Source organism: Modestobacter sp. NPDC049651, from assembly GCF_040659695.1.
Taxonomy (GTDB): Bacteria; Actinomycetota; Actinomycetes; order Mycobacteriales; family Geodermatophilaceae; genus Modestobacter.
Map to the genome: position 1 here is coordinate 114,635 of NZ_JBFAOG010000009.1, position 56,446 is coordinate 171,080.

58 protein-coding genes (2 of these 58 cut by a window edge) are annotated in these 56,446 nt (G+C 75.6%); 37 read left to right on the forward strand and 21 right to left on the reverse strand.

The window, feature by feature from the left end:
• The 3 genes from AB0J00_RS14195 to AB0J00_RS14205 form a co-directional block, all read left to right on the forward strand.
• Positions 1-837, forward strand: the end of a protein-coding gene (locus tag AB0J00_RS14195; RefSeq protein ID WP_357745450.1) for an FAD-binding oxidoreductase. It extends 867 nt beyond the left edge of the window; the window shows 837 of its 1,704 coding nt (coding positions 868-1,704); the start codon falls outside the window, past its left edge; its stop codon occupies positions 835-837.
• 35 nt (positions 838-872) lie between these two features.
• On the forward strand, positions 873-1,199 hold the full coding sequence (locus AB0J00_RS14200) for an STAS domain-containing protein (RefSeq protein ID WP_357745452.1): 327 nt from the start codon (positions 873-875) through the stop codon (positions 1,197-1,199).
• A 69-nt stretch (positions 1,200-1,268) separates the two neighbouring features.
• Positions 1,269-1,451 carry a DUF1059 domain-containing protein gene (locus tag AB0J00_RS14205; RefSeq protein ID WP_357745453.1) on the forward strand — a complete coding sequence of 61 codons (183 nt, stop codon included), beginning with the start codon at positions 1,269-1,271 and terminating at the stop codon, positions 1,449-1,451.
• A gap of 23 nt (positions 1,452-1,474) precedes the next feature.
• On the opposite strand, the gene AB0J00_RS14210 is transcribed toward AB0J00_RS14205, so the two are convergent.
• Entirely contained in the window at positions 1,475-1,699 is a 225-nt protein-coding gene (locus AB0J00_RS14210; RefSeq protein WP_357745455.1) for a hypothetical protein, read from the reverse strand.
• A gap of 159 nt (positions 1,700-1,858) precedes the next feature.
• On the opposite strand from AB0J00_RS14210, the gene AB0J00_RS14215 reads away from it, so the two are divergent.
• The 3 genes from AB0J00_RS14215 to AB0J00_RS14225 are packed head-to-tail and all read left to right on the forward strand — an operon-like array spanning position 1,859 to position 4,372.
• Complete coding sequence (locus AB0J00_RS14215; RefSeq protein ID WP_357745458.1) at positions 1,859-3,082, forward strand: arginine deiminase; 1,224 nt, start codon at positions 1,859-1,861, stop codon at positions 3,080-3,082.
• A gap of 58 nt (positions 3,083-3,140) precedes the next feature.
• Positions 3,141-3,674, forward strand: coding sequence for a MarR family winged helix-turn-helix transcriptional regulator (locus tag AB0J00_RS14220; protein WP_357745461.1), 534 nt, complete (start codon positions 3,141-3,143; stop codon positions 3,672-3,674).
• The gene (locus tag AB0J00_RS14225) at positions 3,671-4,372 is read left to right on the forward strand and encodes a hypothetical protein (protein WP_357745464.1); all 702 of its coding nucleotides are present in this window, start codon (positions 3,671-3,673) and stop codon (positions 4,370-4,372) included. Before AB0J00_RS14220 ends, AB0J00_RS14225 begins: the two co-directional genes overlap by 4 nt.
• Before the next feature lie 118 nt (positions 4,373-4,490).
• Here AB0J00_RS14225 and AB0J00_RS14230 read toward each other — a convergent pair whose 3' ends face one another.
• The 3 genes from AB0J00_RS14230 to AB0J00_RS14240 form a co-directional block, all read right to left on the reverse strand.
• Positions 4,491-4,943, reverse strand: a complete 453-nt coding sequence (locus tag AB0J00_RS14230; RefSeq protein ID WP_357745466.1) for a VOC family protein — start codon at positions 4,941-4,943, stop codon at positions 4,491-4,493.
• 94 nt (positions 4,944-5,037) lie between these two features.
• A complete protein-coding gene (locus tag AB0J00_RS14235; RefSeq protein WP_357745469.1) occupies positions 5,038-5,793 on the reverse strand; it encodes a DUF4184 family protein in 756 nt (251 codons plus the stop codon).
• A gap of 34 nt (positions 5,794-5,827) precedes the next feature.
• Positions 5,828-6,574, reverse strand: coding sequence for a zf-HC2 domain-containing protein (locus tag AB0J00_RS14240; protein ID WP_357745472.1), 747 nt, complete (start codon positions 6,572-6,574; stop codon positions 5,828-5,830).
• 47 nt (positions 6,575-6,621) lie between these two features.
• On the opposite strand from AB0J00_RS14240, the gene AB0J00_RS14245 reads away from it, so the two are divergent.
• Positions 6,622-7,182 carry a sigma-70 family RNA polymerase sigma factor gene (locus AB0J00_RS14245; RefSeq protein ID WP_357745475.1) on the forward strand — a complete coding sequence of 187 codons (561 nt, stop codon included), beginning with the start codon at positions 6,622-6,624 and terminating at the stop codon, positions 7,180-7,182.
• 46 nt (positions 7,183-7,228) lie between these two features.
• On the opposite strand, the gene AB0J00_RS14250 is transcribed toward AB0J00_RS14245, so the two are convergent.
• Both AB0J00_RS14250 and AB0J00_RS14255 read right to left on the reverse strand, forming a co-directional pair.
• Positions 7,229-8,230 carry a cytochrome c oxidase assembly protein gene (locus AB0J00_RS14250; RefSeq protein ID WP_357745478.1) on the reverse strand — a complete coding sequence of 334 codons (1,002 nt, stop codon included), beginning with the start codon at positions 8,228-8,230 and terminating at the stop codon, positions 7,229-7,231.
• Positions 8,231-8,455: 225 nt separating this feature from the next.
• The gene (locus AB0J00_RS14255; protein WP_357745479.1) at positions 8,456-9,391 is read right to left on the reverse strand and encodes a DUF5926 family protein; all 936 of its coding nucleotides are present in this window, start codon (positions 9,389-9,391) and stop codon (positions 8,456-8,458) included.
• Positions 9,392-9,458: 67 nt separating this feature from the next.
• On the opposite strand from AB0J00_RS14255, the gene AB0J00_RS14260 reads away from it, so the two are divergent.
• Positions 9,459-10,667, forward strand: a complete 1,209-nt coding sequence (locus tag AB0J00_RS14260) for a cytochrome P450 (protein WP_357745481.1) — start codon at positions 9,459-9,461, stop codon at positions 10,665-10,667.
• Between the two features lie 90 nt (positions 10,668-10,757).
• On the opposite strand, the gene AB0J00_RS14265 is transcribed toward AB0J00_RS14260, so the two are convergent.
• Complete coding sequence (locus AB0J00_RS14265; protein ID WP_357745484.1) at positions 10,758-12,125, reverse strand: FAD-dependent oxidoreductase; 1,368 nt, start codon at positions 12,123-12,125, stop codon at positions 10,758-10,760.
• A complete protein-coding gene (locus AB0J00_RS14270) occupies positions 12,125-13,864 on the reverse strand; it encodes a dihydroxy-acid dehydratase (RefSeq protein ID WP_357745486.1) in 1,740 nt (579 codons plus the stop codon). The genes AB0J00_RS14265 and AB0J00_RS14270 overlap by 1 nt, the downstream gene beginning before the upstream one ends.
• 240 nt (positions 13,865-14,104) lie before the next feature.
• Here AB0J00_RS14270 and AB0J00_RS14275 point away from each other — a divergent pair, with 240 nt between their 5' ends.
• From AB0J00_RS14275 to AB0J00_RS14300, 6 genes are all read left to right on the forward strand, one after another.
• A complete protein-coding gene (locus tag AB0J00_RS14275; protein WP_357745488.1) occupies positions 14,105-15,103 on the forward strand; it encodes an ABC transporter substrate-binding protein in 999 nt (332 codons plus the stop codon).
• Positions 15,104-15,189: 86 nt separating this feature from the next.
• Positions 15,190-16,044 carry an ABC transporter permease gene (locus tag AB0J00_RS14280; protein ID WP_357745491.1) on the forward strand — a complete coding sequence of 285 codons (855 nt, stop codon included), beginning with the start codon at positions 15,190-15,192 and terminating at the stop codon, positions 16,042-16,044.
• A complete protein-coding gene (locus AB0J00_RS14285; protein WP_357745493.1) occupies positions 16,041-16,820 on the forward strand; it encodes an ABC transporter permease subunit in 780 nt (259 codons plus the stop codon). The genes AB0J00_RS14280 and AB0J00_RS14285 overlap by 4 nt, the downstream gene beginning before the upstream one ends.
• The gene (locus tag AB0J00_RS14290; protein WP_357745494.1) at positions 16,810-17,640 is read left to right on the forward strand and encodes an ABC transporter ATP-binding protein; all 831 of its coding nucleotides are present in this window, start codon (positions 16,810-16,812) and stop codon (positions 17,638-17,640) included. The genes AB0J00_RS14285 and AB0J00_RS14290 overlap by 11 nt, the downstream gene beginning before the upstream one ends.
• A 96-nt stretch (positions 17,641-17,736) precedes the next feature.
• Positions 17,737-18,555 (forward strand): IclR family transcriptional regulator C-terminal domain-containing protein, encoded by an 819-nt coding sequence (locus AB0J00_RS14295; protein ID WP_357745496.1) that lies wholly within the window; start codon positions 17,737-17,739, stop codon positions 18,553-18,555.
• A gap of 357 nt (positions 18,556-18,912) precedes the next feature.
• Positions 18,913-20,499 (forward strand): tannase/feruloyl esterase family alpha/beta hydrolase, encoded by a 1,587-nt coding sequence (locus tag AB0J00_RS14300; RefSeq protein ID WP_357745499.1) that lies wholly within the window; start codon positions 18,913-18,915, stop codon positions 20,497-20,499.
• Between the two features lie 46 nt (positions 20,500-20,545).
• On the opposite strand, the gene AB0J00_RS14305 is transcribed toward AB0J00_RS14300, so the two are convergent.
• Together AB0J00_RS14305 and AB0J00_RS14310 are read right to left on the reverse strand one after the other, a co-directional pair.
• Positions 20,546-21,931 carry a cellulase family glycosylhydrolase gene (locus AB0J00_RS14305; RefSeq protein ID WP_357745502.1) on the reverse strand — a complete coding sequence of 462 codons (1,386 nt, stop codon included), beginning with the start codon at positions 21,929-21,931 and terminating at the stop codon, positions 20,546-20,548.
• Positions 21,932-21,964: 33 nt separating this feature from the next.
• Entirely contained in the window at positions 21,965-24,631 is a 2,667-nt protein-coding gene (locus AB0J00_RS14310; protein WP_357745504.1) for a bifunctional diguanylate cyclase/phosphodiesterase, read from the reverse strand.
• 115 nt (positions 24,632-24,746) lie between these two features.
• Between AB0J00_RS14310 and AB0J00_RS14315 the strand changes: the two genes are divergently transcribed.
• Positions 24,747-26,363, forward strand: coding sequence for a long-chain fatty acid--CoA ligase (locus tag AB0J00_RS14315; protein WP_357745507.1), 1,617 nt, complete (start codon positions 24,747-24,749; stop codon positions 26,361-26,363).
• 105 nt (positions 26,364-26,468) lie between these two features.
• Positions 26,469-27,746: a hypothetical protein gene (locus AB0J00_RS14320; protein ID WP_357745510.1), complete on the forward strand. Its 1,278-nt coding sequence runs from the start codon at positions 26,469-26,471 to the stop codon at positions 27,744-27,746.
• A 53-nt stretch (positions 27,747-27,799) separates the two neighbouring features.
• Here the strand turns inward: AB0J00_RS14320 and AB0J00_RS14325 are convergent, their stop codons facing one another.
• Complete coding sequence (locus tag AB0J00_RS14325) at positions 27,800-28,129, reverse strand: rhodanese-like domain-containing protein (RefSeq protein ID WP_357745608.1); 330 nt, start codon at positions 28,127-28,129, stop codon at positions 27,800-27,802.
• A gap of 50 nt (positions 28,130-28,179) precedes the next feature.
• Here AB0J00_RS14325 and AB0J00_RS14330 point away from each other — a divergent pair, with 50 nt between their 5' ends.
• Positions 28,180-28,683, forward strand: a complete 504-nt coding sequence (locus AB0J00_RS14330) for a PH domain-containing protein (protein WP_357745513.1) — start codon at positions 28,180-28,182, stop codon at positions 28,681-28,683.
• Positions 28,680-30,140: a PH domain-containing protein gene (locus AB0J00_RS14335; protein WP_357745515.1), complete on the forward strand. Its 1,461-nt coding sequence runs from the start codon at positions 28,680-28,682 to the stop codon at positions 30,138-30,140. The genes AB0J00_RS14330 and AB0J00_RS14335 overlap by 4 nt, the downstream gene beginning before the upstream one ends.
• A gap of 4 nt (positions 30,141-30,144) precedes the next feature.
• On the opposite strand, the gene AB0J00_RS14340 is transcribed toward AB0J00_RS14335, so the two are convergent.
• A complete protein-coding gene (locus tag AB0J00_RS14340) occupies positions 30,145-30,381 on the reverse strand; it encodes a hypothetical protein (protein ID WP_357745518.1) in 237 nt (78 codons plus the stop codon).
• A gap of 124 nt (positions 30,382-30,505) precedes the next feature.
• Between AB0J00_RS14340 and AB0J00_RS14345 the strand changes: the two genes are divergently transcribed.
• A complete protein-coding gene (locus AB0J00_RS14345; RefSeq protein ID WP_357745519.1) occupies positions 30,506-31,147 on the forward strand; it encodes a hypothetical protein in 642 nt (213 codons plus the stop codon).
• Here the strand turns inward: AB0J00_RS14345 and AB0J00_RS14350 are convergent.
• Both AB0J00_RS14350 and AB0J00_RS14355 read right to left on the reverse strand, forming a co-directional pair.
• On the reverse strand, positions 31,134-32,396 hold the full coding sequence (locus AB0J00_RS14350) for a glutamate mutase L (RefSeq protein ID WP_357745521.1): 1,263 nt from the start codon (positions 32,394-32,396) through the stop codon (positions 31,134-31,136). The two genes, AB0J00_RS14345 and AB0J00_RS14350, sit on opposite strands and share 14 nt — an antisense overlap.
• 125 nt (positions 32,397-32,521) lie before the next feature.
• The gene (locus AB0J00_RS14355) at positions 32,522-33,160 is read right to left on the reverse strand and encodes a response regulator transcription factor (RefSeq protein ID WP_357745524.1); all 639 of its coding nucleotides are present in this window, start codon (positions 33,158-33,160) and stop codon (positions 32,522-32,524) included.
• Positions 33,161-33,280: 120 nt separating this feature from the next.
• Between AB0J00_RS14355 and AB0J00_RS14360 the strand changes: the two genes are divergently transcribed.
• Positions 33,281-34,000, forward strand: coding sequence for a HAMP domain-containing sensor histidine kinase (locus AB0J00_RS14360; RefSeq protein WP_357745526.1), 720 nt, complete (start codon positions 33,281-33,283; stop codon positions 33,998-34,000).
• Here AB0J00_RS14360 and AB0J00_RS14365 read toward each other — a convergent pair whose 3' ends face one another.
• Entirely contained in the window at positions 34,001-34,912 is a 912-nt protein-coding gene (locus AB0J00_RS14365; RefSeq protein WP_357745529.1) for an EamA family transporter, read from the reverse strand.
• Positions 34,913-35,001: 89 nt separating this feature from the next.
• Between AB0J00_RS14365 and AB0J00_RS14370 the strand changes: the two genes are divergently transcribed.
• The 3 genes from AB0J00_RS14370 to AB0J00_RS14380 all read left to right on the forward strand — a co-directional run bounded on the left by AB0J00_RS14370 (position 35,002) and on the right by AB0J00_RS14380 (position 37,287).
• A complete protein-coding gene (locus AB0J00_RS14370) occupies positions 35,002-35,895 on the forward strand; it encodes a LysR family transcriptional regulator (protein WP_357745532.1) in 894 nt (297 codons plus the stop codon).
• Positions 35,896-36,020: 125 nt separating this feature from the next.
• Positions 36,021-36,884, forward strand: coding sequence for a manganese catalase family protein (locus AB0J00_RS14375; RefSeq protein ID WP_357745534.1), 864 nt, complete (start codon positions 36,021-36,023; stop codon positions 36,882-36,884).
• A 118-nt stretch (positions 36,885-37,002) separates the two neighbouring features.
• On the forward strand, positions 37,003-37,287 hold the full coding sequence (locus tag AB0J00_RS14380) for a hypothetical protein (RefSeq protein ID WP_357745537.1): 285 nt from the start codon (positions 37,003-37,005) through the stop codon (positions 37,285-37,287).
• Between the two features lie 109 nt (positions 37,288-37,396).
• Here the strand turns inward: AB0J00_RS14380 and AB0J00_RS14385 are convergent, their stop codons facing one another.
• Positions 37,397-39,034, reverse strand: coding sequence for a cation acetate symporter (locus AB0J00_RS14385; RefSeq protein WP_357745540.1), 1,638 nt, complete (start codon positions 39,032-39,034; stop codon positions 37,397-37,399).
• Entirely contained in the window at positions 39,027-39,419 is a 393-nt protein-coding gene (locus AB0J00_RS14390; RefSeq protein ID WP_357745543.1) for a DUF485 domain-containing protein, read from the reverse strand. Before AB0J00_RS14390 ends, AB0J00_RS14385 begins: the two co-directional genes overlap by 8 nt.
• Before the next feature lie 164 nt (positions 39,420-39,583).
• Here AB0J00_RS14390 and AB0J00_RS14395 point away from each other — a divergent pair, with 164 nt between their 5' ends.
• On the forward strand, positions 39,584-40,225 hold the full coding sequence (locus tag AB0J00_RS14395) for a hypothetical protein (RefSeq protein ID WP_357745545.1): 642 nt from the start codon (positions 39,584-39,586) through the stop codon (positions 40,223-40,225).
• 45 nt (positions 40,226-40,270) lie between these two features.
• On the forward strand, positions 40,271-40,726 hold the full coding sequence (locus AB0J00_RS14400) for a universal stress protein (protein ID WP_357745548.1): 456 nt from the start codon (positions 40,271-40,273) through the stop codon (positions 40,724-40,726).
• On the opposite strand, the gene AB0J00_RS14405 is transcribed toward AB0J00_RS14400, so the two are convergent.
• Positions 40,710-41,957, reverse strand: coding sequence for an MFS transporter (locus AB0J00_RS14405; RefSeq protein ID WP_357745551.1), 1,248 nt, complete (start codon positions 41,955-41,957; stop codon positions 40,710-40,712). The two genes, AB0J00_RS14400 and AB0J00_RS14405, sit on opposite strands and share 17 nt — an antisense overlap.
• Before the next feature lie 88 nt (positions 41,958-42,045).
• On the opposite strand from AB0J00_RS14405, the gene AB0J00_RS14410 reads away from it, so the two are divergent.
• The 7 genes from AB0J00_RS14410 to AB0J00_RS14440 all read left to right on the forward strand — a co-directional run bounded on the left by AB0J00_RS14410 (position 42,046) and on the right by AB0J00_RS14440 (position 50,195).
• The gene (locus AB0J00_RS14410; RefSeq protein ID WP_357745553.1) at positions 42,046-42,726 is read left to right on the forward strand and encodes an HAD-IA family hydrolase; all 681 of its coding nucleotides are present in this window, start codon (positions 42,046-42,048) and stop codon (positions 42,724-42,726) included.
• 79 nt (positions 42,727-42,805) lie between these two features.
• Positions 42,806-43,990, forward strand: coding sequence for a sensor histidine kinase (locus AB0J00_RS14415; protein ID WP_357745556.1), 1,185 nt, complete (start codon positions 42,806-42,808; stop codon positions 43,988-43,990).
• Positions 43,987-44,685: a response regulator transcription factor gene (locus tag AB0J00_RS14420; RefSeq protein ID WP_357745559.1), complete on the forward strand. Its 699-nt coding sequence runs from the start codon at positions 43,987-43,989 to the stop codon at positions 44,683-44,685. The genes AB0J00_RS14415 and AB0J00_RS14420 overlap by 4 nt, the downstream gene beginning before the upstream one ends.
• Before the next feature lie 241 nt (positions 44,686-44,926).
• Positions 44,927-45,700, forward strand: coding sequence for an ABC transporter ATP-binding protein (locus AB0J00_RS14425; protein ID WP_357745562.1), 774 nt, complete (start codon positions 44,927-44,929; stop codon positions 45,698-45,700).
• A 3-nt stretch (positions 45,701-45,703) separates the two neighbouring features.
• The gene (locus AB0J00_RS14430; RefSeq protein WP_357745564.1) at positions 45,704-48,178 is read left to right on the forward strand and encodes an FtsX-like permease family protein; all 2,475 of its coding nucleotides are present in this window, start codon (positions 45,704-45,706) and stop codon (positions 48,176-48,178) included.
• 158 nt (positions 48,179-48,336) lie between these two features.
• Positions 48,337-48,873 carry a hypothetical protein gene (locus AB0J00_RS14435; protein ID WP_357745567.1) on the forward strand — a complete coding sequence of 179 codons (537 nt, stop codon included), beginning with the start codon at positions 48,337-48,339 and terminating at the stop codon, positions 48,871-48,873.
• A gap of 125 nt (positions 48,874-48,998) precedes the next feature.
• Positions 48,999-50,195: an MBL fold metallo-hydrolase gene (locus AB0J00_RS14440; RefSeq protein WP_357745569.1), complete on the forward strand. Its 1,197-nt coding sequence runs from the start codon at positions 48,999-49,001 to the stop codon at positions 50,193-50,195.
• A gap of 45 nt (positions 50,196-50,240) precedes the next feature.
• Here AB0J00_RS14440 and AB0J00_RS14445 read toward each other — a convergent pair whose 3' ends face one another.
• From AB0J00_RS14445 to AB0J00_RS14455, 3 genes are read right to left on the reverse strand one after another with little or no spacing between them, the layout of a single operon-like run.
• Complete coding sequence (locus tag AB0J00_RS14445) at positions 50,241-51,116, reverse strand: DNA-formamidopyrimidine glycosylase family protein (RefSeq protein WP_357745571.1); 876 nt, start codon at positions 51,114-51,116, stop codon at positions 50,241-50,243.
• A 40-nt stretch (positions 51,117-51,156) separates the two neighbouring features.
• Positions 51,157-51,627 (reverse strand): DUF309 domain-containing protein, encoded by a 471-nt coding sequence (locus AB0J00_RS14450; protein ID WP_357745574.1) that lies wholly within the window; start codon positions 51,625-51,627, stop codon positions 51,157-51,159.
• Complete coding sequence (locus AB0J00_RS14455) at positions 51,620-52,600, reverse strand: anti-sigma factor RsbA family regulatory protein (RefSeq protein ID WP_357745577.1); 981 nt, start codon at positions 52,598-52,600, stop codon at positions 51,620-51,622. The genes AB0J00_RS14450 and AB0J00_RS14455 overlap by 8 nt, the downstream gene beginning before the upstream one ends.
• Before the next feature lie 140 nt (positions 52,601-52,740).
• Between AB0J00_RS14455 and egtE the strand changes: the two genes are divergently transcribed.
• From egtE to AB0J00_RS14480, 5 genes are all read left to right on the forward strand, one after another.
• Entirely contained in the window at positions 52,741-53,883 is a 1,143-nt protein-coding gene (egtE, locus tag AB0J00_RS14460) for an ergothioneine biosynthesis PLP-dependent enzyme EgtE (protein WP_357745579.1), read from the forward strand.
• Between the two features lie 82 nt (positions 53,884-53,965).
• Positions 53,966-54,781 carry a DUF4397 domain-containing protein gene (locus AB0J00_RS14465; protein ID WP_357745581.1) on the forward strand — a complete coding sequence of 272 codons (816 nt, stop codon included), beginning with the start codon at positions 53,966-53,968 and terminating at the stop codon, positions 54,779-54,781.
• Between the two features lie 25 nt (positions 54,782-54,806).
• Complete coding sequence (locus AB0J00_RS14470) at positions 54,807-55,490, forward strand: class F sortase (RefSeq protein ID WP_357745583.1); 684 nt, start codon at positions 54,807-54,809, stop codon at positions 55,488-55,490.
• A 50-nt stretch (positions 55,491-55,540) separates the two neighbouring features.
• Positions 55,541-56,131, forward strand: a complete 591-nt coding sequence (locus AB0J00_RS14475; RefSeq protein ID WP_357745586.1) for a sigma-70 family RNA polymerase sigma factor — start codon at positions 55,541-55,543, stop codon at positions 56,129-56,131.
• Positions 56,112-56,446, forward strand: the start of a protein-coding gene (locus tag AB0J00_RS14480) for an anti-sigma factor (RefSeq protein ID WP_357745588.1). It continues 412 nt past the right edge of the window; 335 of the gene's 747 nt are visible here — the first part of the coding sequence; its start codon is at positions 56,112-56,114; its stop codon lies off the right edge, out of view. The genes AB0J00_RS14475 and AB0J00_RS14480 overlap by 20 nt, the downstream gene beginning before the upstream one ends.

Below are 56,446 nucleotides of genomic sequence, written 5' to 3' on the forward strand. Positions count from 1 at the left end.
ACGCTCGGGGTGATCACCGAGCTGCGGCTGCGGGTGCGCCCGGTACCGCGGGCCACCCGGTACGAGGGCTGGTCGTTCCGCAGCTGGGCCGCGGGGCTGGCCGGGCTGCAGCGGCTGGCCCGGCACGGCCTGCTGCCGGACGTCGTCCGGCTGTCCGACGAGCACGAGACGCGCACCACCCTGCTCCAGGCGACCGGCGCCGGCGCGCGGGCGCTGCGCGGCTCGCTGCGCGCCCGCCGGCACGGCGAGGGCTGCCTGCTGGTGGTCGGCTGGGAGGGCCTGCCGACCCTGGTGCGCGCCCGCCAGCGCGCCGCGGCCTCCGTCCTCGGCGAGGAGGGCGCCGCGCGGCTGGGCCGGCGGGTGGGCGAGCAGTGGCGGCGCGACCGGTTCACCGCGCCCTACCTGCGCGACCGGCTGCTGGACGGCGGGCTGCTGGTCGAGGTGCTGGAGACCGCGGCCACCTGGACGGCGCTGCCTGCGGTGTACGACGCCGTCCGGGGGGCGCTGCAGACGTCGCTGGCCGCGCCGGGGAAGCAGCCGCTGGTGCTCACCTCCGTGGCGCACGGCTACGCGACCGGCGCCTCGCTGACGTTCACCGTGCTGGCCGACCGGGACGACGACCTGCCGATCCAGCAGTGGCTGTCGGCGAAGCGCGCGGCCACCGACGCGCTGCTGGCCGCGGGCGGCACGCTCACCCACCACTCCGCCGTCGGCGTCGACCACCGGCCGTGGCTCGCCGAGGAGGTCGGCGGGCTGGGCGTCGACGTGCTGCGCGCGGTCAAGCGGCAGCTGGACCCGCACGGCATCTGCAACCCGGGGGTGCTGCTGCCCGACTGACGGTTCCGTGGTGGACGACCGGGTAGGGATCCTCCATGTCCGAGGTGGAGGTGGGTGCCGGCGCGGTGCCGGGCTCCATCGCCCTCACCGACGCGGACGGCGCGGTGCTGGTGTTCAGCGGGGTGGTCGGCAAGGACGTCGTCCGCGCGTTCCGGCTGCGGGTGCCGCCGGCGCTGTGGCCGGAGCGGGTCGACCTGTCGGCGGTGACGTCGCTGGACGCCGCGGCCGTGCAGCTGCTGGTGCACCTGGCCCGGCGGCCGCGGCGCGCCGGCCGGGAGCTGCAGGTCCACGGCGCACCCGCCCGGCTGCGCCCGCTGCTGGACCAGGCCGGGCTCACCCGGCCGGACGCCGCCGCCCGCTGACCTCCCCCGCCCGGGTGGACGGCGGCCGCCCGGCTGCAGCCGCGCCGGGCGGTCGCCGATGAGCAGGGCATGGAGGAGTTCCACTGCGGCGACCTGATCCCCGGCTGCGGCGCGGCGTTCCGCGCGGGCAGCGACGACGAGCTGCTCGCCCACGGCACCGTGCACGTGCAGTTCGCGCACGGGATGACCGAGGCCGACGTGACGCCGGAGCTGGCGGCCGCGGCCCGGGCGGCGATCCGCCCGGTCGCCTGAGCCCGGGCTGCTGACCGGCGAGGTCAGCCGCGCCGGCCGAGCGGGGGCAGCTTCGGGACGAGCACCCGGCTGATCGCACCGCCGGCCAGCGCGGCGAGCACGACCACCAGCACGAACACCGCCGAGGGCAGCCGGTCGACCCCGGTCGCGCTCAGCACGAGCAGCGCCAGCGCCGCGACGACCAGGGCGATGCCCGCCGCGACGAGGACGACGAACCAGCGGGGGTGGGTCGGGGTCGGCGCGCTCACCGCGCCAGTGCACCACGCCGGCCCGCCCGGCCGGGAGCACCCGTGGCCGGTGTCACCCCTGCTCCCCGCGCCGGAAGCGGTTCCACTTTCGGCGCCGAAAGCGGCACGGACGGCGTGCACCGGTGGCCGGTGCGACCAAGATCGGCGAGGCTTCGGGGCATGACGGCCGCCGCGCACCAGGTGACGAGCGAGGTCGGGCAGCTGCGCACCGTGCTGCTGCACCGCCCCGGCGACGAGCTGCGCCGGCTGACCCCGCGCAACAACGACGAGCTGCTGTTCGACGGCATCCCGTGGGTCGACCGGGCGCAGCACGAGCACGACGCGTTCGCCGCCACGCTCACCGACCGCGGCGTCGAGGTGCTGTACGTCGACCAGCTGCTGGCCGAGGCGCTCGAGGCGCCGGCCGCCCGCGACGCGGTGATCGGCACCGCCGTCGACGACCCGCGGCTGGGCGCCACGCTGCGCCGGGCCACCGCCGAGCACCTGGCCGGGCTGGCGTCCGAGGACCTGGCGCACGCGCTGATCGCCGGGCTGGCGCACGACGAGCTGCCCGGTGGGCGGGGGCTGGCCTACCAGCTGATGGGCCGCGGGGACTTCGTCGTCCCGCCGTCGCCGAACCTGCTGTTCACCCGGGACTCGTCGGTGTGGGTGGGCGACCAGGTCGCGGTCACCTCGCTGGCGATGCCGGCGCGGCGGCGGGAGAGCGCGCTGCTGGCGGCGGTCTACGCGCACCACCCGCGGTTCGCCGGCACCGGGCAGCTGTACGAGCCGGGGCTGGAGCACCTGGAGGGCGGGGACGTCCTGGTGCTGGCGCCCGGCGTGCTGGCGGTCGGGGTGGGCGAGCGGACGACGCCCGGCGGCGCGGAGCGGCTGGCCCGGCGGGTGTTCGCCCGGGGGCTGGCGCACACGGTGCTCGCCGTCCCGATCGCGCAGCAGCGGGCGACGATGCACCTGGACACCATCGCCACGATGGTCGACGCCGACGCGATGGTCATGTACCCACCGGTCGCGGACACGTTGCCGGCCTGGACGGTCACCGCCGGTCCCGAGCTGCCGGACGACGACGACGTGGTGGAGCTGTCCGTCACGGGACCGCAGCCGTTCCTGCTGGCCGCCGCGGCGGCGATGGGCATCGACCGGCTGCGGGTGATCGACACCGGGCTGGACCCGGTGACCGCCGAGCGCGAGCAGTGGGACGACGGCAACAACACCCTCGCGCTGGCGCCGCGGCTGGCGGTGGCCTACGAGCGGAACACCGTCACGAACGCGGCGCTGGAGGCCGCCGGCATCGAGGTGCTGCGGATCGCCGGGTCGGAGCTGGGCAGCGGCCGCGGCGGACCGCGCTGCATGTCCTGCCCGATCGACCGCGCGCCGCTGGGATAGCCGACGCTCTTTCCATTGCTCTTGACAGTCGACCTGTCTTTTCGACAGGCTACCTGTCATGCCGCGATCGACGCCCAGCCGCCCGGATGACACCCTGGCGGTGACCACCGGGGCAGGCGGCGATGCCGACCCGATCGGCGCGGGCGCTGCGGCATACCGGGTCCTGCAGCAGGTGCGCCCGCTCTACCAGGCCGCCGGCCGGGCCGTGGACGACGCGTTGGACGGCACCGAGCTGACGATGGCGTTGCGCGCCGTGCTGGAGCTCGTGCTCGAGCGGGGGCCCCTGACCGTCCCGCAGGTCGCCCGCGAGTTCGCCATCACCCGGCAGAGCGTCCAGGCGCTCGTCGACACGGGCGCGGACCGCGGGCTCGTCGAGCTCGCGGACAACCCGCAGCACCGGCGCTCCCGGCTCGTCACCGCGACCGGCCACGGCCGGCGGACCTTCGCCGAGGTGCACCGGCGCGAGCTCGCGAACCTCGACCGGGTCGCCGGCGACCTCGACAGCGCGGACCTCGTGCGGTGCGCTGCCGTGCTGGCCACCCTCACCGATCGCATCCGCCGGCTCTCCGACCAGGACCAGGAGCTCCCGTGAACCAGGCCCCCGACCTCGTCCTCCCCACCCGGCTCGTCGACCCCGTCGACCGCGGCGGCACCGACCTCTACCTGCCGGCGGACGGCGGACGGCCGCCCGTCGTCCTACTGGTGCACGGCCTGTTCGAGCAGCCCCCGCCGGTGAGCCCACGCCGCACGCCGTTCTTCCGTGCCTATGCCTCCCAGCTCGCGCACCGCGGGGTGGCCGCCGCGGTGTTCGACCACGAGCTGACCGGTGGCATGCGCTACCCGCAGGCCGCAGAGACGCTCGACCGGGTGCTGTCCGAGCTGCGCGGCGGTGGCGAGGTGGACGGCGACACGGTCGCCGTCTGGTTCTTCTCCGGCGGCGGTCCGCTCGCCTACCCGCTCCTGGCCGCCGGCCACGACTGGCTGCGCTGCGTGGCGCTGACCTATCCCCTGCTGCCCACCGAGGACATCCCCGGCTGGCCGTCCCTGTCCGACGCCGTGGACGGGCTGGGGAGCACCCCGGTGGTGCTCACGCTCGTGGAGCACGAGATCCCGGGATTCGTCGCCGGGCAGCAGGCGCTGCTCGACGCGCGCCCCGCCGGCCTGACGACCATCCGGGTACCGGCGGCGCAGCACGGCTTCGACACCGGCCCCGCGACCGAGCACGGCCGAGCCGCGGTCCGCGACGCGCTGGCAGCCGTCGCCGGCCACCTGGTCGGCCCTGGGGCATAGGCGCGGCGTGGACGAGGAGCTCGTCGCCGCCGTCTACGACCAGGTGCGCGAGGTGGCCCGTCTCGTCCGAGCTCCCGCCGCAGGGGAGCGGACCGACCCGGCGTGCCGGCGCGTCGGCCTACCGGGCCGCCGCTGCCTCCTCAGGCGCGCCCTGCTGGGCCGCGGCCGGGTCCATCCACATGACCTGCCAGCCGTGACCGTCGAGGTCGAAGAAGCTGCGCGAGTACATGAACCCGTGGTCCTCGGGGCCGTCCGCCTCCGCCCCACCCCCGGCCAGCGCGGCCGCAGCGACGTCGTCGACCTCCTCGCGGGTCCCCACGTTGAAGCTGAACAGCGCCAGCGCGTGCGTGGCGGGATCGGCCATCGGCCGGTGCGAGTACTGCGCGAAGGTCTCGTGGGTGCCGAGCATGACGCTGGCCTGCTCGCCCACCACCATGCAGGCGGCGGTCTCGCCGGAGAAGGCCGGGTCGAAGGTGAACCCGAGCGCGGCGAAGAACGCCTTGCTGCGCTCGAGGTCGGCGACGGGGATGGTGACGAACAGGTGGCGGCCGGGGTGGGCAGCTGCGGTCACGGAAGACCTCCAGGTCGGTGGTGCGATGGCGTCGAGGTCAGGACCGGCCGGCCCGGCGGAACTCATCGGTGCAGGCGGCAGGCCGTCGTCCGGCTCAGGCCGGGCGCGGCGCCCTGCCCAGCCGGCTGAGGTGCCAGGACAGGGCGTGGACGGCCATCACCACGGCCAGCGCGGTCGCGGCGTCGATCGCGAACGCGCGGGCCGCGTACTGCGCCAGGTCGGCGGCGCCGGTGATCCCGTCGTCCCGCACCTGCTGCCACTCCCCGACCGCGCCGACGGCCCCGGCCACCAGCGCCACGACCACCGCCACGGCGACCACCCCCGCCTGCACCCGGCGCCCGAGCAGCAGCCCGGCCGGCACCGGCTCGACGGCCGTCGTCCGCCACCACCGCACCGCCCAGACCAGCAGCACGACAGCGCCGACCACCCCGCTGAGCAAGTTGAGCCGAGACGACCAGCCGTACCCGGCGACGTCGTCCAGCGCGTCCCAGGCCAGGTGCGTCGCCGCCCCGGCGACCAGCGACAGCAGCAGCCAGCCGATCCGGTGCCACGTGAAACTCCTCGCCGCCCGTGCCGCCCGTCCTGCTGCGGCCGGCGGCAGCAGGGCCAGCAACGGCCGCTCGAGCAGCAGCTGGAACACCGCCAGCAGCACCAGCGCGATCAACGGGTCGAACCACAGCACCGCCGTCCAGCTGTGGGTGAGCGTCAGGTTGTAGTCGCCGCCCAGCCACCGCAGCGAGACGTAGTACGGCAGGTCCGGCGCCATCGCGCCGGCCGCCAGCGCCGAGGGCACCAGCGGCGTCCGCGCAAGCGGGAGCACCGCCGCGGGGTGGACCAGGGTGAACGGCACCCGGGCACCCTAGGGCGCCGCAGGTCGAGCCGGGCTACGCCGCGCGGCGGTCGGCGACGGCCGGCGCACCCGCCGGCGGACGGCGCAGCGGCTCGGCGTCCCGGGCCATCCGGCCGGCGTCCCGGCCCTCGCGCCACGACGTGAACCTGCCCAGCAGCTCCCCCACCGGCCCGCGGCCCGGCGTCCGGCCGCGCCAGGCCAGCACGCTCACCAGCACCGCCCCGGCGAACAGCAGCAGGTGCGCCACCGCGCGGTCGGCCGGCACGTGCCCGGCGCGCAGGTCGCCGAAGGTGACCCAGCCCAGCAGCGCGGCGAACGACAGCAGGAACGGCAGCGCCCCGGCCGCCAGCCGCGGCAGCGCCGCCACCCCGAGGAAGCAGGCGGCCAGCGCCAGGTTCCACGCGCCGGTCTCGTGCGAGAGGTGCACCGGCATCGCCATGTGCCCGGCGTGCGCGCCACCGCCGTCCAGCGCCGGCAGCCCGACCGCCAGCTGCCCGATGCCGGCGGCCAGCAGCGCCACCCGCAGCGCGATGTCCACCCAGCGGCGCGGGCCGTGCACCCGCGCCCCGGGCAACCGGGCCAGCACGGCGGCGGTCACGTCCGGGACGGCGACGTCGACCGGCGTCAGCCGCGCCCGGCGGGTGACCTCGGCGGCCGCCTCCGCCCAGCCACGGCAGGCCGCGCACCCGGCCAGGTGCTCGTCGACCCACTGCTGCGGGACCCCGGGCGACTCGCCGTCCAGACCCGCGGAGACGGCCTCACGACAAGCTGCACAGCGCACGGTGGGATAGTCGTCGGCGGCAATCGCTCAGTTCCCGGGGAGAAGACGTGGGTCAGCTGGAGCGCCTCGCGGCCCAGGCGGCCCGGGGCGACGTCGCGGCGCAGGCCGCGCTGATCCGCGAGACCCAGGCGGATGTGTGGCGGCTGTGCGCCCACCTCGCCGACCGGCAGGTGGCCGAGGACCTCACCCAGGAGACCTTCCTGCGCGCGCTGCCGGCGCTGGCCCGGTTCGAGGGCCGCTCGAGCCTGCGCACCTGGCTGCTGTCCATCGCCCGGCGGGTCTGCGCCGACCACCTGCGCGCCAAGAAGCGCCGCCGGCTGGTGCTCGTCGGCGAGGACACCGACCTCGGTGAGCTGGTCCGCGACCTCCCGGACGACGAGGTCGGCGGCACCGTCGCCGCGCAGGACGTGCTCGACCGGCTGGACCCCGAGCGGCGCGAGGCGTTCGTGCTCACCCAGCTGATGGGGCTGCCCTACGCCGAGGCCGCCGAGGTGGTGGGCTGCCCGGTGGGCACCATCCGCTCCCGGGTCGCCCGGGCCCGCGCCGACCTGGTCGCCGCGCTCGTCGCCGCCGACCACCCGCGCACCCGCGGCACGTCGTCGTCCTGAGTGGAGTGCAGGACGGCAGGAAACCTGCGGCCGCACACTCCGACACCTACGGGCGCTGGGCGGCGAGGCGGCGCAGGCGCTCGTTGTAGGCGAGCAGCTCCGGGTCGTCGCCGGACTCGCCGCGGGCGATCGCCCGGTCCCGCTCCCGCTCCGTCGACCGGTTGGCGCGCTCCTCCGAGCGGCTCCACTGGAAGAACACGACCGCCAGCACGATCACCGTCGGGAACTCGCCGAACGACCAGGCGATGCCGCCGGCCGCGCCCTGGTCCCACAGCGGGTCGACGTCCCAGGACGCCGGCGCGTGCTGGAACGACGTGACGACCAGGCTGCTGCTCATCATCACGATGACGCCGAAGAAGGCGTGGAACGGAGCGGGCAGCAGCAGTTCGAGCATCCGGGCGCCGTGGCCCGACCGGCGCGGCCACGGGTCGATCGCCAGGATCGGCCCGAAGAACAGCAGCCCGGTGACCAGGAAGTGCGTGAGCATGAACCAGTGGCCGAACGGGTTGGCCATCAGGTCGTCGAAGACCGGCGTGAAGTAGACGCCGTAGAGGCTCACGATGAACAGCGGGATCGTGAACAGCGGGTTCGACACGAACTGGGCCAGCCGGCTGTGCAGGCCCGCCAGCAGCAGCCGCCGCGGCGCCCCGGCGGTGCCCCGCGAGCTCGGCAGCACCCGCAGCGCCAGGGTGACCGGCGCGCCGAGCAGCATCAGCAGCGGCGAGACCATGGTCAGCGCCATGTGCTGGACCATGTGCAGGCTGAACAGCCCCATGCCGTAGGTCTGCAGGCCGCTGGCGGTCACGTAGAAGACGCTGCCGACGCCGGCCAGCCAGCTGGCGGTGCGCACCCACGGCCACTGGACGCCGCGGCGCCGCAGCACGAGGACGCCCACCAGGTAGACGACCCCGAGGGCCAGCGCCATCCAGGCCAGCGCGGAGGCGGCGCCGAGGTCCAGGCCCAGCACCCGGCCCACCGTGGGAGGTGCCTCGGGCAGGTGCATGTGGCTCATCCCGCCGCCCATGCCGCCCATGCCGCCGTGGTCCATTCGCTCGCACACTCCTCTGCCGCGCCGCTGGCGCCGTCCACGGTAGGCCGGTGACCCGGGCCGCGCCGCGCCACCTCCTCCGTCGTCCACGGCGGCCGTCCGGTTCCCGGAACCGCCCGTCGCGCCGCCGCACGGCCGCGTCCGCCCGCACCACAGGGCGTCCCCCTGCAGCAGCGTTGGTGCGGGGGGACGCCCTTCGATCAGGTCACCTGATCGAAGCCGGGGTCAGCGGAGGGTGATCTGGCGGGACAGCAGGCCCGCCCGGGCGCGCCGCTCGTCGGCGTCCAGCGGGGTGTCGACGGCGAGCGCCGCGGTCAGCCGCGCGTCCAGCTCCGCCGCCGGACCCTGCCACTCCTCGGCCGGGGTGTCAGCGGGCAGGTCCCACACCGGCACGACCAGCCCGTGGGCGCGGAACGCCCCGGCGTAGCGGGTGCCCTCCCCCAGCAGGACCTGCTCGGCGGCCGACAGCCGGGCCAGCGCGTCCAGCAGCCGCTCCTCCGGCTCGGGGCGCACCCAGCGCAGGTGCGCCCGCTCGTCGCTGGGCCGGCACCAGTAGGCGGCGCCCAGGTCGGTCAGCCGGGCGGTCGGCATCAGCATGTCGTTGGCCTGCTGCAGCCCGGCCAGCGCCTGCGGGCTGGGGTCGGTGCCCTCCAGCCAGAAGCCGAAGTCGTTGCGGACGTCGACCACCAGCGGGGCGGAGAGGTCGAGCAGCTCCTGCAGCCGCGGGCCCGCAGAGCCGGCCGCGCCGACCGGGCCCGGGTCGACCGGGGTGCCCTTCGGCGACTCCAGCGCGGCGGCCAGCGCCGTCCCGAGGTCGCGGCTGACGTCGTCGGACGCGGTCGGCAGCTGCGCGCCGAGCATGATCTCGCCGTTGGCGCGCACCAGCGCCGGCGCACCGCCGGGCAGCACGCTGGCCAGCGTCACGGCGCGGCCGTCGGCGGTGGTCAGCGGCGCGACCGCGGCCGGCACCAGCTCGCGTAGCGCGACCCAGTCGGCCTCACCGGGCAGGCCCTCGAAGGGCCGGCGGACGACGGGCGCGTACGACGAGCCGTGGCAGTGCTTGTACTTGCGGCCCGAGCCACAGGGGCAGGGGGCCTTCGGGTTGATCTCGCCGTCGGCGGCCGGGGCGGCGGCGGGACGGCGGGTCGCGGAGCGGGCCATGCGCCGAGGGTAGGTGGCACCCCACACCAGCGGCAGCAGCGGGCGGGGCGCGCCTTACCCTCGGTCCGTGACGCTGGCGCCCTCTCCGCTCGACCTCTCGAACCCGGCCGTGGTGGCCGACCCGTACCCGGCGTTCGCCGTGGCGCGGGCCCAGGCACCGGTGCAGTGGGACGAGCGGCTGGGCCTGTGGCTGGCGTTCACCCACACCGAGGCGAACGCGGTGCTCCGCGACCGCCGGCTGGGCCGCATCTGGCGGGACAAGGCCCCGGCGGAGCGGTTCGACCAGTTCAACCTCATCCACCGCAACGCCATCCTGGAGATGGAGCCGCCGACGCACACCCGGCTGCGCCGGCTGATCAGCGCGGCGTTCGCCCGCGGGCACGTCGAGCGGCTGCGGCCCTGGGTGCAGGAGCTGGCCGACTCCCTGGTCGACCAGCTGGTCGAGCGGTCGGCCGGCCGGACGCCGGTCGACGTGCTGTCCGGGATGAGCGAGGAGCTGCCGGTCGCGGTCATCGCCGAGCTGCTCGGCGTGCCGGCCGCCGACCGGCCGCTGCTGCGGCCCTGGTCGAACGCGATCGTGAAGATGTACGAGTACGGCCGGACGACGGAGATCGAGGACGCCGCCGAGACCGCCGCCGCCGAGTTCGTCGAGTACCTGCGCGCGCTGGCCGCCGAGCGCCGGCGGTCCCCCGGCGAGGACCTGCTCACCCACCTGGTCACCGTGCGCGACTCCGAGGGCGACCGGCTGACCGAGGACGAGCTGGTCACCACCTGCGTCCTGCTGCTCAACGCCGGGCACGAGGCGACGGTCAACGTGTCGGGCAACGGGCTGCTCGCGCTGCTGGAGCACCCCGACCAGCTGCAGCGGCTGCGCGAGGACCCGTCGCTGCTGCCCACCGCGATCGAGGAGCTGATGCGCTTCGACTCGCCGCTGCAGCTGTTCGAACGCACCGCCACCGCCGACGTGGAGATCGGCGGGGTCACCGTCACCGAGGGGCAGAAGATCGCCGCCCTGCTGGGCAGCGCCAACCGCGACCCCGCGGTGTTCACCGACCCCGACACGCTGGACGTCGGCCGCACCGACAACCCGCACATCTCCTTCGGCGCCGGGGTGCACTTCTGCATCGGCGCCCCGCTGGCCCGGGTCGAGCTGCAGGCGTCGTTCGGCGCGCTGCTGTCCCGCACCTCGCGGCTGGAGCTCGGTGCCCCGGCGCAGCGCCGTCCGGAGTTCGTGATCCGCGGCCTGCGCGACCTGCCGGTGGTGCTCACCGCCTGACCCCAGGGCCTCAGGCAAAGGAAGCTCTGCACCCGGTTCCCGGCGGGAAAGTGGGTGCAGAGCTTCCGTTGCCTGTGACGGGCAGACGGGTCAGGCGGCGGGGACCGGAGCGTCCGCGGGCAGGTCGGTGCCCAGGTAGGCGCCGGCCGCGACCAGCCGCTGCTGCAGCTGGTCGACCGGGACGCCGGCCGCGGTGGTGCCGTGCTCCAGCGCGAGGTCCGCGGCGGTGCCGGCGGCCTGGCCCATCACGAAGCAGGGCCCGGTGACCCGGCCGGAGGACTGACCCAGCTGGGTCATCGACGCGCACCGGCCGGCGACCAGCAGGTTGCCGACACCCTGCGGCACGATCATCCGGTAGGGCAGCTGGTTGTAGCCGCGGGAGTCCTCGGCGCGAGGGAAGCGGAACTCGACGTCGCCCTGCACGTGCGCCTCGACCGGCCAGCCGTTGACGCCGATCGTGTCGTCGAAGTCGACGCACTCGAGCACGTCGTCCTCGGTGAGCTGGTACGGCCCCACGATCCGCCGGGTCTCCCGGATGCCGATCTGCGGCGCGATGTCGACGACGTAGGAGTTCTCGAAGCCCGGCGTCCGCTCGCGGATGAACGCGAACGTGTCGCGCACCTGACGGCGGCCCTGGATCTCGCCGTGGGTCAGCTGCCGGACGTCGGTGCCGTCGACCGCCGAGCCGTCGGGGTTGCTGAGCTGGGTGAGGTTGGACCGCCACTCCAGCGGGTTGCGCTGCGGCCGGACGATCGGCTTCTTGCGCGGGAACGAGTGGGTGCCCGCGGCCTCGGCGTCCTCCATCAGGACCTTGATCGTGCGCCAGGCGTCGCCGGCCTCGACCGGGTCGACCCCGTTGATCCGGAACATCAGCGACGGGTAGAGCAGGTGCTCGGAGCGCTCGACCGGCACCCCGGCGCCCACCGCGACGTCCGCGTCGCCCGAGCCGTCGATGAAGAACCGGCCCCGGACGACGCCCGGCCCGGACTTGGACTCCACGACGACCCCGGCGATGGTGTCCTCGCCGTCCATGACCACGCCGGTCACGGTGGTGTGGAACAGCAGCTCCGCGCCGCCGGCCAGCACGAGCTCGTCGGCGGCGATCTTGTAGGCGGAGATGTCGAAGGCCTGCGCCATGATCCGGTTCTCGACGGTCAGGTGCGGGGTGTTCAGCCCGTCGAGGGCGGTGAGCCGGTCCAGCAGCTCGTCGGTGTAGCCGTGCACGACCAGCTGGTCGACGCCGTGCACCCGGGCGTGCAGGCCGCAGAAGGTGCTCAGCCCGCCCATCGTGCCCGCACCCCCGAGGAACCCGTACCGCTCGATGAGCAGCGTCGAGCGGCCCGCGCGGGAGGCGGCGGTCGCGGCCATGATGCCGGCGGGGCCACCACCGATGACCACCACGTCGTACTCGCCCAGGACGGGCACGGTGCGGGCCGGCAGGGTCAGTGCATCGGACATCAGGACTCCTTGACGACGCGGGAGGGGGACGAGGACGACGCGACGCACGCGCTGGGGTCCCCGTTCTCGCGGGCGCACAGCACGGCGCCGCAGGCGAGCGGCTGGACGAGATCGCGGTACTGGTCGAGCATCCCGCCGCCGGTGTCGGCGTCGGCCGGGGGCTGGTAGGGCGGCCGGGCGGCGAGCTCGTCCTCGGGCACCAGCAGGTCGAGGCGGCCGGTGGCGAGGTCGATGTCGATCACGTCGTCGTCCTGCACCAGGCCCAGCGGCCCGCCGGCGGCGGCCTCGGGCGAGACCTCGCCGACCGTCACGCCCTGGTTGACCAGGCCGCTGAACTGGCCGTCGGTCACCAGCGCGACCGACTCGGCGAGCCCGCGCGCGTGCAGCGCGAAGATGAACGCCGAGGTCATCCCCATGCCCGGGCCACCGGCGACGCCGATGCCGCGGATCACCGCGACGTCGCCGGGCTTGATCCGGCCGCTGGCGATGCCTTCGATCGCCTCCTCGCGGTTGGCGAACACCCGGGCCGGTCCGGTGAACCGCGGCGGGTCCGGGTCCGGCACGGGGCGCTTGGCGACCGCGCCGTCGGCGGCGAGCGTGCCGCGCAGCACGGTGATCGCCGGGGTGTTGCCGAACGGGTCGGACAGCGGGCGGATCACCTCGCCGTCGGCGGGCCGGGCGGTCGCGAGGTCGTCGGCCAGCGTGCCGCCGCCGACCGTGCGCTGCGCGGTGTCCAGCAGCGGCGCCAGCTCCCGCAGCACGGTCGCGCCGCCACCGGCGTCCTCGAACTGCTCGATCAGGTAGGGCCCGTTGGGCCGCACCGAGCTCAGCAGCGGCGTCTCGCGCCCGAGCTCGCGGTAGGCCGACCAGACGTCGACCTCGACGCCGGCCTCGATGGCCACCGCCTGCAGGTGCTTGATCGTGTTCATCGACCCGCCGATGGCCAGCATCGTGCGGACGGCGTTGCGGACCGAGGCCGCGGTGATGACGTCGCGCGGGCGGACGTCGTGCTCGATCGCGTCGACCAGCGCCCGGGCGGACCGGCGGACGTTGTCCCACATCGGGGCGCTGTTGGCGCGCACCGGGGCGGAGCCGGGCACCGCCATGCCCAGCGCCAGCGCGGCGATGTGCATCGAGTTCGCCGTGGCCATGCCCGAGCAGACGCCGGGGCCGAGGATCGCGTCGTCGGCGAGGTCGGCCAGGTGGTCGGTCGGCTCCCCGGTCACCGCGGCCTGCGCGGCGAGGAGGAAGACCTCCTCGACGTCGGCCTCGCGCCCCTCGGCCAGCCCGCTGTGCTGGTAGCCGCACGGCACGATGACCGTCGGGATGTTCATCCGGCCGGCGGCCATCAGGTGCGCCGGGGTCGTCTTGTCGCACGAGCTGAGGCAGATCATCGCGTCGAGCTTGGCGCCCTCGACCACCGCCTCGATGTCGTTCACGATCAGGTCGCGGCTGGGCAGGATGTACCGCCCGGCGCGACCGGCGCTGGTGACGAAGTCCGACGGCGCGGTCGTGCGGATCTCGAACGGCAGCACGCCCAGCGCCCGCAGCTCGTCCTTGAGCACCGCGACGATCCCGTCGAGGTGCGCGTAGCAGGCGGCCAGGTCCGAGGACGTGTTGACGATGGCGACCTTGGGCTTGCTCAGCTCCTCCGGCGCGATGCCGAGCGACCGCCACTGCGCCCGTCGGGCCAGCCCGAGCGCGGAGGTCGCGGAGAAGTTGCTGCGCAGGTCGGGCATCTCGTCCTCGCTGTCGGTCGGCGGAGGGGCTCCCCCGCATCGTTGCGGGACCCCACGGATGTCGAATGTACGCATTGCGGACATCGTGTCGCAATGCGTTGCCAAGCGTGGGTTCGTCTGGCTAGCCTGCCGCCTGTGTCCCAGGCCACAGCCCCTCGCGGGGCCGGTGCCGACCGGGACGAGCACCAGCCCAGACAACGGCGTCACCGGGTCGGTACGCCCATCCCCAGGAGGAAGCCCATGGCTCGAGCACTGACCCGGACCGGGGTCGTCGCGCTGACCGCGTTCATGGCCACCGGCCTCGTCGCGTGCGGCGGCGGCGACGACGACCAGGCGGCCGCGCCGGCCGCCGCGTCGAGCGGCGGCACCCGCCCCGTCACCGCGGGCGTCATCCCGGTGACCGACGCCGGCCCCATCGTGATGGGCCAGAAGCAGGGCGTCTGGACCGACGACGGGCTCGACCTGACCGTCAAGACGGCGAACTCCTCGCCGAACATCATCTCCGCGGTGATGTCGGGCGACTACCAGATCGGCTACGGCGGCGTGACCGCCGTCTTCCAGGCCGTCGAGAACGGCATCGACCTGACGCTCATCGCGCCGGCCAGCGCCACCGCCGACGACCCGAACAACGGCATCAACGACATCCTCGTGCTGCCGAACAGCAAGCTGCAGTCGGCCAAGGACCTGGAGGGCAAGAAGGTCGCGGTCAACGCGCTCGGCGGCTACGTGCAGCTGCTCGCCGACATCGCCATCGACGCCCAGGGCGGTGACCCGAGCAAGGTGCAGTGGGTCGAGCTGCCCATCCCGGACCAGCCCGCGGCGCTCGAGAGCGGCGCCATCGACGCCTTCGTCGCCGGCGAGCCGTTCGGCACCCTCGGCCGCGAGAAGGGCTTCCGCACCCTCGCCAACCCGCACGCGCTGCTCAGCGACAAGGCCGTCGTCGCCGGTGTCTGGTACGCCAGCCGCAAGGCCGTCGAGAAGGACCCCGAGTACTACAAGCAGGTCGCCAAGGCCATCAACGACTCCAACGCCCTCGCCCTCAAGGACGACGCCGGGCTGCGGAACACGATCGCCGAGTTCACCAAGATCGACCCCTCGCTCGCCGCGAAGATCCGGCTCGGTTCCTACGGCAAGCTGCCGCTCACCGCGGAGAACATGCAGCCGCTCGCGGACGCCTCGCTGAAGTTCGGCCTGGTGAAGAAGAAGGTCGACCTCGACAAGCTCATCTGGAAGCCCTGACCGACCGGTGCGGGGCCCCGACCGGGGCCCCGCACCACCGGGCCCACCGTCGGGCCCACCGGATCCGGAGGAAGGAGCACTGCCGGATGACGCAGACCCACCCGACCGCCACGGAGCTGCCCGCCGAGCTCCCGTCGCTGGTCGCCCCGCCCGCACCGGTCCAGCGCGGCCGGCGCTCGAACCTGGTCCTCGGCGTCGTCGGCGTCGCGGGCTTCATCGCGCTGTGGGAGCTGGTCTCCCGGGCCGACCTCGTCAACAGCACCTACCTGCCGCCGTTCAGCACGGTCGCGCGCGAGGTGGTCGACCTGCTCGGCACCGGCGAGTTCTGGACGGCGCTGGGCGACACGATGCGCTCCTGGGCCATCGGCCTGGTGCTCTCCCTGGTCGGCGGCGTCGTCCTCGGGATCGCCATCGGGTCCAGCCGCTTCCTCCGGCGGTGGACCTCCTCGACCATCGAGTTCCTGCGCCCGATCCCCTCGGTCGCGCTCATCCCGATCGCGATCGTGGTCTTCAGCATCACCCCGTCGGCGACCGTGTTCATCGTCGTGTGGGCCTGCTTCTGGGTGATCCTCGTGCACGTCACCAGCGGCGTCGCCGACGTCGACCCGGTGGCCCGGGACACCGCCCGCAGCTACGGCCTCAACTGGTGGTGGCGCGCCCGCTACGTCACCTGGCCCACCGCGCTGCCCTACCTCATGACCGGGGTGCGCATGTCGGGGACCATCGCGCTGGTCGTGGCCATCACGATCGAGCTCGTCGTCGGCACCCCCGGCCTGGGCGACCTGCTGGCCCGCAACCAGAGCGCCGGCAACGTCGACACCGTCTACGCGCTCGCGCTGCTCGCCGGCTTCCTCGGGCTCGCGCTGAACGCGGTCATGCAGTCGGTCGAGCGCTCCGCGCTGCGCTGGCACCCCTCGGTCCGGGCGGAGGGCCGGTCGTGAGGGCCGTCCGCTCGGTCGCCGCGGGGATCACGCTGCCGATCGTCCTCATCGCGATCTGGTGGGCGACCACGATCGACAACACCGACCCGTTCATCCCCGAGCCGCGCCAGCTGGTCGACGACTTCGTCAACATCTGGCTCAAGTCGCTGCTGTGGGACCAGGTGCTGCCCTCGCTGACCCGGCTGGCGGTCGGCCTGCTGTCGGCCGTCGTCGGCGGCATCGTGCTCGGCGTCGTCATCGGCTCGAACCGGGTCGTGCGCAAGCTGCTCAGCCCGCTGCTGGAGTTCATCCGCGCGGTGCCCCCGCCGGTGCTGCTCCCGGTGCTGCTGCTGCTGATGGGCATCGACAGCAGCTCCAAGGTCTTCCTGATCGCGCTGGGCTGCCTGTGGCCGATCCTGCTCAACACCGTCGACGGGGTGCGCTCCGTGGACGAGGTGCTGTCGGACACGACCCGCACCTACGGCATCAGCGGGTGGAACCGGCTGCGGTTCTTCGTGCTCCCGGCGGCGCTGCCGCGGATCGCGACCGGCATCCGGCTGGCCCTGCCGATCGCCATCATCCTGATGGTCGTCTCGGAGATGTACGCCGTCACCGGGGGCGGGCTCGGCTCGCAGATCATCCTCTTCCAGCGCACCTTCCAGAACGGCCCGATGTGGGGCGGCATCCTGGTCCTCGGGCTCCTCGGGGTCGCGCTGGCACTGCTCTTCCGGGTCTTCGAACGATCGATGCTCGGCTGGTACCACGGCCAGCGGGAGGCTGAGTCCAATGACCGGTGACATCTCGGCGGTGCGCGGCGCGGGAGACCCGCTGCTGTCCGTCCAGCAGCTGCAGAAGGTCTACCCGACCTCGGCCGGGCCGGTCGAGGCGGTGCGCGACCTGACCTTCGACCTGCACCGGGGCGAGTTCGTCTGCCTCGTCGGGCCGTCCGGCTCGGGCAAGACCACGCTGCTCAAGTGCATCTCGGGCCTGATGGCGCCCACGTCGGGCCGGGTGACCGTCGACGGCAAGCTGGTCGACGGACCGCCGCGGAACATGGCGCTGGTCTTCCAGGAGTACGGCCGGTCGCTGTACCCGTGGATGAAGGTGCACGCCAACGTCGAACTGCCGCTGCGCGCGGCCGGCGTGCCCAAGGCCGAGCGGGCCGAGCGGGTGGCCGAGGCGCTGGAGGCGGTCGGGCTCGACCACGTGCCGCAGTCCTACCCGTGGCAGCTGTCCGGCGGCATGCAGCAGCGCGTGGCCATCGCGCGGGCGGTGGCCTACCGGCCCGAGGTGCTGCTGATGGACGAGCCGTTCGCCGCGGTCGACGCGCAGACCCGCGCCGACCTCGAGGACCTGGTGCGGTCGGTGTGGCGGCGGCTCGGCCTGACCGTGCTGTTCGTGACGCACGACATCGACGAGTCGGTGTACCTCGGCGAGCGGGTCGTCATCCTGTCGTCGTCGCCCACGATCGTGCAGGAGGACCTGCACATCGACCTGCCGCGGGACCGCGACCAGCTGGAGACCCGGTCGCTGCCCCGGTTCGTCGAGCTGCGGCACCACGTGTACGAGCAGATCCAGCGGGCCAAGCGCGGGTACAACGCGGACGCCGCCGCCTGACCGCACCGGGGCGGCGGGTCGGGGCGCCCGCCGTCCCGGCCCGCCGCCCCGGGCACGTCGTAGGGTTGTCCGACAGTCTGGACGTGGGGAGGACGGGTGACCGACACCCGGGACCGGGACCGGGTCCAGAGCATCGAGCGCGGGGTCGCGGTGCTGCGCGTGTTCGCCGGCCGCGAGGGCCAGCTGACGATGAGCGACGTGGCCGCCCGGGCGGACCTGCCGCGGCCCGTCGTCCGCCGCATCCTGCTGACCTTCGAGCACCTCGGCTACGCCCGGCTGCACAAGGGCCTGTGGAGCCTCACCCCGCGCATCCTCGAGCTGGGCTCCGGCTACTTCGCCGCGTCGTCGCTGCCCGAGGTGGCGTACCCGGTGCTCAACGACGTCGTCGAGCGGACCAACGAGACCTGCAGCCTCGGCGTCCTCGAGGGCACCGAGGTCATCCACGTGGCGCGGGTCGAGGACCAGCGGCCGATGCCCGGCGCCATCCGGATCGGCATGAAGCTGCCCGCGTACGCGACGGCACTGGGCAAGGCGCTGCTGGCGTACGCGACCGAGGAGGAGCTCGCGGAGTTCCTGGCGGCTGCGGACCTGGTCGCGATCACCCCGAACACCGTCACCGACCCGGCCGAGTTCCGGGAGCGGCTGGCGCTGGTGCGGGAGCAGGGCTACGACCTGTCGGTCGAGGAGTACACCCCCGGCCGGCTGTCGGCCGCCGCGCCCATCGTGCTGGACGGCGCCGCGGTCGGCGCGCTCGCGGTGTCGACGACGACCTCCCGGGAGACCGTGGAGAGCATGGTCGAGACGATCGTCCCGGTGCTGGTCGAGGCGGCGGACAGCATCGGCCGCACCTACCGCGCGGCGAACCCGCAGTTCTACCGGTCGAACGGCAACTGGGCCGACCACAGCGCCGTCTGAGGTCGCCCGTCCGCGCCGTGATCACCCCTGCTGCTCCCCGACGCCCGGGGTGCAGGGTTGTGGGAGCTGACCGCTCGCGCGCGCCCCAGCGCCGCCCACCCGCCGTCCGACGTGCTGCGGGCCCTGGTCTCGGCGGTCCGGGCGGCCTGCTGACGTCGTCCGCCAGCCGGAAGAACGTGCCCCACGTCACACGCGAGGTGCAACCATTCCCCAGCCGGCACCTGGTCCACGCACAGACGCCGGCCCGCTCAGCAACGGCGGGCCGCGCCGGACGGTGCCGCGCGACCCGACTCGACGACGAGCGAAGGGCGGACCCGCATGAGGTCCTGGGGGATGTTGCGCCGGCGGAGCAGGACGATGGCGGTGACGGCGGTGCTGGCCGCCGGGCTGGGGGCGGTGGTCGTGCCCGCGGCCCAGGCGGGGCCACCGCACGGGGCCCCACCGGCGGCACCACCACCCCCGGCACCCGTGGTGGCCTGCGCCGACCTGACCACCGGGGCGCTCGGCCTGCCCGGCACGACGGTCACCTCGGCCGTCGCCGACGCCGGTGACGCGACCACCCCGGCGTCCTGCCGGGTGACCCTGACCGTCACCCACCCGCCGGCCGGCGACGCGGTGACCGTCTGGGTGCACCTCCCCCAGTCGGGCTGGAACGGCCGGTTCCAGGCGATGGGCGGCGGCGGGTTCAGCGGCGGCTCGGTCGAGTCGCTGCTCACCCCGCTGCGCAACGGCTACGCCACCGCGGCCACCGACGCCGGCCACCCCGGCGCGACCGCCGACTTCGCGCTGACCGCCGAGGGCCGGCTGAACTGGCCCGCCATCCAGGACTTCGGCTACCGCGGCGTGCACGACATGACCGTCACCGCGAAGGCCGTCATCAAGGCGTTCTACGGCACCGACCCGCAGTACTCGTACTGGAACGGCTGCTCGACCGGCGGCCGGCAGGGGCTGATGGAGGCCCAGCGGTACCCCGAGGACTACGACGGCGTGCTGGCCGGCGCCCCGGTGGTCAACTTCTCCCGCATGCAGATCGGCCAGATGTGGGGCCAGGTCGTGATGCTGGCGGAGGACAACCCGGTCGCCCCGTGCAAGTTCGAGGCGGCGCTGGCCGCGACGATCAAGGCCTGCGACACCGTCGGGGACGGCGTCGTCGACGGCGTGATCGGTGACCCGCTGGGCTGCTCGTTCGACCTGGGCAGCCTGGTCGGCACGAAGACCCCGTGCGGCGACATCACCGCCGGCGACGTCGAGGTCATGCGGAAGATCGCCGAGGGGCCGCGCACCCAGGACGGGCAGTTCCTCTGGTACGGCCAGGCGCCGGGCACCCCGTACGCGGGGCTGAACGACGTGGTCGAGCAGGACGGTCGGCTGGTCGGCAAGCCCTTCCAGTACGACCTGTGGTGGATCGGGCTGTTCCTGGCGCAGGACCGCAACTGGGACTGGCGGACGCTCACCTACGCGGGCTTCGAGCAGTTCTTCTCGCAGTCGATCGAGATGTACACGTCCGTGCTGTCCGCCGACGACCCCGACCTGTCGGAGTTCGCCGGGCACGGCGGCAAGGCGCTGCTGTGGCACGGGGCCGCTGACTTCGGCGTCCCGTTCCAGGGCACGGTCGACTACTACGAGCGGGTGCAGCAGACGCTGGGCGAGGGCCAGACCGACCAGTTCATGCGGCTGTTCCTCGCCCCGGGCGTCGGCCACTGCGGTGGCGGCGCCGGCCCGCAGCCGACCGGCCAGTTCGACGCGCTGGTCGACTGGGTCGAGCACGGCAGGGCGCCCCAGACGCTGACCGCGGAGAAGAAGGACGCGCAGGGGCAGGTCGTGCAGACCCGGCCGCTGTGCGCCTACCCGCGGGTGGCCCAGCTGACCGGGCACCGCGACCCGGCGCAGGCGAGCAGCTACCGCTGCGCGCGGGCGACGGAGCTGGAACCGGCGCAGCGCTGACCGGGGACCGGGGTGCCGGCGGGGACCGTCCCGCCGGCACCCCGGCTCACGCGCCGCGCAGGATCTCGGCCAGCGGCTCCCGGACGGCGCAGCGGTCGAACGCGAACGACCCGGCGAGCTCCGCGGCCTCCTCCGGGGCGACGCCCTCGAACGCCCTGCCGAAGTCGCCGACCAGCGCCTCGGCGAACAGCACGTGCCGCACGATCCCGTGGACCCACCGGTGCTGGCCCCACGGGTAGGGCTGGAAGTCGGGGAACTCCTTCGCGAACAGCTCCTCGATCGGGCCCAGCACGTCACGCACCCCGGCGTCCGTCGAACCCCACGAGTCGACGCCCAGCCGCGCCTTCTTCTCCAGCACCGGCGCGATCCGCTGCAGGTAGGGCGAGGACGGCGGCACCGTGACCAGCCCCTGCAGGCCGATGTCCTTGTAGGTCCACAGCGCCCAGCTGGCGCCGTGCTCGCGGTAGACCGCCAGCTGGTCGCGCAGCAGCTGGAACCGCATCGCGTCCCGCTCCGGGTCGCCGGTGTAGACCGGCCCGAACTCGCCGACCCAGATCGGCGTGCCGGTCTCGCGCATGTACGCCGTCCGCTCGAGGAACGTCCGCTCCACCACGTCGCGGTCGACGAACGCCCCGCGGCTCACCCCCGGGTACGGGCCGCCGTCGACGAAGCCGGGCAGCGCGTAGTCGTGCGCGGTGTAGACGGTGTTCGGCAGCGGCTCGCCGAGCTGGTCGAACTGGGTGGAGTAGCGGTTGCCGTCGAGGAACAGCACGTGGTGCGGGTCGACGGCGCGGATCGCCTGCTCCAGCCGCCGGTAGTAGGGGCCGAGGGTCTCCCCGACCGCGTCCGCGGGTTCGTTGATCGGGTTGTAGCCGGCGACCCAGGGGTTGTCCCGGTAGTACTCGGCCAGCGCCTCCCACAGGTGGACGACGCGGTCCTGGAAGTCGCGGTGGGTCCAGAAGTGCGCCCAGTGCGTCGGGTTGTCGCTGTGCCAGTGCTGGTTCTGGTGCCCGGGCAGCGCGTGCAGGTCCAGGATCGACCAGATCCCGGCCCGGGCGCAGGCCTCGACCGCCTGGTCCAGCCGGCGGAACCCCTCGGCCTTGAGCTCCCCGGGCCGGGCGTCGTCCTCGAAGTGCCGGTAGCTGAACGGGATGCGCACGCAGTTGAGCCCGAGCGAGGCGAGGAACGCGGCGTCCGCGTCGGTGAAGAAGTCGTCGAGGAACCGGTCGAAGAAGGCGTCGTAGCCCTCCTGGCCGAGCGCGGCGCGCAGCACCCGGCGCTGCTGCGACTCCGTCCCCGGGTAGCCGGTGATGAAGTTCTCCATGTTCAGCCAGCCGCCGAGGCCCAGCCCGCGCAGCACCACGGTGCTGCCGTCGGGGGTCGTCAGCCGGTCGCCGTCGACCCGGAGGAACGCCTGCTGCGGAACCGTCACGCCCCGATCCTGCCCGGGGGCGCCCGGGCCCGCTCACCGCCCGGCAGGCACCGGCTCGGTCAGCAGGTCGCCGGCGGCCTCGGCGCTCAGCGGCCGGGCGAGCAGGAAGCCCTGCACCCGGTCGCACCGCTGGCCGCGCAGCTGCTCCAGGTGCCCGGTCGTCTCCACGCCCTCGGCGACGACGTCCAGCCCGAAGGTGTGCGCGGCCTCGATCATCAGCGTGACCAGCGAGTGGGACGCCGGGTCGTCCGCCGCGACGAAGCTGCGGTCGATCTTCACCGTGTCCACGGGGATCGACCGGAGCTGCCCGATCGAGGTGTAGCCGGTGCCGAAGTCGTCGATGGCGACGCCCACGCCCAGCCCCTTGAGCTGGTCGAGCTGACCCAGGGCGGTGGGGCTGCTCACCAGCACCGTCTCGGTCACCTCCAGCACCAGCGCGGACGGCGGCAGGGCCGCGGCGGTGAGCGCCTCGGTGACGTCGTCGGCCACCCGCGGGTCGGACAGGTGCCGCCCGGACAGGTTGACGGCGACCGTCAGCGCCTGCGCGCCGTCCGCGGTGCCCTGCCCGGCGCGCCACCGGGCGAGCTGGCGGGTGGCCTCGCCGAGCACCCAGCGGTCCAGGTCCCGGATCAGGGTCGACTGCTCCGCGACCCCGATGAACTCGTCCGGGGTGACCACCCCGTGCCCGGGCCGCTGCCAGCGGACCAGCGCCTCGAAGCCGGTGAGCCGGCCGGTGGGCAGGTCGACGACCGGTTGGTAGACCAGGAAGAACTCGCCGGCGACCAGCCCCGCGGAGACCGCCCGCTCCAGCTCGTCGCGGGCGGTCAGCCGGGCCTGCAGCTGCTGGTCGAAGAACTCGACCCGGCCGCGGCCGTGCGTCTTGGCCTGGTAGGCCGCGGCGTCGGCCTGGGCGAGCAGCGTCGCGCTGTCGACCTCCCCGTCGGCGCTGACCGCGGCTCCGATGCTCGCCCCCACGGTCACCTGGGTGCGGTCGCCGGTGGGGCCGGGCACGCTGATCGGCTCGGCGACGGCCGCCAGCAGCCGGTGCGCCAGGTGCAGCAGCTCCTCGTCGCCGTCCACCGGCTCGATGACCGCGACGAACTCGTCGCCGCCGAGGCGGGCGACGCTGTCGCCGGAGCGCAGCCCGGCCGACAGCCGGCCGGCCACCTCCTGCAGCACGGCGTCGCCGGCGGCGTGGCCGAGCCGGTCGTTGACGGCCTTGAAGCCGTCGAGGTCGATGAACAGCAGGCCGACCGCGCTGCCGGTGCGACGGCCGCGGTGCAGCGCGCCCGTGGCCAGCTGCAGCGCCTGCGCGCGGTTGGGCAGGCCGGTCAGCGCGTCGTGCGCCGCCTGGTGGGCGAGCTCGAACTGCAGCTGCTCGCTGCGCTGCACCGAGTGGACGATCTGCTCGACGGAGGCGTGCACGACGGCGCCCAGCGGCCCGGGCAGCGGCTCCTGCAGCGCTGCGTTGCCCAGGTCGCCCCGGGCGACGGCGCCGGCCTGGTCCTGGATGCGGCGGAGGCTGGCCACCGCCGCGCCCAGCGCGGCCGACACGGTGCGCACCTCGCGCGGGCCGGCCGCCGTGACGTCGACCAGCGTGCCCTCGCTGATCTGCGCCGCCGCCCGGGCCAGCCCGCGCAGCGAGCGTGACAACCGGTGCCCCAGCGCGACGCCTGCCGCGAGGCTGAGCGCGAGCACCGCGAACGCGCCGGCCAGGCTGCGGTCGCGGCTGCGCTCCGCGGCCACCCGGTCCGCGGTCGCGACCGCCCCGGCCCGGGTCACGGCCGCGTCGAGCAGCGCGGAGATGGCCTGGTTGCGCTGGTCACCGGCGGTGAGCAGGCCGAGCACCTGCGGCATGCCCGGGGTCGCGCCGGTCGCACCGGCCGCGCCGGCCAGGCCCTCGATGGTCTGGTTGGCCGCCCCGGCCCGGACGGCGGCGAGACCGCGGCTCAGCTCCGGGGACGTGACCCGGTCGGCGACCTCGTCCCCGGCCAGCTGGTAGGCGAGCCGGGCGGTCAGCGCCGCCTCCAGCCCCGCGGTGCCGGCACCGCCGGTGCCGGGCATGACGGTGCCGACGAACTGGGGGATCTCGTCGCCGGCGGTCTGCACCAGCCGGCCGAGCAGGGTCACGTCGGCGATCGCGGTGGTGGTCCGACCGCTGACGTCCGCACCGGTGGCGGCGGCGGTCTGCGCGTCGGCCGCGGCGTCGATGCGGCGGACGACGGCGGTGTAGTCGGCGTAGACGCCGGCCAGGTCGGTGACCCGCAGGGCGGCCCCGGCCGAGGTCCGGTTCAGCCGGGCGAGCTCGCCGTCCAGCTGCTCGGCCACCGCGCGGGTGGCCGGGTCGCGGCGCGCCGCCTCCAGCGCCCGGCTCGTGCCTGCCCGGTCGGCGTCCAGCAGCGGCATCAGCTGCGCCTGCGCCAGCTGCCCCTGGACGTCGGTGAGGCCGAACTGCACCGCGATGGCCGGCGTGCTGACCACCGCCAGGGCGAGGGTCGGCACGATCTGCTGCTGGACGGCGCTGCTGAGGGTCGTCAGCCGGCCGAACGCGGACACCGCGTCGGCCGCCGCCTCGGCGCTCGCCGCCTGGCGCACCTCGGAGAGCACCGTGGTCGCGGTCAGCGCGCCCACCCCGGTCAGCGGGAGGAGCACGAGGGCGGTCAGGTGGCACCACAGCGGGAGGGCCCGGACGGAGGTCACGCCCCCGCATCGGCGGGCGGGCGGCGCCGGAGCACCGGCGGTGACCGCGGCCACCCCCGATCGGGTGATCCCCGGGGCGGTGGAAGGTGAGCCCGGTCACTGGCACCATCGCGGCATGCGCGGGCTGATGCAGGACACCCCCCTCACGATCGACACGATCTTCCGGCACGCCGAGCAGCACCACGGCGACGTCCCGATCGTCACCGACGGGCCCACCGGCCGGACCCGGTCGACCTACGCGGAGTGGGCCGACCGCACCCGCCGGCTGGGCGGCGTGCTCGACACGCTCGGCGTCACCGCCGACGGCCGGGTGGGCACCTTCGGCTGGAACAGCCAGCGCCACCTGGAGCTGTACTTCGCCGCGCCGTGCACCGGCCGGGTGCTGCACACGCTCAACATCCGGCTGTTCCCCGAGCAGCTGACCTACATCGCCAACCACGCCGAGGACGAGGTCGTGTTCGTCGACCGCTCGGTGCTGCCCGTGCTCTGGCCGCTGCTGGAGTCGATGAAGACCGTCCACCACGTGGTGGTCATGGACGACGGCGGCACCGCCGAGGTGCCCGACGACCCGCGGGTGCTCGACTACGAGGCGCTGCTGGCCGACGCCTCGCCCGTGGAGTTCCGGGTCGACGACGAACGCCAGGCCGCGTCGATGTGCTACACGAGCGGCACCACCGGCAACCCGAAGGGCGTCGTCTACAGCCACCGCTCGACGGTGCTGCACACGATGGCGGTGATCAGCCCGAACGGCTTCGGCATCGGGGTGGAGGACGTCGCGATGCCCGTCGTCCCGATGTTCCACGCCAACGCCTGGGGCATCGCCCAGGCCGCGCCGGCCGCGGGGGCGGCGATGGTGTTCCCCGGCCCGATGATGCAGCCGCCGGCGCTCGCCGACCTGATCGTCGAGGAGGGCGTCACCTTCACCGCCGGGGTGCCCACCATCTGGCAGGGCGTGCTCCCCCACCTCGCGGGCCGCCCGCACCGGCTGCGCAAGATCGGCTGCGGCGGATCGGCGGTGCCCCGCGCGCTGAGCGAGGCCTACCGGGAGCAGGTCGGGCTGCCGATCTACCAGGCCTGGGGCATGACCGAGACCCACCCGGTCGCCTCCGGCGGCACGCTGGCCGCCCGGTACGCGGACGCCGACGAGGACACCAGGGCCGACCAGCGGGCCCGCGCCGGGCTGCCGCTGTTCGGCCTGGAGGCGCGCATCGTCGAGGCCGGCACCACCGACGAGCTGCCCTGGGACGACGTGGCCACCGGCGAGCTGCAGGTCCGCGGGCCGTGGTGCGCGTCGGAGTACTACAACCCGGACGCCGGCGCGGAGCTGACGACCTCCGACGGCTGGATGAAGACCGGCGACGTCGCCGCGCTCGACGAGTTCGGCAACATCCGGATCGCCGACCGCACCAAGGACCTCATCAAGTCCGGCGGCGAGTGGATCTCCTCGGTCGACCTGGAGAACGCGATCATGAGCCACCCGGCGGTCGCCGAGGCCGCGGTCGTCGCGGTGCCGCACCCGAAGTGGGACGAGCGGCCGCTGGCCTGCGTGGTGCTCAAGCCCGGCGCGACCGCCACCGAGGCGGAGATCCTCGACCACCTGCGGCCGCTGGTGGCCAAGTGGTGGGTGCCCGACGCGGTCGAGTTCATCGACGAGGTCCCCAAGACCAGCGTCGGCAAGTTCAGCAAGAAGGACCTGCGCAGCCGCTTCGCGGAGTACCCGGCGAGGGGCTGAGGCGGGGTGGACCCGTCGAGGTGACCTCGACGGGTCCACTCCACCTGGGCGACACGCCGGGCGCGGGACCCGGCGCGTCCCGATCGGGGTCCCTAGCCTCCCTGCATGTCCAGCAGAGGGCGGTGGGACCGGTCCGTCACCCGCCGGGCGTTCCTGGGGACGGCCGCGGCGGCCGGACTGGCCGGGTGCGCCTCGTTCGCCGCCCGGCCGACCGCGCGGGCGACGCCGCCGGCCGGCACCACGCCACCCAGCCCGGCTCCTCCTCCGGCGCCACCGGCACCGGCGACGCCCGCCGTCCGGCTGGTCGGCGACGGGTCGACCTCCGACACCGGGCCGCAGCCGCACCAGCCGGTGCCCGAGCGGCTGGTGCCCGGGCAGGCGCCGCCGCAGTTCGTCGTCCTCTCCTGGGACGGCGCGGCGAACCTCTCCACCGGGCTGTTCCCCCGGTTCCGCGCGCTGGCCGCCGAGACCGGTGCGGCGATGACCTTCTTCCTCAGCGGCATCTACGCGCTGCCCGCGGGGCAGCGGATGCAGTACGCCCCGCCGCAGCACCCGGTCGGCGCCTCGGACATCGGCTTCCTCTCCACCGACGAGGTGGTCGCCACGATGCGGGAGATCGGCGCCGCGTGGCTGGACGGGCACGAGATCGGCACCCACTTCAACGGCCACTTCTGCGGCGCGGACGGAGTCGGCCGCTGGTCACCCGCCGACTGGGCCAGCGAGATCGAGCAGGCCAAGCGGTTCGTGCAGACCTGGAAGACGAACACCGGCCTGGCGGGGCGCCCCGACGTCCCGGCGCTGCCGTTCGACTACGACGTCGAGCTGATCGGCGGCCGGACACCGTGCCTCGAGGGCCAGGAGGCGCTGCTGCCCACCGCCGCCGGGCTGGGGTGGAGGTACGACGCCAGCTCGCCGGGCGGCCAGCAGATCTGGCCCACCCAGCGCCAGGGCCTCTGGGACCTCCCGCTGCAGGCGCTGCCCTTCCCCGACGCCGTCGCGGGCAAGAGCCGGCACGTGCTGTCGATGGACTACAACCTGATGTACAAGCAGAGCAACGGGGACATGCACGGCGACCCGGCGATGTACCCGACCTGGCGCGCCCAGGCCCGGAACGCCTACCTGGCCGGGTTCGACCGCGCGTACGGCAGCAACCGGGCGCCGCTGTTCATCGGCAACCACTTCGAGCAGTGGAACGGCGGCATCTACATGGACGCCGTCGAGGACACCGTCCGCGCCATCGCCGGGCGGCCCGACGTCCGGCTGGTGTCCTTCCGCCAGCTCGTGGCGTGGCTGGACGCGCAGGACCCCGCCGTCCTGGCGAAGCTGCGCACCCTCACCCCCGGCACCGCCCCGCCCGGCGGCTGGAGCTCGTTCCTCGCGTGAGCGGAGTCCCAGCGCTCGCCTGTCGATGCGCTGGGACCCCACTCAGCCCCGCATCAGCGGACGAAGGGCTGCTGGCCGGTCTCGCTGACCATCGGGCGGCCGGCGGCGTCCCACTCGCCCATGCCGCCGCCGACGTTGACCGCGTCGTAGCCGTTGGCGTTCAGCCACGCGGCCACCCGCGCGGAGCGGCCGCCGCCGCGGCAGGTCACGTACAGCGGGTCGGCCTCGGGCAGCTCGTCGAGCCGGGCGGGCACGTCGCCCATCGGGATGTGGGTGGCGCCGTCGATGTGCCCGGCGACCCACTCGTCGTCCTCGCGGACGTCGAGCACGACGGCGTCCTCGGGCACCTCGGCGGCGGGAACGGTCGGGACCTGGTTCGGCATCGTCACGGCGTCCATTCTGCCTCCGACCCGCACTGCCAGGATGGCGGTCGATGAACACCGCCCCCGCGCGCGACCCTGCCTGGTCCCTCTCCCGCAGCGCGATCGGGTTGTGGGTGACCCAGGGGGCGCTCGGCACGCTGTTCTGGGCGGTCGTCCTGGTGGTGTGCTGGCTGGTGGTGCCCGGTGACGCGGCCGCCGTGCCGGTGCTGCGCTGGGTCGGGCTCGCCGCGGTCGTGCTCTACGGCGCGCTGGCGGTCGGGGTGCGGCCCCAGCTGCGCTACCGGGTGCACCGCTGGGAGGTCACCGGCGCCGCCGTCTACACGCTCACCGGCTGGTTGACCCGCGAGTGGACGCTGGTGCCGATCGCCCGCATCCAGACCGTCGACGTCACCCGCGGCGTGGTGCAGCAGGTGTTCGGGCTGGCCTCGGTGGCGGTGATGACGGCGTCCTCGCAGGGCACCGTGCGCATCCCGCACCTCGAGGTGGACGTCGCCCGCCGGGTGGCCGAGGACCTCACGCTGCGCGCCGAGCAGGTGCGGGACGAGGCCACGTGACCCCGCGGCGCACCTCCCCGCTCGTGCTGCTGGTGCACACGATCACCTTCAAGCAGGCCCGCAGCTGGGTGCCGCTGGCGCTGTTCGTGCTGGCCACCCGCGGGTTCGACGGCGGCCCGGGCACCATCGTCGCCCTGGTCGTGGCGGTCACCGCGCTGTCGCTGGCCACCGCGCTGGTGGGCTGGTGGCGGTTCAGCTACGCCGACGGGCCGACGTCCGTGGTCGTCACCCGCGGGCTGCTGTCCCGGTCGGTGCGCACCGTGCCCAACGACCGCATCCGCGGGGTCGAGGTGGAGGCGCCGCCGCTGCACCGGCTGTTCGGGCTGGTGCGGGTGCGCATCGACGCCGCGGCCGGCGGCGGGGGCCGGCCCGGGCAGGAGGAGGAGCTCGTCGTCGACGGCGTCCGGCCGGCCGAGGGCGACCGGCTGCGGGCGCACCTGCTCGGTGCCCGGCGGTCAGCGGCGCCGGACGGCAGCACGGCGGACGACGCCGTCCCCGCCCCGCCGCCGGAGGAGGTGGTCGCCCGGCTCGACCACCGCTGGCTGCTCTACGCACCGCTGGTCGGCAGCTACCTGGCCGTGCCGCTGGCCGCGGTCGGCGCGCTGTTCCGGGTGCTCGACGAGCTGCCGGAGGGCTGGCAGCCGCGCGTCGGCCGGCCCGGTGTGCCCGACGGCGCCCTCGTCGCGGGGCTGCTGGTCGCGGCGGTGGTCGTGCTGGCCGTCGGCGCGGTGGTGGGCAGCGCGCTGGTGAACTGGCGGTTCCGGGTGGTGCGCCGCGGCGGCTCGCTGATCGCCTCCCGCGGGCTGCTCACCCGCCGGCACACCGAGCTGGAGATCGACCGGATCCGCGGCTGCACGGTCACCGACGGCGTCGGCATGCGGCTGGTGCGCGCCGCCCGGACCACCGCGCTGGTCACCGGGCTCGGCGACGCGGCCCGCCGCGGGCAGGTGCTGCCGCTGGGCCCCCGGCCGGTGGCGTACGCGCTGGCCACCCGGCTGGTCGCCGACCCCGGCCCGCTGGCCGCGCACCCGCCGGCCGCCCGGCGGCGCCGGCTGGTGCGCGCGGTGGCCCCGGGCGCGGCGGTGCTGGTCGCCGGGGGAGTGCTCACCGCCGTGCTCGGCTGGTGGCCGGTGCTGGCGGCCGGCGCGGCGCTGACCGCGCTCGGCGTGCCGCTGGGGCTGGCCCGGTACGCCGCGCTCGGGCACGCGGCCGGCCCGCGGTCGTTCGCGGTGCGCGGCGGCTGGCTGGTGCGCACCCACGTGCTGCTCGAGCGCCGCGCCGTCGTGGGGTGGCGGGTGCGGCAGAGCGCCGTCCAGCGGTGGTCCGGGCTGGCCAGCGTCGAGGCGTGCGTGGGCGCGGGTACCGGCGGCTACACCGCCGTCGACATGGCGGCCGGCGAGGTGGCCGGGTTCGCCCGGGCGGCGTCGGGCAGCTGGGCGGACGCGCTGCAGCGCTGACCGGTCAGCCCGCGGCGACCGCCTCCGCGCACTCCGGGCAGGCGGGCCCGGCGGGGTCGGGGAAGCTCCCGGCGCGGACGGCGACGATCGCCCCGCACACCGCCAGCTCCGGCTCCCCGGCCGGCTCCTCCTCGCTGCGGTGCCACTCGACGGCGTGCACCTGCCCGACGGCGGGTTCGGGGCACAGCCGCCGCGGCCAGGCCGGGCGCGCCTGCCCGGGTCGGAAGTCGGTTCGTCCCACCAGCTCCATGGGAGCAGAGTGACGGGTGGGAGCCCGCCGCGGGAGCCCGACTTCCGCCCGGCCGACGAACCGGAACGAACTCTTGACGCCCCCGCAACACGGCGGGGTCGGCCAGGATGGCCCGGTGCCCCTCGACGCCGCCGCCCTCGAGGCGCTGCTGCCGGACCTGGACGACGCCCCGTCGGGGCACGTGGACGCCGCCCGCCCCGCCGACGGCCTGCGGTTCACCGACCTGGAGCTGACCGGCGACGGCACCGGTGCGCGCTTCCTGGAGTGCGAGCTCACCGGCTGCGACCTGGGCGCGGTGCCGTTCGACGGGGCGCGGCTGACCAGCTGCCTGCTCACCGACGTGCACGCCCCGGCGTGGTCGGTGACCGACGCGACGCTGCTGGACGTCGTCGTCACCGGCGGCCGGTTCGGCGCGCTGACCGCGCACGGCAGCGAGCTCACCCGGGTGCTGCTCGACGGGGTGAAGGTCGACCTGCTGGCCCTGGGCAGCGCCCGGCTGGTCGACGTCGAGCTGCGCGGCTGCACCGTCGGCGAGCTCGACCTCGCCGCGGCCGACCTGCGCGACGTGCGGCTGGTCGGCTGCAGCGTCGAGCGGCTCACCGTCGCCGGTGCCCGCTGCCGCGGGGTCGACCTGCGCGGCGCGGCCCTCGGCGGGCTGGACGACGTGGCGGCGCTGGCCGGGGCCACGATCAGCACCGCGCAGCTCACCGCGCTCGCCCCCGCGCTGGCCGCGCACGCCGGGCTCACCGTGCGCTGACCAGCTCCGCCAGCACCCCCGCCGCCGCGGCCGGGTCGTCGCCGGCCAGCAGGCCCGCCGCCGCGAGCACGTACCGGGTGTCGACGGTGACCTGCGCGCCGCTCAGCACGCCGCCGGCCCCGCCCCGGTCCGCGGCCACCCGCTCGACTGCCGCGGCGACCGCGGCCGGGTCGCCGTGCCGGAACACCCCGCCCGACAGCACGACCAGGCCGACCGCCCGGGCGCTGGCCCCGCCGGGCCCGTAGCCGGCCTCGGCCCGCAGGTGCCGGCGCAGCGCGACCACGGCGGCGGCCTCCCCCAGGGCCAGCGGGTCCTCGCCCGGCACGGCCAGCCCCTCGGCGGCCGCGGCGGCGCGCAGCGCGCCGGCGCTGGCCGCCACCCCCAGGTCGCCCTCGACGGTGCGCCGCCGGGCGGGCACCCCGACCGCGGCGCGGGCGAGCGTCGCCTGCTCGGCGTCGGCGGCCGGCACGCAGTGCACGTCGGTGGTGGCACCGCCCACGTCGAGCACCAGCACCCCGGGGACGTCGGCGTCCGCGCGCAGCCCGGCCAGCACCGCCACCCCCGCGAGCACCGCGTCGGGGGTCACCGCGCGCACCCACTGCCGCAACCGCGGGTCGGCCGACAGCCGGTCGCCGCCGATGACGTGGGCGAGGAAGACCTCCCGGATCGCGGCGCGGGCGGGCTCGGGGTCCAGCTCGCCGATGTCGGGCAGCACGTTCGCGGTGGCGGTCACCGGAAGCCCGGCGGCCCGCAGCACCGCCGCCACCTCGTCGCGCACCGCGGCGTTGCCGGCCAGCACCACCGGGACGGACCGCGCCGGGTCGGCCGGGGCGGCGGCGGCGAGGGCGGCGGCGTTGGCCCGCAGCACGGTCGCGTCGCCGCCGTCCGTGCCACCCACCAGCAGGACGACGTCCGGGGCCGCCGCGTGCAGCGCGGCCAGCGCGGCGGCGTCCAGCCGGCCGGCGGCCACGTGCACCACGCGGGCGCCGGCGGTCAGCGCGGCCCGGTGCCCGGCCTCGGCGCTGATCAGCTCCTCGTAGCCGACGACGGCCAGCCGCAGCCCGCCGCCGGCGCTGGAGCAGGCCCGCACCGGCGCCGCCCAGCCGTCGGTGGCGGCGAGCACGCCGGCCACCACGTCGTCCGGGGTGGTGGGCGCCTGCCGGGTGGCCAGCAGCCGCCCGGTGCCGTGCTCGACGAGCGCGGCCTTGGTCCAGGTCGAACCGATGTCGACGCAGGCGGTGGTCGGCACTGCCCCAACCTAATCGTCACGCAGAGCGACGCCGCCCCGACCGGACCTCCCGGCGGAACGGAACTGACCGGTCCGCGGGTGTGCCCCGGCACGCCGGGTAGGTCGTGCGCGATGCCCCCGCCTGCTCAGCGCACCGCCGCGTCGCCCTCGCCGAGGCCCACCCGCCCGGCCAGCGCGGCCGCCTCGACCCGCGTGGCCACCTTGAGCTGGCGCAGCAGGTTGGCCACCAGCCGCTTCACGGTCCGCTCCGAGACGTGCAGCGTCGTGGCGATGTCGACGGTGCTCGTGCCGGCCGCCACCAGCCGCCACAGCCGCCGCTCGTCGGCCGAGAGCCGGCCGACGACGCCCTGGTCCTCGCTGGGCGCGGCATCCGCCAGCAGCTGCCGCAGCAGCGACTCCGGCAGGACCGACCAGCCGTCGAGCACCGCCAGCAGCGGCCGCACCAGCGCCTCCGGCGACGTGGTCTTGGGCAGGAACGCGCTCGCCCCGGCGCGCAGCGCCTCCAGCGCGGCGTCGGCCTCGGCGAGCCCGGACAGCGCGACGACCCGCACCATCGGGTCGGCCCGGCGGATCGCCGCGATCGCCCTGGTGCCCCCGGGCGGCGGCATGTGCAGGTCGACCACCGCCACGTCCGCGTGGTTGCGCAGCACGAGCGCGGCGGCGGCGGACGCGTCCTCCGTCGTCGCGACCACCCGCACCCGGCCGCCGCTCTCCGGCGGGAGCAGCAACGACAGGCCCCGGCTGAACAGCGGGTGGTCGTCCACGACCACCACGTCGACCGGCGGACGGTGCCCAGCCCCGGCACCTGCGTCGGTTCCCTCCACATCACTCCCTCGGTCGGTTGCGCGCGGCGTGGCTGACCGGTCGCGCCCCCGGAGGTGCCCGTGACCCTCGCTGCCGACACCCGGACCACCGCGTTCCCGAACCGCCTCACCGGCCTGCTGCGCGCCGTCCGCAGCCGGCTGCCCCGCCCGGCCCCGGCCGAGGTCGAGACCGGCGACGCCCTCGTGCGGGCGCTCTGCCACGACATGCGCACGCCGCTGGCCTCGCTGGAGGCGGTCCTCGACCGGCTGGACAACGACGGCGGGCGGTCGGCGGACGAGCTGCTGGAGCTCGCCCGGGCGCAGGCGCAGCACCTGTCGTCGATGCTGCGCACCGCCGACGCCACCGGGGGCGCGGTCCCGCGCCGGAGCCTGCGCCGGCTGGTGGACGTCGTCCGCGCGTCGGCCGGCGCGTGCGGCCTGCCGGCCGCGCAGCTGACCGTCGAGCTGGACGGCGACGTCGGGGACGTCGAGGTCGCCGACGCCCGGGTGCAGCGGATCCTCACCAACCTGCTGGAGAACGCCCACCGGCACGGGGCGGGTGCGCCGGTGCGGCTCCGCGCGCAGCGGTCCGCCGGCTGGGTGCAGCTGGCGGTCACCCAGGCCGGCGTCCCGGCCGAGCGGGTGCTCGGGCACCTCAACCGGGCCACCCCGCCGCCGGACCTCACCGGCCTGGGGCTCTGGTCGGTGCAGCGGCAGACCGCGGAGCTGGGCGGGCGGCTGGCCTGGTCCGAGAGCGGCGACGGCGCCTTCACCCTGTACGTGCGGCTCCCCGACCGGTGATCAGGCGGGCAGCGGCTCGGGTTCCACCTGCCGGGCGGTGGGGGCGGGGCGGGCCGACAGCGTCGAGCCGACGCTCGCCAGCACGACCAGGCCGATCGCGACCAGCCCCACCGGGCCGATCCCCTGGCCGAGCATCAGCCAACCGGCGAGCGTGGCGACGGCGGGCTCCAGGCTGAGCAGCACGCCGAACACCCGGGTGGGCAGCCGGCGCAGCGCCGCGAGCTCCAGGGAGTAGGGCACCACCGAGGCCAGCACCGCCATCGTCACCGCGACCACCACCAGGTGCGGCGCCGCGCTCAGGTGGGCGGCACCGGTGGCGCCCAGCGGGACCAGCAGCAGGGCGGCGACGCCCATCGCCACGGCCAGCCCGCCCTGCCCGGGCACCGCGGCGCCGACCCGGGCGCTGGCCAGGATGTACAGCGCCCAGAAGACGCCGGCGACCAGGGCGAAGACGACGCCGACCGGGTCGAGCCCGCCGCCCGCACCGCCGTCGGTCAGCCCGAGCACCGCCACGCCGGCCGCGGCCAGCGCCACCCAGCTGAGGTCGCGCAGCCGCCGGGACTGGACGGCGGCGAGCACCAGCGGGCCGAGGAACTCCACGGTGACCGCGGTGCCGAGCGGGATGCGGTCGATCGCGGCGTAGAAGGCACCGTTCATGCCGACCAGCGAGCCGCCGAAGGCCAGCACGGCGGTCCACTGCCTGCGGGTCCAGCTGCCCAGCCGGGGGCGGGCCAGCGCGAGCAGCACCAGCGCGGCGAGGCCCAGCCGCAGCAGGCTGGCGCCGGCCGGCCCCACCCGCGGGAACAGCTGCGCGGCGAACGCGGCCCCGACCTGCAGGGACGTGCACGAGCCGAGCACCATCAGCACCGCCGGGCCGGTGCGGGGGCTGCTGACGGCGGGGGCTGCGTGCACCCGACGAGCGTCGTTGCGCGGCACACTGTCGTCCAGCGAATCATCCTGGGCCGCAATCGTCAGCTCAGCTGACGAATGGGGGTACCGCCGTGCTCGACGTCCACCGGTTGCGCCTACTGCGCGAGCTGCACCGCCGCGGGACCCTCGCCGAGGTCGCCCGCGCGCTCTCGTACAGCCCCTCGGCCATCTCCCAGCAGCTGTCCCAGCTGGAGGCCGAGACCGGCGTGCGGCTGCTCGAGCGGGTGGGCCGCGGGGTGCGGCTGACCGAGCAGGCCCGGATCCTGGTCGGCCACGCCGACGTGGTGCTCGAGCGGCTCGAGCTGGCCGAGGCCGAGCTCGCCGCCTCGCTCACCGAGGTCACCGGCCGGCTGCGGGTGGCGTCGTTCCAGACCGTGCTGCTCACGCTGGTGCCCGATGCGCTCAGCCGGCTGGCCGGGCAGCACCCCCGGCTCCGGGTGGAGATCACCCAGAGCGAGCCGGAGCCGGCCTTCGCCGGGCTGCTCGCGCACGACTTCGACGTGGTGCTCGGCGAGGAGTACCCCGGGCAGCCGGGCACCCCGCTGCCCGGGGTCGCGGAGGAGGACCTGGCCCACGACGAGATGCTGCTGGCCGTGCCGCCGACCGGCCGGTTCGGCGCGGGGCCGGTGGAGCTGGCCGACCTGGCCGCCGAGCCGTGGGCGTTCGACCCGGCCGGCACCGCCGCCGGCGCGTGGGCGCGCAGCCTGTGCCGGGCGGCGGGCTTCGACCCCGACGTCCGGTTCGAGAGCCCCGACTACCTGCTGAACATGCACCTGGTCGAGACCGGGCACGCGGTCACCCTGCTGCCCGACCTGCTGCTCACCGCGCGGCCGGCCGCGGTCCGGCTGGTCGAGCTGCCCGGCCGGCCCACCCGGCGGCTCTACACCGGCGTCCGGTCGGGCACCGCGGGCCACCCCGCCGTCCGGGCGTTCCGGGACGCGCTGCGGACCGCGCTGCCCGGCTGACGCGAGGTCGGCCCCTGCGGGCCACCGGACGGCACGGGGGTGACACCGCGGGTGGGGATCCCCCTGGTGTCACCGCACCGGCGGCGACGGCGACCGACGCAGACACCAGATCCCAGGGAGACCCCGTGTTCACGCACACCCACGCCCTGCAGTACGAGGCCAAGCCGGACGCTCCGGACCCCGACTTCGCCCGCAAGATGCAGGAGGTGCTCGGCGGCCAGTGGGGCGAGATGACCGTCGCCACCCAGTACCTGCTCCAGGGCTGGAACTGCCGCCTGCCCGGCAAGTACAAGGACCTGCTCCTGGCCATCGGCACCGAGGAGCTCGCGCACGTCGAGATGATCGTGACGATGATCGACCGGCTGCTGGACCACATGCCGCTCAAGCCGGACGCCGCCGACCGCACCAAGGAGGCCGCGGCGGGCTACGGGCAGCACAACCCGCAGCACCCGATCGCCAACGGCGGCGGCGCGTCCTACATGGACAGCATGGGCAACCCCTGGACCGGCGCCTACGTGACCGCCAGCGGCAACCTGATGGCCGACTTCTCCTACAACGCCACCGCCGAGATGCAGGGCCGGCTGCAGGTCGCCCGCCTGTGGAACATGACCGACGACCACGGCGTCAAGGACCTGCTCCGCTTCCTGCTCACCCGCGACCACTACCACCAGCAGCAGTGGCTGGCCGCGATGGAGCAGCTCAAGGAGGACGGCCTCGAGGGGCTGCCGGTGCCCGAGGCCTTCCCGCTGGAGGAGGAGCTGCCGGAGTTCGCCTACACCTTCATCGACGCCTCCGACGGCCCCGAGGCGGCCAACGGCCGCTGGGCCAGCGGCCCGGCCCTCGACGGCACGGACAACGTGTTCCGGGCCGCGCCGATCGCCGCCAACGCCGACGCGCCGATCCTGCCGCCGGGCGACCCGCGCCTGTACGGCACCCCGCAGACCGAGGTCACCGGCCTGCTGCAGAAGGCCAAGGACGCCATCAAGTAGCGCAGCCCGCTCCCTGCACCACCGAAGCGCCGTCGCCGTGCCGGCGCCCTGGTCCGCCGCACCCGGACCGGGACGCCGGCACAGCGGGCGCCCCTCCTCCCTGGGAAAGGACCTCGTCGTGCACCTGACGCCCTCCCCGGCGGTGCGGCACCTGCCCGCCGTCCACCGGGTCCCCGTCGCGGCCGCGCTGCTGGCCGCCGTCTACCTCGCCGCGCTCGCCGTCGCCGTGACCGCGCCCGGCGAGCGCGCCGTCGCCGGGCTGGTCGTGCTCGCCGGCCTGACCGCCCGCCTGCTGGTCCGGCGCCGCCGGTCCACCGCCGCCGCCGTCGCCGCGGCGAGCACCGCCGTCGACACCGTCGCCGTGCCCGAGGTCGCCGCCCCGGCCCCCGCCACCGCGGCCTGAACCGCACGCGAGGCGCGCCCCCAGCAGGGACGCGCCTCGCGCAGTGCTGTTCCGGCCCCGTCCAGAGGCTCGCCCCGAGCTCGCGAGGGGTGAGGAGGACGGGGTCCTCTCAGTGCTGGACGGCCTTCTCCGCGCCGATGCCGGTGAGCGAACGCACCTCCAGCTCGGCGTACTTGTCGGCGTCCGGGCGCTCCTTGGACAGCTTGGTCCCCAGCCAGCCCAGGAGGAACGACAGCGGGATGGACACCAGGCCGGGGTTGTTCAGCGGGAACCAGTGGAAGTCCACGTCCTGGATCAGCGACGTGCTCTTCCCGGTCGCCGGGTTGACCGCCGCCCCGGAGACCACCGGGGAGAACAGGATCAGCACCAGCGAGGAGACCAGCCCGCCGTAGATCGACCACAGCGCGCCCCGGGTGGTGAACCCCTTCCAGAACAGCGTGTAGAGGATCGTCGGCAGGTTCGCCGACGCCGCGATCGCGAAGGCCAGCGCCACCAGGAAGGCGACGTTGAGGCCCGCCTGCAGCGCCAGGATGCCCAGCCCGATGGAGATCGCGCCGATCACCACCGCGGTCAGCCGGGCGACCCGCACCTCGGCGTTCGGCCGGACCTGCCCCTTCTTGATCACCGACGCGTAGACGTCGTGGGCGAAGGACGCCGACGCCGTGATGGTCAGGCCCGCGACCACCGCGAGGATGGTGGCGAACGCGACGCCGGCGATGATGCCCAGCAGCACGGTCCCGCCGAGCTCGAAGGCCAGCAGCGGGGCGGCGGAGTTCACCGCGCCGGGTGCGCCGAGGATCCGCTCCTTGCCGACCAGCGCCCCCGCGCCGTAGCCGATCACCAGGCTGAACAGGTAGAACGCGCCGATCAGCCAGATCGCCCAGACCACCGAGCGACGGGCGTCCTTGGCCGTCGGGACGGTGTAGAAGCGCATCAGCACGTGCGGGAGGCCCGCGGTGCCCAGCACCAGGGCCAGCCCCAGCGAGATGAAGTCGAGCTTGGTCGCGTTGGAGAGGCCGTACTGCGCGCCGGGCTCCGCGACGGCCTGGCCGCCCCGGTCGATCGCGCCGCCGATCAGCGACGACAGGTTGAACCCGTACTTGCCGAGCACCCACACGGTCATCACCAGGGCACCGGCGATCAGCAGCGCGGCTTTGATCATCTGCACGTACGTGGTGCCGCGCATGCCGCCCACGAGCACGTAGAAGATCATCAGCGCGCCGACGATGACGACGACGATCGCCTGGGCCGCCTCCCCGCTGACGCCCAGCAGCAGGGTGACCAGCCCGCCGGCGCCGGCCATCTGCGCGAGCAGGTAGAACAGCGACACCACCAGCGTGGAGAAGGCCGCCGCGGTGCGCACCGGCCCCTGCCGCATCCGGAAGGCCAGCACGTCGGCCATCGTGAACCGGGCGGTGTTGCGCATCAGCTCGGCGACCAGCAGCAGCGCGACCAGCCACGCCACCAGGAAGCCGATCGAGTAGAGGAAACCGTCGTACCCGTAGACGGCGATCGCCCCGGCGATGCCGAGGAAGGACGCCGCCGACAGGTAGTCGCCGGAGATCGCCAGGCCGTTCTGGGTGCCGGAGATGTTGCGCCCGGCCGCGTAGAAGTCGGCGGCGCTCTTGTTGTTCCGGCTCGCGCGGAAGGTGATGACCAGGGTGATCAGCACGAACACGGCGAAGATGGAGATGTTGATCGCCGGTTCGCCGATGGTGCCGGCGTCGGCGGCGCGCACGTCAGGCACGGGTGGTCTCCTCGTTGCCGGGGACGTCCGCGGCCGGCCGGCCGGCGAACTCGTGGGCCTCGAGGCGCTCGCGCATCTCGTCGGCGATCGGGTCGGTGCTGCGGCCGGCGTGCCGCACGTAGAGCTGGGTGATCAGGAACGTCGAGACGAACTGGAGCAGCCCGAAGAGCAGGCCGATGTTGACGTTGCCGAACACTTCGGTCGACATGAAGCCGTGCGCGTACGTGGAGAGCAGGACGTAGAGCAGGTACCAGACGAGGAAGGCGACGGTCATCGGGACGGCGAAGCTGCGGAAGCGGCGGCGCAGTTCCGAGAACTCGGGCGAGTCCTGGGCCTGCCGGTACTCCTCCGGCGAGAGGAGCCGGCGGTCGGGCGGTTGGGTCACGAGAGCACCTCACTGTGCGTGGCCTGAGCGATCCGATCGCGGAACAGGATAGGGTGCTCCAGGTCACAGTGGGGTGAAGATCACAGGAGAGACCACTGGACGGGTGACGCCAGAAGTCCACGTCAGCGCAACGGCGGGGTAACGGCGCACTGCTGCCATGGGGCATGACCACCTGGGGGAACGCCGTGGACTCCGATCTCGACCTCGACCACGCGTGGCACCCGGTCGCCCGCAGCGCCGACCTGGTCGAGGGCGGCTGGGTGCAGGTCCGGCTGCTGGGGCGCACCTGGACGGTCCAGCGCAGCGGCGGGGCGCCCGGGGCCGAGCCGCCGGCGTGGGGCGTCGACGAGCAGCACGGGCTGGTCTGGCTGGCACCCGCGGAGCCGCACGGCCCGCGGCTGGAGGTGCCCGAGGCCCACGACCCGCGGTTCGCGGCCGCCTGGCTGCCGCCGGTGCGCAGCGGTGCCCCGGCCGCGGCGCTCGCCGACGCGCTGCGCACCGGCCCGGCCGAGGAGCCGGGGCGGCGGGTCACCACCGTCGTCCAGGAGCCGTTCCAGCTGCGCCGGCGGGTCGAGGACCCCGTCACCGGGACGGTGCGCACGCTGCACGTCGTCCTCCAGCCCGAGGACGACGACTCGACCAACGTGCACGCCCGGCTGCTGCTGCGCACCGAGGTGCCGCCCACCGCGGACGACGTCGCCGCCGAGGTGGCCGCGGCGCGCGAGCAGCTGGCCGCCACCCTCGCCCTGCCCGCTCCCCCGGCGCCGAACACGGTGGCGCCGCTCGCCGCGCCGGTCCCCGCCTGACCACCCGGCCGGGCGGGCCCGCGACCACCGGGCCATGATCGCTGCGTGTCCGCAGCCGGCCAGTTCGAACGGGGTACCGACGGTCCGCGGGTGATCCTCGCCGGGGTCGACGGGTCACCGACGTCCCTGCGCGCGGCCTCCTACGCCGCCGGGCTGGCCCGCCGCCAGGGCTCCCGGCTGGTGGTCGTGTTCGTGCTCGCGCCCACCCCGGCGATGGTCGGCTGGGTGCCCAACGGCGAACAGGTCGCCGCCGAGGCCGCGGCCGAGGTCGCCGAGGAGATCCGCCGCGAGGTCGCGGTCGGCGCGGACACCCTGGGCATCGCGATCGACTACCGCACGGTGCACGGCGACCCGGTCGGCGAGCTCACCCGGGTCGCCGACGAGGTGCTCGCGGACGCCGTCGTGGTGGGCGCGTCCGAGCAGGCGGGGCACCGGGTGATCGGCTCGGTCGCCGTCCGGCTGGTGAAGGCCGGCCACTGGCCGGTCACCGTCGTGCCGTGACGGCCACCGGGTCGCCGAACGCCGACCCGAGCAGCTCCCGGTGCGCGGTGAGCAGCCGCCACAGCACCGCGGCCAGCACCAGCAGCCCGGCACCGCTGACCACGAAGACCGTCGGCAGGCCGGTCGCGCCGGCCAGCGCCCCGCCCAGCAGCGACCCCACGGGGATCCCGCCCCACACCAGCGTCCGGTAGGCGCCCTGCACCCGGCCGAACAGCTCCTCGGGGACCAGCGCCTGGCGCAGCGACATCGTCAGCACGTTCCACCACATGACGCCGGCCGCGCTGGCCGCGTAGAGGGCGCCCGCGGCGACCGGGTGGTGCACCAGCCCCATCGCCCCGACCGCCACCGCCGAGACCGCCGCGCCGGTGACCAGGGTGGTCCCCCGGCCGATCCGGGCGGCCAGCCGCGCCGCGGTCAGCCCGCCCAGCACCGCGCCGACCCCCGACCCGGCGAGCAGCAGCCCGTACCCGGCCTCGTCGACGCCGAGGGTGTCCAGCGCGAACAGCACCAGGACGCCGGTGACCAGCGACTGCACCAGCGACGTCGCCGCGGAGACCAGGGTGAGCCCGCGCAGCAGCCGGTGCCGCCACAGCCACGCCACCCCGTCGGCGACGTCCCGGCGCAGCGTGGTGCGCGGGGCGTCGGCGGCCCGGGCCGCCCGGTGGCTGCCGGCCAGGGTGAGCACCAGCGCCGCAGCCACCAGGTAGCCACCGGCCGTGGTCAGCAGCGGCGCCGCGACGGCCAGGCTGAACAGCAGCGAGCCGATCGGCGCCCCGATGAACGTCTCGCTCGCGGTCTCCGCCACGGTGAGCAGCCCGTTGCCGCGGTCGAGCTGGTCACGGGCGACGACCAGGGGCAGCACCGCGCGGGCGGCGCTGTCGTAGACCGTCTCGGCCACCCCGATGACGAACGCCACCCCGTAGAGCACGGCCAGCGAGGCCGCTCCGGTGAGCACGGTGACCGCCAGCGCGGCCAGCGCTGCGGCCCGGACCGCGTTCGCCGCCGCCATCGCGCGCTTGCGGTCGACCCGGTCGACGACCGCCCCGGCGGGCAGCGCGAACAGCAGCCAGGGCAGGAACGACAGCGAGCTGAGCGCCGCGACCAGCAGCGGGTCGCGGGTCAGGGTGGCGGCCAGCAGCGGCAGCGCGACCCGGTCGACGCCGTCCGCCAGGTTCGACGAGCCGCTCGCCGCGAGCAGCCGCCAGAACCGGGAACCGAGCGGGGCGGGCACCCCCCGACCCTGCCAGGCGGGTGTCCGGTGCTCCGGGGGCGGGCGCTGGGGGGCGGGCACGGGGGGCGGCACTGCCATGATCGGCGCCGTGCAGACCGCGGAGCCCTTCGTCAGCCTCACCGCCCTGGCCGGGCGGACCTTCGACGCCGTCCTGTTCGACATGGACGGCACGCTCATCGACTCGATGGCCGGCTCGCTGCGCGCGTGGGCCGCGTGGGCCGAGGAGCACGGCGTCGACCCGGCCGCGCTGGCCGAGGTGGGCGGGCGCCCGGCCGCGCAGGTGGTGCCCGCGCTGCTGGCACCGGACCGGGTCGCCGCCGCGATCGACCGGATCGAGCGGATGGAGGTCGAGCTGGCAGCCGACGGCATCGAGGTGCTGCCGGGCACGGTCGACGCGCTGGCGGCGCTGCCCGGGGACCGGGTCGCGATCGTCACCTCCTGCACCCGCCGGCTGCTGGCCGCGCGGCTGGCCGGCTCGGGGCTGCGGCACCCGCGGGAGATCGTCAGCTTCGACGACGTCGCGCGCGGCAAGCCGCACCCCGACCCGTTCCTGCTGGGCGCACAGCGGCTCGGCGTCGACCCGGCCCGCTGCCTGGCCGTCGAGGACGCCCCCGCCGGGCTCGCCTCGGCCCGCGCCGCCGGGTGCACCACGCTCGCCGTCGGCAGCACCCACACCCCCGACGAGCTGGTCGCCGACGCGCACGCGCCCGACCTGTCGCACGTCCGGTTCGCGGTCACCCCGGCCGGGATCACCGTCACCGCGGCCTGACGGCGTCCACCCGGGGTCGGACGCGCCGGTCCCCCCGCGGGACGACGACGCGGCCGCCCGCCGTCCCTACGCTGCTCGCGTGGACAGGACGCCGACGCTCGAGCGCTTCGCGAGCTGGCTGCGCCGCCACCCCCTCCTGGTCGACGCCGGCCTGGCGTTCGTGGTGTGGGCGCTCGCGGCGATCGTCGCGGAGTCCGGCTCCCCGGACGGCGTCCAGTCGCTGGTCGACCTGCTGATCTGCCTGCCGCTGGTCTGGCGCCGCCGGGCACCGGTCCCGGCGGCCGCGGCGATGACCGTGGTCGGGCTGGTCCAGCTGGTGGTGACCAGCGGGCCGCTGGTGTCCGACGTCGCCGTCCTGCTCATGGTCTACGCGCTGGCGGGCTACGCCCCCCGCTGGGCGAGCCGGGCCGGCCTGGCGGTCGGTCTGGTCGGCGCCGGCCTGGCCGCGGTGCAGTTCACGTCGTCGTACTACTCCCCCGCGGACCTGCTCTTCCTCGCCGGCGCGATGGGCGTCGCCGTCGTCGCCTCCTGGGCGCTGGGCGACCTGCGGCGGGCCCGGCTGGTGCAGCTGGCCGGGCTGGAGGAGCGCGCCCGGCTGCTCGAGCTGGAGCGCGACCAGGAGATGCGGCTGGCCGCGACCGCCGAGCGGGCCCGGATCGCCCGCGAGATGCACGACGTCGTCGCCCACTCCCTGTCGGTGGTGATCGCGCAGGCCGACGGCGGCCGGTACGCCGGGCAGACCGACCCGGCGGCCGCCACCACGGCGCTGGACCAGATCTCGGCCACCGGGCGGCAGGCGCTCACCGACATGCGCGCGCTGCTCGGCGTGCTGCGCGACGGCGGCGGGGAGGAGTACGCCCCGCAGCCGGACGTCGCCGCGATCGGGCAGCTGGTCGCGGACGTGCAGGCCAGCGGCCTGGACGTCGACCTGATCGTCGAGGGCAGCCCGCAGCCGATGCCGGCCGGGCCGCAGCTGGCCGCCTACCGGATCGTGCAGGAGTCGCTGACCAACGTGCTCAAGCACGCGGGGCCCGCCAGCCGGGCGTGGGTGCGGCTGGCCTGGCGCGCGGACGCCCTCGAGGTCGCGGTGCTGGACGACGGCCGCGGCGCGTCCGCGGCGATCGCCGAGTCCGACGGCAAGGGGCAGGGGTTGCACGGCATGCGCGAGCGGGCGCAGCTGCACGGCGGGCGGCTCACCGCCGGGCCGCGACACGGCGGCGGTTTCAGCGTCTCCGCCGTCCTGCCCTACCGTGCTGCCCGATGAGTGAGCCGATCCGCGTCGTCCTGGTCGACGACCAGCAGCTGGTGCGCGCCGGGTTCCGGATGGTGATCGACTCCCAGCCCGACCTGACGGTCGTCGGCGAGGCCGGGGACGGCGCGGCCGCCGTCGAGCTGCTGCGGCACACGCGGTCGGACGTCGTGCTGATGGACGTCCGCATGCCCGGCACCGACGGCATCGCCGCGACCGGCCTGGTCACCGCGCTGCCCGACCCGCCGCGGGTGGTCGTGCTGACGACGTTCGACCTCGACGAGTACGTGGTGGCGGCGATCGGGGCGGGGGCCAGCGGGTTCCTGCTCAAGGACGCGCCGCCCGAGGAGATGCTGGACGCCGTCCGCACGGTGCACGCCGGCGACTCGGTCATCGCGGCGAGCTCGACCCGGCGGCTGCTGCAGCACGTGGCGCCGCTGCTGCGCGGCACCGGGGGCGGGGTGAGCGCCGACGACCGGCCGCTCGCCGAGCTGACCGCCCGCGAGCGGGAGGTGCTGGTGCTGATGGCCTACGGGGCGACCAACACCGAGATCGCGCAGCAGCTGTTCGTCAGCGAGGCGACGGTGAAGACCCACGTGGGCCGGGTGCTGGCGAAGACCGGCTCGCGCGACCGGGTGCAGGCCGTCGTCCTGGCCTACCGCACCGGCCTGGTGCAGCCCGCCGACCTCCTCCGCGACGCCCCCGCCTGACCCATCCCCGCTTTCTCGCGAGAAACCGGCCCGGTTCGTCGCGAGAAACCGGCCCGGTTCCTCGCGAGAAAGCGGCCCGGATTCTCGCGAGGGAGCGGGTGGGGTACGACCGGGGGATGACGTCGGGTGGGCCCGTGGGTGCACTGGGCGGCGGCTGAGGACCAGCCCCGGCGGTGACGCGGGGTGACGCCTCCGGCCGGGATCGTGATCACCGTCCTGATCACCGTTCCCGGAGGCCGCAGTGTCCGTCCCCCTCATGACCGTCCCCGGCGAGGCGCCCGCCTCCCACCAGTCCGCCGCCGTCCGCGCGAGCGGGCTGCGCAAGACCTACGGCACGGGGGAGACGGCGGTCGACGCCCTCGCCGGCGTCGACGTGGCGTTCGCCCGGAGCGCGTTCACCGCCATCATGGGGCCCTCGGGCTCCGGCAAGTCCACGCTCATGCACTGCCTGGCGGGCCTCGACACCGCCACCGCCGGCCAGGTGTGGCTCGGCGACACCGAGCTGACCCGGCTGCGCGACGAGCAGCTGACCACGCTGCGCCGGGAGCGGATCGGCTTCGTGTTCCAGTCGTTCAACCTGCTGCCGGTGCTCGACGCCCGGGAGAACATCCTGCTGCCGATGCAGCTGGCCGGGCAGCGTCCCGACTCGAACTGGTTCGACGCGGTCGTCGCCCGGCTGGGCCTGCGCGACCGGCTCCGGCACCGCCCGCACGAGCTCTCCGGCGGCCAGCAGCAGCGGGTTGCCGTCGCCCGGGCGCTGCTCCCCCGCCCCGACGTCGTCTTCGCCGACGAGCCCACCGGCAACCTCGACTCCCGCGCCGGCGCCGAGGTGCTCGACCTGCTGCGCAGCAGCGTTCGGGAGACCGGGCAGACCGTCGTGATGGTCACCCACGACCCGGTGGCCGCCGCCTACGCCGACCGCGTGGTGCTGCTGGCCGACGGCCGGCTCGCCGGCGAGATCGAGCAGCCGACCGCCGACTCGGTGATCGACGCCCTGCACGGCCTGGGGGCCTGAGCCGTGCGTGCGGTCACCCTCGCCAGCCTCCGGGCGCACGCCGCCCGCCTGGTGGCCTCCACCCTGGCCATCGTCATCGCCGTCGGCTTCGTCGTCGGCACCCTGGTGCTCAACCAGACCTCCCGCGACACCCTGCTGCAGTCCGCCGGCGCCCAGTACGTCGACACCGCCGCCGTCGTCACCTCCCGGGACGGCTCGTCGCTCGCCGGGGACGTCGGCACGCTGGCCGCCCAGCCCGGCGTCCGCGCCGTCGAGCCGAGCTGGGAGACCTCGGTGCAGGCCGTCGTCCCCGGTTCCACCGGCGCCCGCTACCTGACCGTCGACTCGGTCGCCACCGACCCGGCCCTCCGCTGGCAGCAGCTCTCCGCCGGCCGGCTCCCCACCGCGCCCGGCGAGGTCGCGGTCAGCGAGCGGGCCAAGGCCGCCGTCGGCGACCGGCTCGAGGTGCGCAGCTACGACACCACCACCGGGGAGGAGACGACGTCCGCCGCGACCGTGGTCGGCGTCGTCGACCTCCGGGGCGACCCGACCGCCGGCCTCTACGGGCAGGCGTTCGTCACCGCCGAGCAGGCGCAGCAGTGGGGCGCCACCGACCCGACCGAGCTGCGCATCGCCGCCACGCCGGGCGCGGACGACGAGGCCGTCGCCGACGCCGTGCGCGACGCGCTGACCGGCCAGTCGGTCACCGTGCGCACCGGCACCGGGCAGGCGGAGCAGGAGGCGGCCGACCTCAGCGGCGACACCCTGGCGCTGACCTCCGTGCTGCTGGTGTTCGCCACCGTCGCGGTGCTGGTCGCCGGGCTGGTCATCGCCAACACGTTCGCCGTCCTGCTGGCCCAGCGCACCCGCGACCTGGCGCTGCTGCGCTGCGTCGGCGCCACCAGCAGGCAGGTGCGCCGCAGCGTGCTCGGCGAGGCCGCGCTCACCGGGCTGGCCGCCTCGGTGGTCGGCGTGGCCGCGGGCATCGGGCTGGCCGCCGGCGTCTCCGCGCTGGTCGGCAGCGACTCCCCCATCCCGCTGGCCGGGGTGTCGGTGCCGCTGTACGCGGTGGTCGTGGGCGTCGCCGTCGGCACGCTGACCACGCTGGTCGCCGCGCTGGCCCCCACCCGGGCCGCGACCCGGGTGGCCCCGCTGGCCGCGCTGCGCCCGCTGGACCCGGCGCCGCTGCGGTCCCGCGGCGGGGTGCTGCGGCTGGTCGCCGGCCTGCTGCTGGCCGTCGGCGGGGCGGCGCTGATGGGGCTGGGCGTCGTGCTCGGCGGCGAGGACGGCGTCCTCGCCGCGCTGGCCGGCGGCACGCTCAGCTTCCTCGGCGTCGTGCTGCTGTGCCAGCGGGCGGTGCCGCCGGTGGTCGCCGCGGCCGGGCGGCTGCTCGGCGGGCTCGCCGGGGTGCCCGGCCGGCTCGCTGCGGGCAACGCCACCCGCAACCCGCGGCGGACGGCGGCGACCGCCACCGCGCTGCTCATCGGCGTCACCCTGACCACGGCGATGGTGGTCGGCGCCTCGTCGACCCGGGAGACCGCCGCGGCCGGGCTGGACGCCGAGTACCCGACGGACGTCGTCGTCGACAGCGGGGGGACCGACCCGCTGCCGGCCGCGCTGCCCGGCCGGCTGGCCGCGCTGGACGGCGTGACGCGGGGCACCGCGCTGACCGGGGCCACGCTCACCGGCCCGGACGGCGAGGAGGCGTTCGTCGAGGGCATCGACCCGGCGGCGGCCGCCCAGGTCATGCGGTCGACGACGAAGCTGAGCCCGCCGGCGCTGGACACCGTGCTGCTGCCCGAGTGGCAGGCGCAGAGCTGGGGCGTCGCCGCCGGCGACCCGGTGACCCTGACCGCCGGCGACCGCAGCCGCACGCTCACCGCCGCGATCGGCGACACCGAGGTGCCGCTGCTGGCCGCCGCGGACCTGGCCGGGCTCTCCCCCGGCGCGCCGGTGAGCGCGGTGTGGCTGCGGCTGTCGGCGTCCGCCGACCAGGAGGAGGTCGTCGACCGGGTCACCGACCTGGCCGGCACCGACGCGCCGCTCGCCCGGGTCACCGGGCTGGCCAGCGAGCGCGCCGCCCTCGACGAGGTGGTCGACGTGCTGCTGCTGGTCGTCACCGGGCTGCTCGGCATCGCGGTGGTGATCGCGCTGATCGGGGTGGGCAACACGCTGGCCCTGTCGGTGGTGGAGCGCCGCCAGGAGAGCGGGCTGCTGCGGGCGCTGGGGCTCACCCGGGGTCAGCTGCGGGCGCTGCTCGCCTGGGAGTCGGTGCTGGTCGCCGGGGTGGCCGCGGTGCTCGGGGTCGCGCTGGGGACGGCGTACGGCCTGGTCGGCGCGGCGTCCGTGCTGGGCGACGTCGGCGAGATCGTGCTGTCGGTGCCGTGGCTGCAGGTGCTGCTGATCGTCGCCGTCGCCACGGTGGCCGGGCTGCTGGCCTCGGTGCTGCCGGCCCGCCGCGCGGCCCGGACCCCGCCGGTCGCCGCCATCGCCGGCTGACGCAGACATCTCCCATGGCGGAGACCCGACGAATCGCCTGTCGCGAAGAAGGGACCGAGTAGCCGGGACGCTGGTGCTCTGCTGCCCAACTGGCAGCAGAGCACTAGCGTCGGAAGGGAACGCATCTCGGACCGACATCCATTGTTGGGAGCTGCCGCGTGAGCACCTCCGAGACAGCCTCGTTGGCCATAGCCTTGCTGGCGTTGGCCGTTTCGCTGTGGACGAGCCGGCGCTCAGTCCGAGCGACGCAGGCGTCCCAGCAACTCACAGTCGTCAAGGACCTCTTGGTCCGCCGTCACCAGACGGACTTCGAGGAGGCACTCGCCACACTGCGCGCTGCCGCCTTCACCAGCGACAACGACCCGAGGTCGGGCTACGACGGGTTGCGGCCCACTGACCGACAACGGGCCTACCTCGTCACGAACTACTACGACCTCCTGGGCAAATTGGTAGCGCATCAAATCGTCGACGAGGACCTCGTTCTAGGCGCCTACGGGCACTCCGTCCACTGGGCATGGACGGCATTGAGGCCGTTCGTGTACGCCCAACGAGCCAAAAATCGAACAGAGTTCAACGTGTACTTCGAGCATCTGGCGCAGCGAGCGCGACTGCGCCCGGCAGCGGAGATCCACGCGGATCTGAAGCTGCTGCGCGACCCGACGATCTCCGCGGCCGCTGAGTCGGTCGACGGCTGAGGTACGCCCCAGCCCGGAGTCGAGCTCCAACTGAACGATCCACGGGGGCAGGGTCACTGGGCTTCTCCCGAGTACACACTGCACCTCCTGGGCACCGCCGGGCGACGTCGGGGATGCTGGAGGGCGTGCCGAGCCTCCGCCGCAGCCTCACCCGCACCGCCGCCGTCGCCGCCACCGCCGCCCTCGCGGGCGGGGTCGGCTGGGTCGTCCGCGCCTCCTGGGGCCTGCCCACCGCGCTGGGCGCCAGCCAGCGGCAGCTGCGCCCCACCGTCGCCGGCTCCGCCCAGTTCGCCGACGGCAAGTTCCACAACTCCCTGCCCACGCCCGCCCTCTCCCCGGCCAACGCCCGCGACGGGCTGCTCCGCCAGTGGCACGAGGACCGGCACCGCGGCCGCCCCGGCGGGCCGATCCCGCTGACCACCCCGGAGCTGCCGGCCGAGGCCGCCGAGCTCGCGGTCACCTGGTTCGGGCACTCCAGCGCGCTGCTGGAGGTCGACGGCCAGCGGGTGCTCGTCGACCCGGTGTGGGGCGAGCGGGTGTCGCCGTCCCCGCTGATCGGGCCCACCCGGCTGCACGAGCCCCCGGTGCCGGTGGAGAGCCTGCCGCCGGTCGACGCGGTGCTGATCAGCCACGACCACTACGACCACCTGGACCTGCCCACCGTTCGGGCGCTGCTGCACGGGCAGTCCGCGCCGTTCGTCGTCCCGGTCGGGATCGGCGTCCACCTGCGCGGCTGGGGTGTGCCCGAGGACCGCATCGTCGAGCTGGACTGGGACCAGGAGACGACGGTCGGCGGGCTGACCCTCACCTGCACCGAGGCGCGGCACTTCTCCGGCCGCTTCTTCGCCCGCGACACCACGCTGTGGTCGTCGTGGGTGGTCAGCGGCCCGCGGCACCGGGTGTTCTTCGGCGGCGACACCGGCTACACGCCGGCGTTCGCCGGCATCGGCGCCCGGCTGGGCCCCTTCGACCTCACCCTCCAGCCGATCGGCGCCTACAACGACGCCTGGCACGCGATCCACATGGACCCGGAGGAGGCGGTCCGGGCCCACGGCGACCTGGGCGGGCAGGTGCTCGTGCCCATCCACTGGGCCACGTTCAACCTGGCGTTCCACCGCTGGGCCGAGCCGGTGCAGCGGCTGGTCGCCGCGGCCCGGGAGCGCGGCGTGCAGGTCGTCGTCCCGCGGCCGGGTGAGCGGGTCGACGTGCTGGCCCCGCCGCCGCTGGAGGACTGGTGGACCGCCGTCGGCTCCTACGACGACGCCCCCGCCGCGCCGCGCCGCACGTTCGGCGCCCGCCGCGGCACCGTCCAGCGCACCTGAGGTGGAGTGGATCCGTCGCGCTCACGCCGACGGATCCACTCAGCCTCAGCGCAGCAGCTTGGACATCCGGCGGTCGGCCAGCGGTTTGCCGCCGGTCTGGCAGGTCGGGCAGTACTGCAGCGACGTGTCGGCGAACGACACCTCGCGCACCGTGTCGCCGCACACCGGGCAGGGCAGCCCGGTGCGGGCGTGCACCTGCAGCCCGGCCCGCTTCTCGCCCTTCATCGTCGCGGCCCGCTGCCCGAGCTGGCGCTCCAGCGCCCCGGTCAGCGTGGTCCGCACCGCGTCGTAGAGACGGACCAGCTCGTCGTCGGTGAGCTTGTCGGCCATCTTGAACGGCGACAGCTTCGCCGCGTGCAGGATCTCGTCGGAGTAGGCGTTGCCGATCCCGGCGAGCACCGTCTGGTCGGTCAGCGTGCCCTTGAGCTGACCGCGCCGGCCGGCCAGCACCGCGGTGAACTGCTCCGGGTCGACCGCCAGCGCGTCCGGTCCCAGCCGGGCGATGCCCGGCACCTCGGACGTCGACCGCACGACGTACACCGCCAGCCCCTTGCGGGTGCCCTGCTCGGTGAGGTCGAAGCCGTTCGCCTCCCCATCCCGACCCGACCCACCCGCGAGGTGCAGCCGCAGCGCAAGCGGCCCCTTCCCCGGCTTCGGCGGCGCCGTGGGCAGCCCCTCCCGCCAGTGCAGCCAGCCGGCCCGGGCCAGGTGGACGACGAGGTGCAGCCCCGACACGTCGAGGTCGAGGAACTTGCCGACCCGCCCGGCGCCGGTGACCTCGAGCCCGGCGAGCGAGGACAGCGGTGGGTCGAAGGTCTTGATCGCCTGGACGGCGGCCAGGTCGACGCGCGTCACGATCCGGCCGACGGCGTTCTCGCGCAGGAACGCCGCCAGGGCCTCCACCTCGGGCAACTCGGGCACCGGACCATGATCCACCCCGGAGGCGGGTCGCGCCGCCCGCTCAGCCGCGCAGCTGCGGCGGGGTGGGGTCCAGCGGCCCGCCGGACCGGGCCGCGGCGGCCAGCGCGCTCGCCCAGCGGGCCAGCCCGGCGCCGTCCACCCCGTGCCGGCCGGCGGCGTCCCCGGCGGTCGACAGCGACCGGACGCCGCGGTCCAGCAGCGTGCCGGCGCCGGCCCGGTTGCCGCGGGCGGCGTGGGTCAGCCCGACGGCCAGCTGGGCCAGTCCCCGCCACAGGTCGCGCTCGTCGTCCGGGCCGGTCTTCCAGGCGTCCTCGAGCACCTCGTGCGCGTGGAACGGCCGCCCGGCGTCCAGCAGCTGCTGCGCCTCGGCCAGCGTCGCCGCCGGCGTCCGGACCACCCCCTCGGGAGCCCGGGGCTCGCCCACCGCGCCGTGCGGCAGCGGGCGGCCGAGCGCGTCCCGCGGCCGGGCGTTGCGCGCCCGGCCGGTGGCGTCCCGGTCGCGGTCAGGCACCCGGCGCCGCGTGCCCGTCCGGGCGCAGGACGGTGGTCAGCCGCACCCGGACGCCGTCCGCGCCCGGGCTGATGTCGACGTGGTCGCACAGCTGCCGTGCCAGCCACAGGCCCATGCCACCCAGCGACAGGTCGTCGCCGTGCGCGGGGCCGTAGCCGATGAACGGGTCGTCCAGCCCGGCGCCGCGGTCGGTGACGGTGCACACCAGCCGGCCGTGGCCGGCCCAGAGCCGCAGGTCCACCGGTGGCCGGCCGTGCCGGAGCGCGTTGGTGGTCATCTCGTCGACGGCGAGCAGGAAGTCCTCCAGCGCCGGCTCGGAGCCCGCCGGCAGGGGCGCCTCGGCCGCCTGCTCCGCCAGCTCACGGCGGAGTCCGCGCAGGTCGCGGACCGAGTCGGCGCGCAGCAGCGGCGCGGTCTCCTCCAGCGGCTCGGGCGGTACCGGCAGCGAGGTGAGGTAGGTGGCCGGGTCGACGTACGCCGGGTTCGGCGTGTCGTCGCCGTCGGCCAGCAGCTGCGGGTGGGTGGCGGTGGCGGCCTCCACGAGCGGCCCGGGCACCCGGCGGCGGTCGGTGAGGCAGAGCACCTCCAACGGTGACCCGGCCACGGCGTGGTCGAGCACGGCGTCGTAGCGCTGCCACTCCCGCCAGCTGTCGGGGTCGTGCGAGCCCAGCGGCTCGAGGACCACCCGGACGACGGGGCTGCCGTCGGACCGGTGCCGCTCGGCGAGCCGGCGCACCGCGGTGATGGCCGCCGCCGGCCCGTTGCCGTAGACGTCGGCCCAGTCGGCCCACGCCACCGCCGGCTCGCCGGCCAGCGCGGCCCGCAGCAGCGCCGCGGTGGGCTCGGTGACCGCGACGACCACCGGCTGGCCGGCCTTCAGCCCGGCCGCGGCGAAGGCGGTGGCGCCGGCGACCAGGGCGTCGTCGGTGGCACCGATGAGCACCCGGTGCCCGGACCCGGCGGCCGCGTCCATGTGCTCGAAGTCCCCGTCCTGCCGCCCGGTGCCACCGTGCTGGTGGCGCTGTCCTGGCAGCCTCCTACCCCGCTGGTGGGCAACCTAGGCGTGCGACCTGCGGCACCGCCGCCGGCCGGTGCTCGCTAGCGTCCCCGCACGTGACCGCCGCCCTGCCGCACGACGACCTCGCCGACCGCTGGCGCGCCGCCCGCCCCGCCCGCGCGGCGCTGCACCTGGACTCCGCGGCGTGCGGCCGGTCGAGCACCCGGGTGCTGGAGGCCGTGGCGCAGCACGCCCGGCACGAGGCCGAGCTCGGCGTCGCCGCCGAGGCCGCGGCCGAGCCGCTGCTGCAGCAGGGCCGCTCGGTGCTCGCCGGGCTGGTCGGCATGGCCGCGGCCGACCTGGCCTTCACCGAGAGCGCCTCCGCGTCGGTGCGCACCCTGGTCGACCGGTGGCGGCTGCCGGCCGGCACCCGGATCGGCCTGCTGCCCGGGGAGTACTGGCACAACGCCGCGGTGTTCGCCGACCGCGGCCTGGTGCCCGCGCCGCTGCCGGCCGACCCGCTGGGCCGGGCCGACCTGGACGGCGTCGAGCGGCTGCTGCGCGACGACCCGCCGGCGCTGGTGCACGTGACCCTGGTGGGCAGCCACCGCGGCGTGCTGCAGCCGGGCAGGGAGCTCGCCGCGCTGTGCCGGGCGGCCGGCGTCCCGCTGGTGCTCGACGTCGCGCAGGCCCTCGGCCACGTCGACTGCGACCTGGGCGCCGACGTCGCGTACGCCCCGGCCCGCAAGTGGCTGACCGGCCCGCGCGGGGTCGGCGTGCTGGTGATGCGCCCGTCGGTGACCGCGCAGCTCACCCCCGTCGTGCCGCCGTCGGCGTACGACGACCGCGGCGCCGGGGTCGACCACGCCCGCTGGTACGAGTCGCACGACGCCCACCTGGCCGGCCGGGTCGGGTTCACGCTGGCCGCCGGCGAGCACCTCGCGGCCGGGCCGGACCGGGTGCGCGAACGGCTGGCGGCCCTGGGCCGGGCCACCCGCGAGCGGCTGGACGGCCGCGGCGGCTGGTCGGCGGTCGAGCCGCTGGGCGAGCCGACCGCGATCACCACGCTGCGCCCGCCGGACGGCGCCGACGTCCCGGCGACCGCCGCCCGGCTGCGCACCGAGCACGGGGTGGTGGTGACCGCGGTGGGCCGGGAGCGGGCACCGCACGAACTGGCCGGGCCGGTGCTGCGGATCTCCCCGCACCTCGACGCGACCCTCGACGACCTCGACGCGCTGGCCCGGGCGCTCGCCTCCTGAAGGAAGTTGAAAGTCCGCGCATCCGGCTGAGCGGGTCCAGCGGAAGAGGGGGTGTCAGTTCCCCTTCCGGAAGGACCGCACCATGCGCGCGACCCGCTCCCTCGCCCTCGCCGGCACCGCCGGTGCCCTGGCCCTCGTCTTCGTGCCGGGCACCGCGAACGCCGCGGACACCGCCAGCGTCTCCGTGCTCCACGGGGTCCCCGGCGTGACCGTCGACGTGTACGCCAACGGCGAGGAACTGCTGTCGGACTTCAAGCCCGGCACGCTCACCGACCCGGTCTCGCTGCCGGCCGGCAGCTACGACCTGGCCATCTACCCGGCCGGCTCGGACCCGAAGTCGACCCAGCCCGCGGCGAAGGCCGACGACGTGCAGGTGCCCGCGGGCGCCAACGCCACCGTGGTCGCGCACCTGAACGAGGGCGGCACGCCGGTCCTGACGCCGTTCGTCAACGACACCTCCCCGGTCCCGGCCGGGCAGGCCCGGGTCACCGTGCGGCACGTGGCCGCCGCCCCGGCCGTCGACGTGCGGGCCGGTGGCCAGGTCGTCGCTCCCGGGCTGACCAACCCCAAGGAGGCCACGCTGACCGTGCCCGCCGGCACTGTCAGCGCGGACGTCGTCCTCGCCGGCACCTCCACCGTGGCGATCGGCCCGGCCGACCTCACGCTGGCCGAGGGCACGTCGACCGCCGTCTACGCGTGGGGCAGCCAGCAGGCCGGCTACCAGCTCGCCGTCCAGCAGCTCGGTGACGCGCACTCCTCGCCGTCCGGCGTGAACGCCGGCTCCGCCGGCCTGGCCGCCGAGGACGGCGGTCTCCCGGTGGGCGTGCTGGCCGTCTCCGCGGCCGGCATCGCCGGTGCGACCCTCGCCGGCCGCCGGCTGGTCTCGGCCCGCCGCTGACCGGCTGACCGGGGAGGAGGACGTCGTGCGGCGTGCGGTGATCGGCCTGGCGGCCGGTCTGGCGGTGGCGGCCGGGGCACCGGCGGCCTGGGCGGTGACCCGGCCCGAGCCCGCGGCCGGGGTGCCCGTGGCGGCGGCGCTGGCCGCCGCACCCGGCACCACGCCGGCCGGCACCGCGCCGGCCACCGCCCCGCCGGCCCCGCCGCAGGCCGCCGACGCCCTCCCCCCGGTGACCGTCCGGGACGCCGCACCACCCCGGGTCGCCGCCGCCCCGCCCGCGCCGCAGCTGGTGGCGGTGGGCGGGGCGACCGCGCCGGTCGACCCGGTCGGGGTCACCCGGGCCGGGCTGATGGAACTGCCCGGCGACGTCGACCGGGTGGGCTGGTACCGGTACGGCCCGGTGCCCGGCCGGCCGGGCTCCGCGGTGATCGCCGGCCACGTGGACGACGTCCGGCAGGGGCTGGGCGCGCTCGGCCGGCTGCGCACCGTCGAGCCGGGGGACCCGGTCGAGGTCACCGACGCGGCGGGGACCGTCACCCGGTGGACGGTGGTCAGCCGCGAGCTGCTGGACAAGCAGGCCCTACCGGTCGACGCGCTGTTCGCGCGGACCGGCGACCCCCGGCTGGTGCTGGTCACCTGCGGCGGGCCGTTCGACGCCGACCGCGGCAGCTACCGCGACAACGTGGTGGTCGTGGCGGTGCCCGCGTGACCGTGATCGCCGGTGTGGGCCAACCACCGGCCGCGCTCTACGGTCAGCGGGTGCGTGCCGTCCCCCCGCCCGAGACCCCGGAGCCCGCCGACGACGTCGGCCCGCGGTTCCGGGACGGCGACGAGCAGGCGCTGGCCGAGGCGTACGAGCGCTGGGGCGGGCTGGTGCACGGGATGGCGGTCCGCGCGTTCGGACCGGGGCCGGACGCCGAGGACGTCACCCAGCAGACCTTCATCTCCGCGTGGACCGGCCGCGCCGGCTACCGGCCGGAGGCCGGCCCGCTGCCGGCCTGGCTGGTGGGCGTGGCCCGGCACCGGATCGCCGACGTCTGGGCGCGCCGCGAGCGGCAGCGCCGGGCCGCCGAGGCGGCCGCCACCGCCGAGCGCGCCCGCCCCGCGCAGCAGCCGGACGACGAGCTCTCGCAGACGGTCGCCGACCGGGTGCTGCTGCTCCGCGAGCTGGACCGCATCGGTCAGCCGCAACGGGGCATCATCGAGCTGGCGTTCTTCGCGGACCTCACGCACGCGCAGATCGCCGACCGGACCGGGATCCCCCTGGGCACGGTGAAGAGCCACATCAGGCGCACCCTGGAGCGCCTGCGGACGCGGTTGGAGGTGGACGGTGCAGCACTGCAGCCCTGAGCAGCTGGCGCTGGCCGCCCTCCGCGAACCGCTCCCCCCGGACGACACCGTGCACCTCGGGGCCTGCGCGGAGTGCCAGCGGGAGGTGGCGTCGCTGCGGCGCGGCGTCGACGCCCTCGCCGTCCCGGAGTTCGCCGTCCCCGGCGCCGCCGTCGCCCCGCCGCCGCGGGTGTGGGACGCGATCGCCGCCGCCACCGGCGTGACCGCCACCCCGGCCGGTCACCCGGTCGGGGTGGCCCAGCCGGTCGAGCCGCCGCCGGCGCCGGTGGTGCCGATGCAGCGTGCCCGCCCGTCCCGCCGGTGGCTCGCGGTCGC

Bases quoted from the DNA above. Each gene is read 5' to 3' on its own strand.
- AB0J00_RS14200 (WP_357745452.1), top strand. From the start codon at position 873: ATGTCCGAGGTGGAGGTGGGTGCCGGCGCGGTGCCGGGCTCCATCGCC.
- AB0J00_RS14205 (WP_357745453.1), top strand. From the start codon at position 1,269: ATGGAGGAGTTCCACTGCGGCGACCTGATCCCCGGCTGCGGCGCGGCG.
- AB0J00_RS14215 (WP_357745458.1), top strand. From the start codon at position 1,859: ATGACGGCCGCCGCGCACCAGGTGACGAGCGAGGTCGGGCAGCTGCGC.
- AB0J00_RS14220 (WP_357745461.1), top strand. From the start codon at position 3,141: ATGCCGCGATCGACGCCCAGCCGCCCGGATGACACCCTGGCGGTGACC.
- AB0J00_RS14250 (WP_357745478.1), bottom strand. From the start codon at position 8,230: ATGGACCACGGCGGCATGGGCGGCATGGGCGGCGGGATGAGCCACATG.
- AB0J00_RS14255 (WP_357745479.1), bottom strand. From the start codon at position 9,391: ATGGCCCGCTCCGCGACCCGCCGTCCCGCCGCCGCCCCGGCCGCCGAC.
- AB0J00_RS14265 (WP_357745484.1), bottom strand. From the start codon at position 12,125: ATGTCCGATGCACTGACCCTGCCGGCCCGCACCGTGCCCGTCCTGGGC.
- AB0J00_RS14270 (WP_357745486.1), bottom strand. From the start codon at position 13,864: ATGCCCGACCTGCGCAGCAACTTCTCCGCGACCTCCGCGCTCGGGCTG.
- AB0J00_RS14275 (WP_357745488.1), top strand. From the start codon at position 14,105: ATGGCTCGAGCACTGACCCGGACCGGGGTCGTCGCGCTGACCGCGTTC.
- AB0J00_RS14280 (WP_357745491.1), top strand. From the start codon at position 15,190: ATGACGCAGACCCACCCGACCGCCACGGAGCTGCCCGCCGAGCTCCCG.
- AB0J00_RS14290 (WP_357745494.1), top strand. From the start codon at position 16,810: ATGACCGGTGACATCTCGGCGGTGCGCGGCGCGGGAGACCCGCTGCTG.
- AB0J00_RS14300 (WP_357745499.1), top strand. From the start codon at position 18,913: ATGGCGGTGACGGCGGTGCTGGCCGCCGGGCTGGGGGCGGTGGTCGTG.
- AB0J00_RS14315 (WP_357745507.1), top strand. From the start codon at position 24,747: ATGCGCGGGCTGATGCAGGACACCCCCCTCACGATCGACACGATCTTC.
- AB0J00_RS14320 (WP_357745510.1), top strand. From the start codon at position 26,469: ATGTCCAGCAGAGGGCGGTGGGACCGGTCCGTCACCCGCCGGGCGTTC.
- AB0J00_RS14325 (WP_357745608.1), bottom strand. From the start codon at position 28,129: ATGCCGAACCAGGTCCCGACCGTTCCCGCCGCCGAGGTGCCCGAGGAC.
- AB0J00_RS14330 (WP_357745513.1), top strand. From the start codon at position 28,180: ATGAACACCGCCCCCGCGCGCGACCCTGCCTGGTCCCTCTCCCGCAGC.
- AB0J00_RS14395 (WP_357745545.1), top strand. From the start codon at position 39,584: ATGACCACCTGGGGGAACGCCGTGGACTCCGATCTCGACCTCGACCAC.
- AB0J00_RS14420 (WP_357745559.1), top strand. From the start codon at position 43,987: ATGAGTGAGCCGATCCGCGTCGTCCTGGTCGACGACCAGCAGCTGGTG.
- AB0J00_RS14455 (WP_357745577.1), bottom strand. From the start codon at position 52,600: ATGGACGCGGCCGCCGGGTCCGGGCACCGGGTGCTCATCGGTGCCACC.
- AB0J00_RS14465 (WP_357745581.1), top strand. From the start codon at position 53,966: ATGCGCGCGACCCGCTCCCTCGCCCTCGCCGGCACCGCCGGTGCCCTG.